Annotated in this window: 38 protein-coding genes (2 of these 38 running past the window's edge); 18 read left to right on the top strand and 20 right to left on the bottom strand. The window is 68.5% G+C overall.

All coding sequences use genetic code 11. The annotated features are described in order from the left end of the window. A protein-coding gene (locus ACPXCS_RS32185; protein WP_397621458.1) for a helix-turn-helix domain-containing protein crosses the window boundary here: on the top strand, positions 1–125 show its end. The gene continues 784 nt to the left of window position 1, outside the view; the window shows 125 of its 909 coding nt (coding positions 785–909); its start codon lies beyond the left edge, outside the window; it ends in the stop codon at positions 123–125. A gap of 16 nt (positions 126–141) precedes the next feature. On the opposite strand, the gene ACPXCS_RS32180 is transcribed toward ACPXCS_RS32185, so the two are convergent. From ACPXCS_RS32180 to ACPXCS_RS32165, 4 genes are all read right to left on the bottom strand, one after another. Further along, entirely contained in the window at positions 142–954 is an 813-nt protein-coding gene (locus ACPXCS_RS32180) for an SAM-dependent methyltransferase (RefSeq protein ID WP_425950863.1), read from the bottom strand. Between the two features lie 164 nt (positions 955–1118). Then, positions 1119–1550, bottom strand: coding sequence for a hypothetical protein (locus tag ACPXCS_RS32175; protein ID WP_425950864.1), 432 nt, complete (start codon positions 1548–1550; stop codon positions 1119–1121). A gap of 143 nt (positions 1551–1693) precedes the next feature. Then, positions 1694–2827 (bottom strand): helix-turn-helix domain-containing protein, encoded by a 1134-nt coding sequence (locus ACPXCS_RS32170; RefSeq protein WP_425950865.1) that lies wholly within the window; start codon positions 2825–2827, stop codon positions 1694–1696. A 157-nt stretch (positions 2828–2984) separates the two neighbouring features. Continuing rightward, positions 2985–3251, bottom strand: coding sequence for a hypothetical protein (locus ACPXCS_RS32165; protein WP_425950866.1), 267 nt, complete (start codon positions 3249–3251; stop codon positions 2985–2987). Positions 3252–4168: 917 nt separating this feature from the next. Here ACPXCS_RS32165 and ACPXCS_RS32160 point away from each other — a divergent pair. The 4 genes from ACPXCS_RS32160 (at position 4169) to ACPXCS_RS32145 (ending at position 13234) form a co-directional block, all read left to right on the top strand. Then, positions 4169–11179, top strand: coding sequence for an RHS repeat-associated core domain-containing protein (locus ACPXCS_RS32160; protein ID WP_425971081.1), 7011 nt, complete (start codon positions 4169–4171; stop codon positions 11177–11179). Continuing rightward, positions 11176–11574, top strand: coding sequence for a DUF6896 domain-containing protein (locus ACPXCS_RS32155; RefSeq protein WP_425950868.1), 399 nt, complete (start codon positions 11176–11178; stop codon positions 11572–11574). The genes ACPXCS_RS32160 and ACPXCS_RS32155 overlap by 4 nt, the downstream gene beginning before the upstream one ends. Then, a complete protein-coding gene (locus tag ACPXCS_RS32150) occupies positions 11501–12016 on the top strand; it encodes a DUF5958 family protein (protein ID WP_425971079.1) in 516 nt (171 codons plus the stop codon). Before ACPXCS_RS32155 ends, ACPXCS_RS32150 begins: the two co-directional genes overlap by 74 nt. 147 nt (positions 12017–12163) lie before the next feature. Continuing rightward, positions 12164–13234 (top strand): Dyp-type peroxidase, encoded by a 1071-nt coding sequence (locus ACPXCS_RS32145; protein WP_425950870.1) that lies wholly within the window; start codon positions 12164–12166, stop codon positions 13232–13234. A gap of 711 nt (positions 13235–13945) precedes the next feature. On the opposite strand, the gene ACPXCS_RS32140 is transcribed toward ACPXCS_RS32145, so the two are convergent. Further along, the gene (locus tag ACPXCS_RS32140) at positions 13946–16264 is read right to left on the bottom strand and encodes a Helicase associated domain protein (RefSeq protein ID WP_425950871.1); all 2319 of its coding nucleotides are present in this window, start codon (positions 16262–16264) and stop codon (positions 13946–13948) included. Positions 16265–16557: 293 nt separating this feature from the next. Here ACPXCS_RS32140 and ACPXCS_RS32135 point away from each other — a divergent pair, with 293 nt between their 5' ends. The 7 genes from ACPXCS_RS32135 (at position 16558) to ACPXCS_RS32105 (ending at position 26685) form a co-directional block, all read left to right on the top strand. Continuing rightward, entirely contained in the window at positions 16558–17502 is a 945-nt protein-coding gene (locus ACPXCS_RS32135) for a TniQ family protein (protein ID WP_425950872.1), read from the top strand. Between the two features lie 183 nt (positions 17503–17685). Further along, positions 17686–18399: a TnsA-like heteromeric transposase endonuclease subunit gene (locus tag ACPXCS_RS32130; protein WP_425950873.1), complete on the top strand. Its 714-nt coding sequence runs from the start codon at positions 17686–17688 to the stop codon at positions 18397–18399. Continuing rightward, a complete protein-coding gene (locus ACPXCS_RS32125) occupies positions 18396–20624 on the top strand; it encodes a transposase (protein ID WP_425950874.1) in 2229 nt (742 codons plus the stop codon). Before ACPXCS_RS32130 ends, ACPXCS_RS32125 begins: the two co-directional genes overlap by 4 nt. A 28-nt stretch (positions 20625–20652) precedes the next feature. Continuing rightward, entirely contained in the window at positions 20653–21795 is a 1143-nt protein-coding gene (locus ACPXCS_RS32120) for an ATP-binding protein (RefSeq protein ID WP_425950875.1), read from the top strand. A 111-nt stretch (positions 21796–21906) separates the two neighbouring features. Beyond that, the gene (locus ACPXCS_RS32115; protein ID WP_425950876.1) at positions 21907–22971 is read left to right on the top strand and encodes a hypothetical protein; all 1065 of its coding nucleotides are present in this window, start codon (positions 21907–21909) and stop codon (positions 22969–22971) included. A gap of 94 nt (positions 22972–23065) precedes the next feature. Then, positions 23066–24943, top strand: coding sequence for an ATP-dependent nuclease (locus ACPXCS_RS32110; RefSeq protein ID WP_425950877.1), 1878 nt, complete (start codon positions 23066–23068; stop codon positions 24941–24943). 20 nt (positions 24944–24963) lie between these two features. Further along, on the top strand, positions 24964–26685 hold the full coding sequence (locus ACPXCS_RS32105) for a UvrD-helicase domain-containing protein (RefSeq protein WP_425950878.1): 1722 nt from the start codon (positions 24964–24966) through the stop codon (positions 26683–26685). 375 nt (positions 26686–27060) lie between these two features. Here the strand turns inward: ACPXCS_RS32105 and ACPXCS_RS32100 are convergent, their stop codons facing one another. From ACPXCS_RS32100 to ACPXCS_RS32085, 4 genes are all read right to left on the bottom strand, one after another. After that, the gene (locus ACPXCS_RS32100) at positions 27061–28719 is read right to left on the bottom strand and encodes a helicase associated domain-containing protein (RefSeq protein ID WP_425950879.1); all 1659 of its coding nucleotides are present in this window, start codon (positions 28717–28719) and stop codon (positions 27061–27063) included. Positions 28720–29072: 353 nt separating this feature from the next. Then, positions 29073–33581: an AAA family ATPase gene (locus ACPXCS_RS32095; protein ID WP_425950880.1), complete on the bottom strand. Its 4509-nt coding sequence runs from the start codon at positions 33579–33581 to the stop codon at positions 29073–29075. After that, entirely contained in the window at positions 33578–34450 is an 873-nt protein-coding gene (locus ACPXCS_RS32090) for an endopeptidase (RefSeq protein WP_425950881.1), read from the bottom strand. The genes ACPXCS_RS32095 and ACPXCS_RS32090 overlap by 4 nt, the downstream gene beginning before the upstream one ends. A 165-nt stretch (positions 34451–34615) precedes the next feature. Then, positions 34616–35767 (bottom strand): hypothetical protein, encoded by a 1152-nt coding sequence (locus ACPXCS_RS32085; protein ID WP_425950882.1) that lies wholly within the window; start codon positions 35765–35767, stop codon positions 34616–34618. Positions 35768–36279: 512 nt separating this feature from the next. On the opposite strand from ACPXCS_RS32085, the gene ACPXCS_RS32080 reads away from it, so the two are divergent. Further along, positions 36280–36948, top strand: coding sequence for a pentapeptide repeat-containing protein (locus ACPXCS_RS32080; RefSeq protein WP_425950883.1), 669 nt, complete (start codon positions 36280–36282; stop codon positions 36946–36948). A 56-nt stretch (positions 36949–37004) separates the two neighbouring features. On the opposite strand, the gene ACPXCS_RS32075 is transcribed toward ACPXCS_RS32080, so the two are convergent. The 4 genes from ACPXCS_RS32075 to ACPXCS_RS32060 are packed head-to-tail and all read right to left on the bottom strand — an operon-like array spanning position 37005 to position 41563. After that, a complete protein-coding gene (locus ACPXCS_RS32075) occupies positions 37005–37769 on the bottom strand; it encodes a TatD family hydrolase (protein WP_425950884.1) in 765 nt (254 codons plus the stop codon). Then, complete coding sequence (locus ACPXCS_RS32070; RefSeq protein ID WP_425950885.1) at positions 37753–39024, bottom strand: hypothetical protein; 1272 nt, start codon at positions 39022–39024, stop codon at positions 37753–37755. The genes ACPXCS_RS32075 and ACPXCS_RS32070 overlap by 17 nt, the downstream gene beginning before the upstream one ends. Then, positions 39021–39869 (bottom strand): hypothetical protein, encoded by an 849-nt coding sequence (locus tag ACPXCS_RS32065; protein WP_425950886.1) that lies wholly within the window; start codon positions 39867–39869, stop codon positions 39021–39023. The genes ACPXCS_RS32070 and ACPXCS_RS32065 overlap by 4 nt, the downstream gene beginning before the upstream one ends. Further along, positions 39869–41563, bottom strand: a complete 1695-nt coding sequence (locus ACPXCS_RS32060; protein WP_425950887.1) for a KAP family P-loop NTPase fold protein — start codon at positions 41561–41563, stop codon at positions 39869–39871. The genes ACPXCS_RS32065 and ACPXCS_RS32060 overlap by 1 nt, the downstream gene beginning before the upstream one ends. A gap of 425 nt (positions 41564–41988) precedes the next feature. Between ACPXCS_RS32060 and ACPXCS_RS32055 the strand changes: the two genes are divergently transcribed. Genes ACPXCS_RS32055 through ACPXCS_RS32045 form a run of 3 tightly spaced genes read left to right on the top strand, consistent with a single transcriptional unit; the run spans position 41989 to position 47194 of the window. Next, positions 41989–42645: a hypothetical protein gene (locus ACPXCS_RS32055; protein ID WP_425971077.1), complete on the top strand. Its 657-nt coding sequence runs from the start codon at positions 41989–41991 to the stop codon at positions 42643–42645. Then, positions 42642–45338, top strand: coding sequence for an NACHT domain-containing protein (locus tag ACPXCS_RS32050; RefSeq protein WP_425950889.1), 2697 nt, complete (start codon positions 42642–42644; stop codon positions 45336–45338). The genes ACPXCS_RS32055 and ACPXCS_RS32050 overlap by 4 nt, the downstream gene beginning before the upstream one ends. After that, positions 45329–47194 (top strand): hypothetical protein, encoded by a 1866-nt coding sequence (locus ACPXCS_RS32045; protein WP_425950890.1) that lies wholly within the window; start codon positions 45329–45331, stop codon positions 47192–47194. The genes ACPXCS_RS32050 and ACPXCS_RS32045 overlap by 10 nt, the downstream gene beginning before the upstream one ends. A 184-nt stretch (positions 47195–47378) precedes the next feature. Here the strand turns inward: ACPXCS_RS32045 and ACPXCS_RS32040 are convergent, their stop codons facing one another. After that, a complete protein-coding gene (locus ACPXCS_RS32040) occupies positions 47379–48197 on the bottom strand; it encodes a hypothetical protein (protein ID WP_425950891.1) in 819 nt (272 codons plus the stop codon). Positions 48198–48896: 699 nt separating this feature from the next. Continuing rightward, positions 48897–49163: a hypothetical protein gene (locus ACPXCS_RS32035; RefSeq protein ID WP_425950892.1), complete on the bottom strand. Its 267-nt coding sequence runs from the start codon at positions 49161–49163 to the stop codon at positions 48897–48899. A gap of 112 nt (positions 49164–49275) precedes the next feature. Between ACPXCS_RS32035 and ACPXCS_RS32030 the strand changes: the two genes are divergently transcribed. Beyond that, positions 49276–50439, top strand: a complete 1164-nt coding sequence (locus tag ACPXCS_RS32030; RefSeq protein ID WP_425950893.1) for a hypothetical protein — start codon at positions 49276–49278, stop codon at positions 50437–50439. 45 nt (positions 50440–50484) lie between these two features. Here the strand turns inward: ACPXCS_RS32030 and ACPXCS_RS32025 are convergent, their stop codons facing one another. From ACPXCS_RS32025 to ACPXCS_RS32015, 3 genes are all read right to left on the bottom strand, one after another. Then, on the bottom strand, positions 50485–51228 hold the full coding sequence (locus ACPXCS_RS32025) for a TIGR02391 family protein (RefSeq protein ID WP_425950894.1): 744 nt from the start codon (positions 51226–51228) through the stop codon (positions 50485–50487). Positions 51229–51392: 164 nt separating this feature from the next. Continuing rightward, a complete protein-coding gene (locus ACPXCS_RS32020) occupies positions 51393–51671 on the bottom strand; it encodes a hypothetical protein (RefSeq protein ID WP_425950895.1) in 279 nt (92 codons plus the stop codon). Between the two features lie 118 nt (positions 51672–51789). Then, a complete protein-coding gene (locus ACPXCS_RS32015; protein WP_425950896.1) occupies positions 51790–53442 on the bottom strand; it encodes a hypothetical protein in 1653 nt (550 codons plus the stop codon). 131 nt (positions 53443–53573) lie between these two features. Between ACPXCS_RS32015 and ACPXCS_RS32010 the strand changes: the two genes are divergently transcribed. Continuing rightward, entirely contained in the window at positions 53574–53819 is a 246-nt protein-coding gene (locus ACPXCS_RS32010; RefSeq protein WP_425950897.1) for a hypothetical protein, read from the top strand. Positions 53820–54009: 190 nt separating this feature from the next. Here ACPXCS_RS32010 and ACPXCS_RS32005 read toward each other — a convergent pair whose 3' ends face one another. Further along, entirely contained in the window at positions 54010–56088 is a 2079-nt protein-coding gene (locus ACPXCS_RS32005; RefSeq protein WP_425950898.1) for a hypothetical protein, read from the bottom strand. A 37-nt stretch (positions 56089–56125) separates the two neighbouring features. Further along, a protein-coding gene (locus tag ACPXCS_RS32000) for a hypothetical protein (RefSeq protein WP_425950899.1) crosses the window boundary here: on the bottom strand, positions 56126–57671 show its 3' portion. It continues 437 nt past the right edge of the window; the window shows 1546 of its 1983 coding nt (coding positions 438–1983); the start codon falls outside the window, past its right edge — the gene reads right to left on this strand; the stop codon is at positions 56126–56128.

The following is a 57671-nucleotide window of genomic DNA, read 5'->3' as shown; positions in this document are numbered from 1 at the left end:
TCTACCTGGACAAAGCGGAGGAGACGGAGCAGTACCGGTCGATCCTCGACGGTCTGCTGAACGCGGCGGAGTGCCCGCAGGCCTCGTTGGAGCGGTTGCAGGACGCGGCGCGCCGCTACGGCTGAGCGAGGAGCCAACGGGTCATGGAACACAGCCGACTCCTCCGTATTCGATCCACTCCCGCGTGCGCGGCCGGGGGCCGAAGCGTGGATCGGCCCGCCATGCGGAGACGTCCACCAGACCGGGCTCGAGGAGGTCCAGGCCGGTGAAGAACCCGTCGACGTCCTCTGATCGGCGGACCGCTCCCCAGTTGCCGGCGGTGCTGTCCTGCATGAGGCCGGTGATGACGCGGCGGACCGTGGCGTCCTCGCTGACGGCTTGACTGGCCGCCAGGTAGCTACCGGAACACAAGCGGGATGTGATACGGCGAATCAGGTCGGCGGGAACGTCGTCGTCGGGGATGCAGTGCAGGACGGAAATGCACAGGGCCGCCACCGGTTCGTCCAGGTCGAACAGCTCAGCGAGCCGAGGGTTGTCCAGGATGGCGTCGGGCTGACGCAGGTCGGCCTGAATAACGGCCGTGTTGGCATTGTCTTCCAGCAGCGCCCGGCCGTAGGCCAGAACCATGGGGTCGTTGTCCACATAGATCACGCGGGCATCCGCATTGTAGCGCTTGGCCATTTCGTGGACATTGTCCCGAGTGGGCAGGCCTGCGCCGATGTCGAGGAATTGCCGCACCCCCTGTTCCAGCGCAAGGCAGTGGACGACGCGCTGGAGGAAGCGGCGGTTGTTGACGGCCAGAATCTGGGCGCTGGGAGCATACTCGAGCAGCCGCTCGCACGCTCGTCTGTCCGCGGGGTAGTTGTCTTTCCCGCCGAGGTAGTAGTTGTACATGCGGGCCACACTGGGCCGAGTGACGTCGATGATGTGAGAGAGCGGCGTGTGGCGATTCATCCGGCCCCTCACCGCCGCGTCAACGCGGCTCGCGGACAAGTGCAGAAGCCATCGTAGGGAAACGCCAGCGACCTGAGCCAGAACCCGGTGGAGGCGCCAGCCAGAGCAGTACAGTGGTAGGTCGTCCTGCCGTCTGCGGATGGTTGCGCACGGCGCCGGGCGGATCAGGCGTGCATGCGCAGAGCAGTCGGTTGTGAAGGCACTGTCCGCCTGGCCATAGTGCGGTGAGCCATCCGCAGCTGGCTGGCCACTACGGACTCCTCCACGCCTATCAGGTCGGCCGCTTGCCCGTCGCTGAGCGACAGGCGGTGGCGCAGAATAACGACGTCCGCCTGCAGGGGCGGCAGTAAACGGTAGACCGTGTTGCAGAGGGTCGCCGTTGCCTGACCGTGTAAGGCCTGCGCGATGAGGGAGCCGAGAATGTCCCACGCCTCTGCCGCGGGGCGGCGGCTGGCCAGCACGGTGGCCCAGTTGACGGCCACTCGGCCGAGCGCCGTCTCGACCAGTTCCCTGCTCAGGTCGGGATCGGCGACCCGGGCGCGGGTGTAGCGCAGGTAGTGGTCCTGGTACAGCAGGCAGAAGGCGATGTAGTCCATGGGCAGGCTGACGATCAGGCCCGATGTCCGGTCGGGTGGCTCCACGGCACACCGGCTCGGCCGGGGGCGGGAGGCAGTGGGCTTGCGTTGCGGGCCTGGCAGTTCGGCCATCGCAGTGCTCCTGATCGCTGAGCGGGACCGGTTCATGGGTGTCGTCTGTCCTGGTCCGGGTGAGTCTCGACGGTTTGGGCGGTGTTCTGATCCAACGCCGGGGGCATGGCGGCAGAGGCGTCTTCCTCGACCGGGTCGAGGAAGACGAGAAAGGCGTAGTGGACGGCCTCCCACAGCGGACGGACGTCTGCGGGGGTCCCGCCGACTGCGCGGACGAAGGCGACCGTGGTCCTCCAGTCAGGAACGACTCGCCCGGCGAGCATTTCCTTGACCATGGACTCGCTGAGTGCGCCGCCGCTGGTCTGGTGGACGCGCGCGGGCGAGGGTGAGGCTGCCGCCAGGTACAGGCCCCGCAGGGCTGCGTTCAGGCGGGCCACTGCGTCGGGCAGGGCCTGACGCGGTGGCGGGGTGAGGCCCTGGGCGTTTTCCCACAGCACAGCGAGGTCGTTCGCGTTCCCGCTGAAGAGGGTGGCGAGCGTCTCCACCACGGGCCAGGCCGGTACACGCTCCCCGGAGAGGATGCGTGAGATATAGGAGGCGGACAGCCCCGTCCTGTCGGCCACCTCCCGGATGGTCAGCTCGCTTCCGCGGTGCAGATGGGACAGTGCCGCCGCCAGTTTGCCGGAGGGGCGCTCGCCCGGCTGTCCGGGTTCCTGACCGTCCGGGCGGGGCTGAGCCGCATGCCCTGCGAGATCACGCTGGCGTGCCGTGGACCGCTCCGAAGCCCGGCGCTTCAGCCGGCGTCGCACGGTCTTTTCCGCCCACCGGGAGCGCGCCGTGGCGGGGCTGACTGCGGCGGCCTCGGCAACGGTGTCCCAACTGGCCCCCTTCAGGCGCGCGTCGTGCACCGCCGCGCACACGTAGTACTCCACTTCCCTGGTGAGCTCGGCTGCACGGCCCAGCAACACCGCCAGGTCCTGCTCGTCGTACTCGGCGGCCAGCAGCCCCTCCGCGAGCGCCTGCACCGACTCGGCGATGTTCCGGGCCAGCGGCAGTGGAGGGTCGGTGGTCTGCGCGGTGCTCACGGTGGTGCGACTGCGCTCGCGCTGGGCCCGCCGGCGGCAGGTGGCGGTGCAGTACTCCTGCTTTCGTCCCGGCTTGCCGGTCCGTTCAAAACGCTGCCTGCAGTGACGGCACTTGCCGTACAGGGGGCCGCTGCTCGGCATGGTTCCTCCCAGAACGCACGCGGGCGTTTCTCTCCGGTTCACCGCAGAACTTCAACGCCCCATGAAAGAGGAACAGGGGCGTCCGTACTGCGGCGTTCAGTGCGTCACGCCGTGCCCGCCGACGGCCCGGATGCTGCCGTCGGCGGGCACGCTCCTCTCAGCTGACGCGAATGCGCAGGTAGCGGAGGAAGGAGCGGCTGGCCGCGGCGCACGCCAGAGCCGTCGCCGCGGCGCCAGTGGGGGCCTGCCACGCCTCGGTCACAAGAATGATGGGCAGGATGACCAGTGCAATGAATGCGCTGAGCTGCAGCGTGCCAGCCCAGGCACTCACGATGCGGGTTTGGCCGCGCAGACTGCGCGGAATGTTAGCGTCGTAACCCGTTCCCAGCTGAAGCCAGTTGGAGGCGGGAAGTGGATCGTTCACGAAGGACCTCGCGTTTCTCGTGGTCGGTCAACACATATGAGGGACCCCGGAGTTGGTTGGTAGCCCGCCCGGGGTCTTCTCGTGTCAAAGGACGCTAGCGCCTCATCACGCCCTTCCGCCATCCGGTTGAGTTCATTAAGCAAAGCTTCGGCGCCCGGGAAGACGAATACGAAGTGGGTGCGGGCGCTCGCTAATCGAATGCAATTGCAGTGGACCCACCACCGGCATCCAAACGGTCACATCCGATCATGATGCGCCGGACAATCACCAACCAAGGGGCTGTTGCCCCACATCGTCGGCGAGTTCAAGACGCGGAGGCGTAATCGCATACGTTGCCAGGCCGGTTCTACCCCCCGGGCAACGCACGTCGATCCGCACTCTTTATGAGGTACACTCCCGCGCCCCTCTTTCACTCCGGCGCACTCATGGAGTGCCGTGCAGCTGCAAATGCACGCTGTTTCGGCGCGCAATAGTCCCGGGGGTTGCGTTGGCCCTGCCCTCGCAGGCACCAAGACAGGGACGTCGGGGCGATGAGCTCCTCGCGGGCCTCGAGCCCATGACGGTGGCCCCCCGTCGATGGCGTGCCAACCGCTGATCGGCGATTCGGCTCCGCCGTCACGGCGCGGCCACATGGTCGGCGCTCGCCGTGCCGGGGGTCCGGGAGTTGTAGCGTGCCCTCCCCGGGGTAGCAGCCTCATACTCAAGATCGCTGACGCCTGACCTCCAGTGGCACTAGCCACGGCTGGCATCGGGGCCGCCTACGGCCGCATGCCCGGGAGCCTGCCCAATCTCGGCCACATACAGATTCTTCTGTCACGTACACGACGCAATGTGGTTATGGTGTGACCGCTCGTGCGATGGATGTGGGTGGGGTTCACGGGGTCAAGGTGCCCTGTGCAGTGCTCTGGGGAGGGCGCATGCGGTCGCGGGTCGGGCTCTTCGGTGTGATCAGACGGGGTCGGCATCGGCTGGCGACGGTCGGTGTGCTCGTCCTGGCGCTGGCTGCGGGGACGGTGTCGGCTGAGGCCCTGCCGCCGGAGCCTCCGCCTGCCAAGATCACGCCGTCGGCGGACGCGACGTCTTCCCGGGACCAGGACCAGGCTCTGGCCGGGCCCGCAGCAGCGAAGCCGAAGGCAGCGGCAGCCGCCGAGCCCACGACGAACAACGCCGTCTACGCCTATGACGCGGCAGGACGATTAGTCGGTGTCACTGATCCGGGTGGTCAGACGGCGCGTTACCGCTACGACGAGGTCGGCAACCGGCTGGGCATCGACCGCTATGCCTCCAGCACGCTGTCGGTGCTGTCGGTCGTACCTGTCCGGGCAGCTCCCGGGGCGAAGGTCACGCTGTCTGGTACCGGCTTCTCCCCCACCGCTGCCGGCAACACCGTGACGATCGGTGGCAAGGCGGCGGCCGTCACCTCCGCCTCCGCCACCCGTCTCGTCGTCACGGTCCCGTCCGGGGCGGTCAATGGAAAGGTCACCGTGGCCGTGGGCGGTGCGTCCGCCGATGCGGCGGAGGCGTTCATCGTGGCGTCGTCCGGGCCGAGCGTTTCGAAGGTCGAGCCGGCCTCCGGCGCGCCCGGCAGCGAAGTCACCTTGTCCGGCGGCGGTTTCGCCTCGGCGGTCACCGACAACGTGGTGCGGTTCAACGGCCTGGTCGCCCAGGTGAAGAAGGCGTCCGGTTCCTCGTTGACCGTCGCGGTGCCGCCGCACGCCCGTACCGGGCGGGTGGAGGTGGACACTCCCACTGGTTCGGCAGCGGCACCGGGCGACTTCACCGTCACCGCCGATGGTGAGGGGGCCCTGTACGACACGACGATGCGGGCCTCGTTCACGGATGCGGACCCCTCGCAGGTGGCGGTGGTGACGGCCGAGCACAAGGCGCGGATCCTGTTCGACGCCGAGCGGGGAGATGCGGTCGGGTTCGGTCTGCAGGGAGCCTCGTTCACCTCCCAGAGCTCGATCAGTCTCGTCTCGCCCCAGGGCACGACGGTAGCCTCCAGCAGTTTCGGCGGTACGGCGGCCGACTGGGAGGTCACCGGTCTGCCGGAGTCGGGGACCTACCAGTTCGTCATCGACCCGCGCTCCACCGACACCGGCTCGGTGGCCGTGATGCTGTCCAAGCCTGCCAGCGCGGCCGCGTCTTTCGATGGGCCGACGGTGTCCACGGCGTTGTCCCGGATCGGGCAGGACGGCAACTGGACGTTCACCGCGGCCAAGGGCGAGTCGCTGAGCGTCGGCGTGGACGCCACGGCGATGGGCGGCTACCTGCGCTGCTACGTTCACCGTCCGGACGGCACGCAGGGAGAGTATCTGCCCGTCCCCAACGGTGACAGCCACTCCCTGGACGTCGACTCGCTGCCGCAGAGCGGCCAGTACACGCTGCGCTGCGACCCCGATGGCGGCGGCACAGGAACGGTCAAGGTCTCCGTCTCCCATTACGTCCAGGGTGGGGCGCTCAGCCCGACCGGAGCGTCCCCGACTTTGAATATTGCCCGTCCCGGGCAGGACGGCATAGCCACCTTCACCGCGCAGGCCGGGGAGCATTTCAGCCTCGCTGCGACAGCGGCGACGATGCCGTCGTACGCGACCATCACGATCACCGGGCCGGACGGTAACTACGTCTCCAGCTTCACTGCAGCGCCCGGCCGCAACGCCGACTGGGACAGCGGCGCGCTATCCGCCGGCACCTACACGGTGCGTGTGGCGGACCGCAGGCTGGGCACCGGCAAGGTGACGCTGACCCTGTCCAAGCCGGCCGACGCAGGCGTGCTGGCGCGCGGCGGCGCTGCGGTGAAGGCGACGGCGGCCCGGCCGGGGCAGAACATCCATGCCTCGTTCACCGCCAAGGCGGGTGATGACCTGTCCCTGGACGTGGCAGCGAACACCTTCACCAGCAGCCTGTGGGCGGACGTCCTGGCCCCGTCCGGCACCGCGGTGGTCAGCTCCCGTCTGATCTCCGCCGGCGCCTCCGGCTCGATCACCCTGACCGACCTCGCCGAAGCCGGCACCTACAAGGTGCGGCTCAACCCCAGCAATGTGGGCACCGGCTCGCTCAACCTGAGCCTCAAAGCGGCGGCCGCGACGGCCAAGCGAGAAGTGTTCACCAAGGACGTTCCGCGAGTGTCGGTCAAGAGCGCCTGCCGCGCCGACCGACTGGCCCGCACCTTCCGTGCTCCTATGCCGGACTGGCTCGAGGTGCGGTCGGACCAGTGTGACCGGCTCGAGCAGCAGGCGAAGGCCAAGGCGAAGCAGGCGAAGCAGGCTGCCGGCATGGTGCCGAAGGGGCGCGATGCCTGGCGTCCAGGTACGCACAATCTCAAGGGCCGTGACTGGATTACCGGTCGGGGCGCCGGGCCGAAGGCCCCGGCCGCGCTGCGTGCCCCGCCCGGCAGCACGGCGATGACCGGGCACGTGCTGAAACTGGACGGCAAGCCGCTGCCCAAGGTGACCGTCCGCATCGGTTCGAAGACGACGAAGACCGACGGCCGGGGACGCTTCCTGCTGTCCGGCATCAGCCCCGAGGCCACCACCCTGGTCGTGGATGGAGCGAACGCGAACTCCAGCAAGCGCACCTACGGACGCTACGACATCCGCATCCGGCCGGTGGCGAACCGCAGCACGGATTTGGGCTTCCCCGTCTGGATGACGCCGCTGGACACCAAGCACACCGTCGCCTTCGACACCCCCGCCAAGACGGACGTCACCCTGACCACCCCGCAGATCCCCGGGCTCGAGGTGCGCATCCCCAAGGGCTCGGTGGTGCGCGACGAACACGGCAAGCCGGTCACCGAGCTGGGCATCACCGCGATCCCCGTCGACCGGCCCCCGTTCCCGCTGCCCGAGAACAGTGCCGTGCCGGTGTACTTCACCGTCCAGCCGGGCGGCACGTACCTGTTCCCCAAGGGCGCGCAGATCATCTACCCGAACTACACGCACGAGGCTCCCGGCACCCGTGTCGACTTCCTCGCCTACGATCCCGAGCGCAAGGGGTGGCACACCTACGGGCACGGCACTGTCACCCGCGACGGCAAGCAGGTCGTTCCTGACGCCAAGACGCGCGTGTGGGCCTTCCACGGCGCCATGCTCAGCATCTCCGACGTCATCCCCTTCGACCTCTCCGCCGTGGCGGACATCTTCGACTGGCTCTCCGGCGACCCAGTCGACTTGCAGACCGGCCTGCTCACCGACTCGCGCACGGACCTGGGCGTGTCCGGTCCGCTGGGCTCGGCCGAGGTCACCCGCACCTACTGGCAGGGCGACACCCGCCCCCGCGCCTTCGGTATCGGCCGCGACCTGTCCTACAACCTGTATCTGCACTCCAAACGCCTCTATACCGAGGTGGACTTGTACCTGCCGGGCGGAGAGAAGGTCCACTTCGTCCGCACCTCACCGGGGACCAGCTACGGTGACGCGGTCTTCGAACCCGAAGGCACCCCCACCGCCCTGAACGGCGCCAAGATCAAGCAGGAGTCGGGAGGCTGGCACTTACGGCTACGGGATGGCACCGACTACGTCTTCCCCTGGTACGGCCCGCTGAGAGAGATCCGCGACCGCCACGGCAACGCGGTGCGCATCACCCGCTCCAACGGCTCCAAGGGCGACATCACGTCCGTCATCGCCCCCGGGGGACGCTGGATCTCCTTCAGCTACGACAGCGCCCATCGCATCACCAAGGCGCAGGACAACACCGGCCGCAGCGCCTCGTACACCTACGACGAGGCGGGCCGACTCAAGACGGTCACCGACCCGGCGGGCAAGGCGAGTTCCTTCACCTACGACGGCACCTCTAACCGGATTGCGACCGCCACGGATGCCCGCGGCATCGTCTACATGACGAACACCTTCTACGCCGACGGCCGGGTCAAGAAGCAGACGCTGACCGAGGGGCAGGAGTACTCCTTCGCCTATACCCAGACCGGCACCGGCCAGATCACGGCCACGGAGGTCACCCAACCGGGTGGCTCGGTACGCCGGGTGGAGTTCGACAACAGTGGCTTCGCCGTCAACGACACCCAGGCGTACGGCACCACGCTTGCCCGTAAGACAGTTTACGAGCGCGGTACCAAGCACCGCATCGCCGCCGTCGTGGATCCCTACAGCCGCCGCACCGAACTGTCCTATGACGCGAACGGGCACATCACCTCGGCGCTCGAGCTGGCCGGCACGGCCGATGCCCGCTCCACGGGCAAGACGACCTTCGACGGCCCCTACGACCAGCCGACCCAAGCCGCCGACCCGCTGAAGAACGCCACCGTCTTCGGCTACAACACCGCCGGCGATCTCGAGACGGTCACCGACCCCGAAGGCCGCAAAACAGGTTTCACCTTCACCAGTGACGGCCAGGTCAAGACGGTCACCGACAACGCGAACACGACCACCGAATACACCTACCAGCACGGTGACCTGACCCAGGTCAAGGACGCCGAGGGCCGCATCACCCGTCATTTCACCGACGCCGCCGGCCGCATCAGCGCCCTCACCGACGAGGCAGGCTCGCAGACCGCGGTCCTGTTCGACGAACTCAACCAGCCGAGAGAGATCACCGACCCGCTGGGGCACACTACCGTTCTCGGCTACGACGAGAACGGCAACCTCACCACCCTGACCGACGCACGCCTGAACACCACCAAGTGGGACTACGACAACGCCGACCGCCCCAAAACAGCGACCGACCCACTGGGCGCGCAGGCACTGCTGGAATACAACGCGGCCGGGTTCCTGAAGAAGGTCACCAGCAGATCCGGCAAAACCGCCGTCGCCGAGTACGACCTGCTCGGCCGACCCAAGAACACAAAGTACGGCGTCGACGCCGTCGGCCAGGCCGAATCCACCGTCACCTACGACTACGACACCCGTGACCTGCTCAAGCAGATCACCGACAGCAAAGCCGGCAACCAGGCCTTCACCTACGACGTCCACGACCGCCTGGCCACCACCACCGGCCCCACCGGCAAGGTCACTTACGACTACGACGACGCCGACCGTCGCACCCTGATGACCGCGGCCGGAACCAGCACCACCTACGGCTACGACAAGTCCAGCATCCTCAAGTCGGTCAAAACCGGCGCCCAGGAAGTCGTCTTCGGCCTGGACGCAGTAGGCCGGGAGAAGACCGCCTCCCTGCCCGGCGGCATCACCCGCACCACCGGCTACGACACCACCGGCGTCATCAAGTCCATCGCCTACGCACAAGGCACCAAGGCCGTCGGCGACTTGACGTACGCCAGGGACGTCCGTGCCCTGCAGACCGGCCTGACCGGCTCCCTGACGAAGGTGGCCCTACCCGCCGCGGAGAGCGGCACGCAGTTCGATAAGGACAACCGCATCACCACCTACAACGGGCGCACCTTCACCTACGACGATGTCGGCCAGCTCAAGAACGACGGCCTGCGCACCTACACCTGGAACGCCCGCGGACAACTGACCGGCCTGGCCAAGGCAGGCACCGCCTCATCGTTCGGCTACGACCCCCTCGGCGGCCGCATCTCCAAGACGACCGGCACCGCCACCAGCCGGTACCTGACCGACGGCACCAACCCCCTGGTCGAGCAGAACAGCTCCGGTGGGACGACGGCAACGGTGGCCACCTCAGGCCTGGATGAGTTCCTCACCCGCGCCGAAAGCGGCAAGACGCAGGTCTACTTGACTGACGCGCTCGGCACCGTTGTCGGCCTGGCCAACACCGACGGCACCATCGCCACCACCTACGCCTACGACCCGAACGGCACCCCTGCCGCCACCGGCGCCACCAGCTCCAACCCCTACACCTTCACCGGCCGTGAAGACGACGGCACCGGCCTGCTCTACTACCGCAACCGCTACTACGACCCCCAGACCGGCCGCTTCATCTCCCAAGACCCCATCGGCCACGCCGGCGGCACCAACCTCTACCAGTACGCCCTGTCCTCCCCCACCACCTACACCGACCCCTCCGGCAACAACCCCCTCATCGCCGGCTGCATCGTCGGCGGCGTCGTCGACGGCGGACTCGACTGGCTCACCCAGCGCCTGTCCGGCCGCAAAGTCAACTGGGGCCAAGTCGGCCAATCCGCCGCCCTCGGCTGCCTCGGCGGCATGCTCGGTGCAGGACTCGCCGCTAAAACAGGTGCTCGCGTCGGCTGCGCCATCCCCAACAGCTTTACCGGTGACACCCCTGTCCTTATGGCCGATGGCACCCGCAAGCCCATCAAGGAAGTGCACATCGGCGACACCGTCATCGCCACCGACCCCGAAACCGGAGAGAGCGGACCCCGCAAGGTGACCGCGCTCATCAACGGCGAAGGCGACAAGCGACTCGTCGACATCACCCTCGACACCGACGGACTCACCAGCAACGAGAGCAGCAGGATCACTGCAACTGACGGCCACCCCTTCTGGGCCCCCGACCTCCATCTGTGGATAAGCGCCAGCGACCTCAAACAGGGGCAATGGATCCAAACCAGCACCGGTACATGGGTTCAGATCGCTTCCATACGCCACCGCACGCAGTCTGTCTCGGTTTACAACCTCACCGTCGACGACCTCCACACCTACTATGTGCTCGCGGGGCCGACTCCGGTTCTCGTACACAACTCAAACCCCGCTTGCGGAACCGCCGACCCCTTCGCCTTCAGGCGAACCGAGGCGCTTTCCGGAAAAGGCTCCATAAGGAACGTCGATTCACTGACGGCTTCAATGCGGGAAAACGGTTGGCAGGGCGACCCGATTTTGGTCGCGAAGATCGACGACCATCTCTACATCCTCAACGGCCACCACCGGGTTGCCGCTGCAAAAAGGGCAGGAATCGAGGTTCCATATAAAATCCTCCCGGACACCGAGATCCGGGCCACATACCCTGGAGGAGCCGATGACATCGCTACAGCATGGGCCGAGGTCGGACCAGACCGCCTCGTGAACAAGTACAGGAGGCCTGGGTACCGATGACCAGCGAGCCTGTGAGCGAAATTGAGGCGTACCTGAAGGCTCTGTCCCGGGTGCGTGGCACTGTTGAGCGCCACCACCCGGAAGCCCAGGACCTGATTGGCCTATTTCGTCTGCATCGATCGCGAGCCGTGGAAGAATCCGGATCCATTTTTGACATTGAATACACTTTTCACGGCTCTGGGTGCCTTTTCATCGACGCCAACGATGCAGAGATTGACGTTGATTTCCAGAATGGGCGAGAGATTTTCGACGCCTGGCGGGTCAGGCGGTTTTCTGCGAGTACCGGAATTGGGCTGCCGGCTAGCCTGGAGGACATTCTCAATGCGTGTCGCTTCTTGGTCGCTCAGGGGCGACTGTCAGAGCCGCGCACGGGATGGTTTTCCGTGGTCCCATAGTTCTGCCAGCAGCAGATTATACGTTATTTCCCTCCCCCCGGATGGGATGAGCCAGGTGGGAACGTGTGAGCGGGTCATCAACGAGGCGGCCCAAGGGATTCTCGGCTACGACGAATCTGTGGACTGGTTCTCTTCACTGGAGCCGATGGAGCAGCGAGCGGTTCTCCAAGAGGTGGTTCGCTACTCAATGCAAGCCCACGCCACCGCAGAGGACGGACGCCAAGGAGTCACACGGTCAGGCGTCAAACCGACCATGGCTCCAGCAGTCCTCATTGTTCGAGGGCCGGCCCTCGAACAAATGGGTAAAATTCTCAACCTTCCTCCGCGCGAGTATGTGCACTCCTTCCGTGTCCTTCTGTCAACTTTCACTGTCGCGGACACACGACGAAGGGAGACAGAGTGCCGAGAGTCCTGCAGTCACGCGTGGCACAACCTGTCATGATCGTCGGTATCCGCGGCGCCGGTGTGGCTGGTGCGATTGAAGGGAAGGGCCTTCATCTGTCGCTGTCACCCAGTCTTGTTCGACGGGGACGAGGGGCAAGGAACGGCGATACCTGGGCTCCGCTAGACCAGAAGGTGCTCTCGGACGATGACCAGTAGACGCAGACTCCTAGCCGCCTCGGCGGCCATGGCCGCAGGAGCCGGAAGTCTCACCGCTGTTGGCGCCACGGCCCTGCGCAACGGCTCATCCGAACGGCAGGAGAACGAACCAGCCCACCTGCGCGGAGCGGCGCCGCTGCCGTATGCGCAGTGCATCTCATTCGACCTCATCTTGGGCAGCGGACGCGCCGACGCGCTGCGCACCGCGCATCGCGCCATCATGGCGATCGACGGCGGTAGCGTTGCCGCCTGGCTGGCGCTTGGCGAAGGCGCCTTTCCCTCACACACGGACAGACCGCGTCACTTGAAAGCGATGCCATCGTTTGCGGGTGATGTACTGGACCCTGCCCAGTCACATGGCGACCTCTTACTCCACATCACAGGGTCCTCGGCCCGTGTCGTACGACATGCCGCCGAGCGGGCACTGCGCGCACTGTCACAACAGCAGGTGCGCTGGCGCGCGGACGGCACCCGACCGGAGAACCGCACCGAGGACGGCCGAGGTCTGTCCCGGAACCCGTTCCACTTCACCGAAGGACATGGAAACCCTGCCACGGCGGCCGAGATCACCGAACGCGCAACCGTCAGGACCGGTCAAGGTGAGCCGTCCTGGGCCGTCGGCGGCAGCTACCAGGTGATCCGGATCATCCGGCTCGCCACCGACTTTTGGGACCGGGACACCGTCCAGGAGCAGGAGCGCATCATCGGCCGGCGCAGGGAGGGCCGATGGCTGGACGGCACACCCAGCACTGAACGGGCCGTCTTCGCCGCCGATCCTCAGGGCAAGACCACTCCACTCGACGCACACGTACGCAGTGCAGCACCAGACCGGCGCAATCCTCCCCCGATGGTCCGGCGCAGCTACAACTACCACCGTGGCCCCGACGATCGAGGGCTGATCTTTTCCTGCTTCCAAAGCGATTTGGAGAAGGGCTTCGAGGCGGTACAGCACAGGCTCCAAGGCGAGGCCATGGCCAAATACACCCTCACTACGGGAGGCGGTTACTTCTTCGTCCCGCCACCGGGCGAGGCGTGGCTCCAGCGATTGGCGGAGAACTGACGCCTGGTCACTAGCGGTCCTTGTCGAGCATGTTGCCGCCGAACCACCGCATCAGCCCCGTCAAGCTCGCCATGCCTACCAGGCCGCACTCCACCTCGCGGGCCTCCTCATCTGGACCCGGCGCTAGCCAAAGAGGAAAGGACCTAGTCAGTCTGGGCTCCCGGGGGGTCGGCAGTCGAGGACCCGCGCGCGGACTAGGACATCGTGCCGTGCGGCCAGTTCCCTCTGGTCGTGCTCGATTTGCTGGCGGGTGTGGCTGGGCCGGCGGAGCTGGGAGACACCGTGAGGGATGCTCGCGCGGCGGCTGGCCCAACTTTGGCAGCGGTCGGTTGGCTGGAGCACGCGGTCTCCTTTCCCGAGTGAACGGCAGCGGTCGTTCACACATCAGCCAGCTGGGCTGCAGCGGCATCGTGCAGCGGCGGCCCCAGTGGTCTTTCGCACGGGAGGTCCGCCTCGTTGTCAGCGCCCCGCCCCGGCGGGACTTTCTGGTCCAGCTCGCCGCCATCTTGCAATGCACATCCCACAGGATGCAGATCAGCGCTCTGACACGGCCTTTCGTCCTGGGTGTTCTGCCGCTTGACGCGGGCGCCGGTGGCGGTCCAGGTCCGGGCACCGGCCAGGTGCTGTGCGGAATCAGCCGAGCGGGGGCCGGTGCCTGCCCCGTTCTCCCGTCGTTCCGCGGCGGCTTTCTGTCGCCAACCGCATGGCTGGTCATGTCGGTTGGCGTTTCCAGCGCATGTCGAGTGCTTCGAGTGCGTCGAGCTGTTCGCGGGTCAGGCGGAAGGGCCGCAACCTTTTGTCGGAGAGCCACTCCCCCAGGCGGAAGGCCCTGCCATGGTCCCAGACGACTTCGTCATAGGGGACGTTGAGGTGCTGGTGGGTGCGCCAGTAGGTGTGTGCGTAGCGCAGGCCGTGGGCGAAGGCGCGTTCGCTCTGGCTGCGTGGCGGGCGCAGGAGCAGGGCGAGTGGGTGGTGGAGCGGCAGGGCTCCGAGGAGGTTGTGCTGGGCGGAGCTGAGGCTGGGCAGGATTTGGAGTTGCTGGTCGAGCCATTGCTCCAGTGGTGGGTCGTCGCTGTCGGGTGCGAGGTCGGGGAATGTCAGTTCGCCGCGGCGGGCGGCGGCGAGAGCGCGTGCATAGATGCGCCGCCAGTAGCCGGTCTTGTCCCAGCCGGCGTTCCACCAGGGGTTGATCTCGGTGAGGGCCCGTTGGTAGACGTGGGGCAGCTGGCCTCGGCGGGCCTTGTTGCGGCAGGTGTTGACCCAGCGGCCGAAGTCCATACCCCTGAAGCGTTCCCCGGGTACGGGTGCGAGGTGGCCGTGCTGGGCGTGGTAGGCGCGGGCGATTTCCAGTCGGTGCTCGATGCTGGTGCGGGGGTGTTCCCAGATCATGCCCAGGGCATCGAGGGCTTCGATGCGTTCGGGTTTGAGGCTGTGGTTCATGCGCAGGGAGCGTTGGTTGCCCAGCCACCATCCGAGGTAGAAGCGGTCAGGGCCGCAGTAGCTGCTGGGGACCTTCAGATGTCCGTGCTTTTGTCGGTAGCGGCGGGCGCTTTCCAGGCCGAGTTCCCAGATGCTGTTGTGGGGGTCTTCGGCGTACAGGCTGAGCAGGGGGATGAGTTCGTCGGCGCGTTCGGGGTGCGCGACGGGGTGCTGGAGCTGGGCTGGGGTCGTGTGGCGGAGGTAGCGGACGCGGTGGAAGACGTGTTCGTCGTAGAGCTTGAGGGCGGACAGGACTTGTTGCAGCACGTAGAAGCGGGTGCCTTTGGCGGCGTCGGCGAGTTCTTGGCCAGGGGCCTTGTAGACGGGGATGATGATGTGGGCGATCTTCCCGGTGCCGGGCAGGGGACGCAGGGCCCGGCCCACCGCCTGGACGATCTGGTAGGTGCTGGTCTTGGGGCTGGTGAACAGGACGGAGTCGATTGCGGGTACGTCGACTCCCTCGGCGAAGATCATGCAGTTGGTCAGGACGGCTCGCAGCGGCTTCTTGTCGCTTGAGGTGAGTGGGGCCTGTTTGAAGGCGCTGACTTCGGCGAGCCGCTCGAAGCGGCTTTGGGCGGAGTTCACGGTGCCGATCTGGAGAGGGCCCTGCATCCGCTTGGGCATCAGGGCGGCCGTGTCGTGGAGGGTTTCGGCGAAGACGTCGGCGACTTTGATGCGGGGGCAGAAGACCAGTACGCGTCGCAGGTCGTAGTCGTGCAGGGCGCGTAGCAGGGCGACCTGAGCGGCGGCCATGCGCAGCCCTTCGGAGTCGTAGGCGAACAGCGGGTTCTGGTTGAGGATGGTGCGTACTTCGTCGTGTTCCACCTCGATGGCGACGATGCGGTAGTCGGCGAGCAGGCCTTGCTCGATGGCGTCGGCCATGGAGAGGCGGAAGAGGACCGGCCCGTACAGGCTCAGGTCGTCCATCGAGGCGACTTCGACTTCGATGGGAAGGTCGCCGCCGTTTGTGGGTTTGAAGCTGCGGGGGGTGGCGGTGACGTAGAGCCGGTGGTGGGCGAAGATCTGGTGGCTGTCCAGAAGCCGCGCCCAGGGCTTGTGGAGGTTGCCGGCGGTGCGGTGGGCCTCGTCGCAGATAAGGACGTCCCAGGGCGGCATGTGGAACAGCCGGTGGGCGTCGGCGATCTTTCCCAGTGAGTGATAGGTGGCGAAGACGCTGACGGGGCCGTCGGCCTGGGAGACTTCCGCGGCGAGGGTGGCGGCGTCGGTGACGGGGGTGAGGATGCCGCGCAGGCCGGGGTCCCTAGGCAGTTTCGGGTCGCCGCTGAGCGCCAGGTAGCGGCCGGGGCGGCCTTCTTGGTGCCAGATTCGCGCGGTCTGCTCGAGCAGTTCCAGGGTCGGCACGATGACCACGGACACGCCGGCGGGGGCCATGTGGTTCACGATGTGCAGGGCGATGAAGGTCTTGCCGCTGCCGCAGGGCGCGTCGATGCGGCCGCGGGGCGCACCGAGGACGAACTCGGTGACGCAGTTGTCAACTGCCTGGCGCTGGAACGGGCGCAGCGGTGTGCGCAGTCGGGGTAACTGGGGCATGGACGTGCTCCTTTCGTCCTGAGGCAGCCAGGGCTCACGTCGAGCGTGGAAAGCGGCTCTGACTCCCGGGGCACGCGGACGCCTGGGATTCACCTGAACGGATGACATGCGCTTGCGCTCAGGTGCTGTCTGGGCTGGGATGCGGAGGCTTCACCGCGCGCGTTGACTGGCCGGGGTCAGGGTGTGGTCGGCCTGCGGTGCGTGGCGGTGCCCGTCGGGTGAGTGGGGGCGTGGTGGCAGACAGCGCAGGCGTGTGGGGGCCACGCCGCGGGCTCAAGGTCCCCTGGCGGCACTTGGCCGGCGAGTCGGTGGGTTCCTTCGTCAATCGCCTGGCCCATGCGAACGGCCTGGAGCTCGGGGATTTGCTGAGCCGTGTGGGCGATGGCCCTCAGCCGGTCAATCCTCGTCTGCCGGCGCTGGCGGAGTTGCAGGTCAACCGGGCGGCTCTGGATCATCTGGCGGTGCTGTCCGGTCGGACGCCGGGCCAGCTGCAGCTGGCCCTGTCCCACCTTGGAGACCGGTTCCTGTTGCCGGGGGACGGTCCGGCGTGCTGGAAGTGGCCGTTCAGGGTGCAGGATGGGCACTTGGTGCGGTGCTGTGATCTGTGCGCTCGTGCGCGGGGCGTGGATGAGGCGGCGTGGCTGGTGTGGCCGGATCGGTGGCGGGTTTGCCTGCGTCATCGGCGGTTCACGGACGCCGACCGAGGCCGGGGCCCTGCTTCGGTGCAGCTGGAGACGCTTCCCGAGGTGATGCGTGCACACGCCGAACGACTGCGGCTGGAGAGCCGCTTCGGTGCGGCCGGGGCCGAGCTGTTCGCCGACGCCTTCCAGCTCGTCAAAGGCTGGTGGGAGCGCACGCCGGATGTGTGGAGCTGGACGCAGCGGGCCTGGGGGGTGGGCCTGGAGGCGCGGGAGCTGCGCACCGCGCCGCTGGTGATCTATCCGGAGGCCGTTCAGCTGGCGCGGGAGATGCTGCGTTATGAGCAGCAGGCTGAGCGCACACAAAGTGCGCGGGTGAGCTGGCTGGAGGAGGTGCAGCAGTTGGTGGATGGCTGGGGGCTGGAGGGGCTGGAGGGCTGGGGTGAGTTGGTGCGGTGGTTGGACCACCACAGTCGGCCCGCTCCGGCCGCAGCGGGCCGCGGCTGGCGGCGTGGGCGGCGTGGGCGGGTGCTCGCCGTGGGCCACAGCCGGCTCGCCGAGCCGTCCGGTTCGCTGAGCGATCGTTCCTGCATGGGGTGACAACTGTCCTTTGTGCGAAGCGGGTTGTTGCCGATGTGTGGACAGCAGGCCCACATCTCTCGTCAAGGGGGTGCCACCCGTTCGAGTGACACCCCCTTTGGTGGTCTGACGGCTGCGGCTTCCGGGCGGTCAAGCTGACCTCACGGCCCGCTGCCGACGAAGACGTGGAGGGGGCAAGTGGCGGTGCGTGATGTAAGGGCGTGGCATCTCGACGGCAACGGGAAATTGGTGTGCGTCAGTCCCGAGGCACTGTGGGGGGTGGCGCTCGAGGAGCGTCAGCCGCCCACCGATCCGGTCGCCTACCACGGCCGGCAGGGCAAGCTCACCGACTGGTGGTCTGCGACCACGGGCACGCTGGTGGTGTGCGGGTCCAAGCGCCGCACGTATGTGGCCACCGAGCTGGACTTCGACCCTGCCGTCAGCCGGTTCGCCGGGGAGCCGGTCGAGCTGCACTGGGAGCAGGGCCGCATCCGGCACCGGTGGCGGCCGGACTTCATCACCCTGAGCCGTGACCGGACGCGGCAGGCCGTGATCCTCGCCCCCAACAAACTGGGCCCGCAGTGGCACGAACGTCTGGCCGCCCTGCGCGAGGTCGCCGGGCAGGCCGGCTGGCGGGTACAGATGCGGGCGGTGCCACACGGGATACGGCGGGACAACCTGCTGCTGGTGGCGGACTACCGGCAGCTGGCTGTCTGCGACGACGGGCACGAACGGGCCCTGCTGGCTGCGTTTCGTCGGCCGCGCCCGCTCCATGAGGGCATCGCCGCCAGCGGCGTTCCCGACCTGCTGGGCTTCGACCACGTCTACCGGCTGATCTGGCGCCGGCGCCTGCACATCGACTGGGACCGGCCACTGCTGCCCACCTCCGCGGCCTGGACCGCGAAGGGGCGGCGATGACGGACACGGTTCCGGGCTGGTTCGAGACCGACCGCGTCTGCCTCGGGGCCCGAGTCCGCTGGCACGGCACGATATTTGAGGTCAGCGCGTTCAAGGGCCGGCAGATCACGCTGCGGCCGCTGTCCGGTGGCGACGCTCCGGTGGACACCCTGTGGCGGGAAGTGGAAAGCGCCCCGGACTTCGCCGTCCTCGACGACACCGAACACGACGTCGCCCGCACCCAGTTGCCGCCGCTGGGCGAACTTCTGGAGGGTGTCACCCCAGCCGAGCGTGAGAAGGCCCGATGGTGGCACGAGCATATGAAGGAGCTGCAGACCGGGCTGCTCCCCGGGCGCAGCGTGCCCCGTCCCGGCTACGCCCCGGACACCACCACCTTCGAGCAGCGGTGCCGGACCAAGTCGGCCGAACTGGCCGCCGCCGGGCTCACGTTCAGCCCACGGGCACTGGACGATCGGCGCCGCAAGTGGAAGGCCGCCGACGAGAATCCGCTGGTGTTGCTGCATGACGGCCGCAGGACGCGCACGCCGGACCCGGGCGGGCGCACCGACAAGCGGGTCATTGCCGCGATGCACGAGGTCACCGCCCGCCACGCACGCGAGTCCGGCGGGCGCGTGAATCGCGTGTACGAGGACGTCGAAACCCTCGTCCGCCAGCGTTACCGCCGCGAACTGGAAGATCCCAAGGAGGCGGAGCGGCTGCTGCTGCCCCGCTCGACCTTCTATACCCGGATGAAGGAGCTCGGCCTGACCGAGCGGTTGAAGCAGACCACCCGCCGGCGCTCCCGCGAGGCCAGCAAGCCGCTGCCCCCGTACACGCCGACGGTGGCGCTGCGGCCGGGGCAGCTGGTTCAGATCGACACGTCTCCGCTGAAGATCAAGGTGATCGGGGACGACGGCCGCGCCGTCTCTGCCGAACTGACCGCCGCGATCGATGTCGCCACCCGCTCTTGCATGGCCCTCATGATCGTTCCGGTCGTGACCGGGGACGGTCCGCCCGGCAAGCGCATCGGCGGCCGTGCGACCAAGGCCTTTGACCTGGTGCTGCTGCTGGCGCAGTGCTTCGCCCCGCTGTCCATGCGGCCCGGCTGGGACCCGCTCACCGCGGCCCGCGAGTCGGCCCTGCCCTACGACCGGCTCTGCGCGGCCGACGCCCGCTTCGCCGAGGCCGTCGCGGCGCGCCCGGTGATCCACCCGCGGACCATCGTCATCGACCAGGGCAGCCCTTATGTGAGCGACCACTTCAAGATGGTGTGCAGCTTCATGGGCATCAGCCTTGAATACGCCCGCAAGGACACGCCCACCGACAAACCGCTGGCCGAGGCCTTCTTCCACAGCATCGGCGACACGTTCAGCCAGTTCGTCAAGGGCTGGACGGGCCGCAGCTTCGACCAACGCGGCTATGGCATCGAACGCCAGCGCCTGTTCAGCATCAATCAGATGCAGGCCGCGGCCGAGGAATGGGTGGCACTGGACTACCAGCAGCAGCCGCACGAGGGGCTGCGCAGCCCGCTGTATCCGGGGATGGTGCTGTCCCCGAACCAGATGTACGACCATCTGGTGGCCGGCTACGGCTACCGGCCGCGGCAGCTGACGGCCGAGGACAACCGGAAGCTGCTGGTGCCGGCCTGGGTGAAGGTCACCGACAAGGGCGTCCAGATCGAGAACCGCACCTACCGGTCCCGGGACCCGCGGCTGCGGGAACTGAAGGGCCTCGACTCCGGGATCACGCGGAAGAACGGTCGGTGGGAGGCCCGATATGACCCTTACCATCCCGACGTCGCCTGGCTGTACGACCACCGTCTGGCCGGTCAGTGGATCCCGGTGGAGTTCATCTACCGACACCTGCTGGCCGAGCATCTGTGGACGCACTACCACTGGCAGGACGCCGCCGAGGAACTCGCACTGGGCGGCGGCAGCCGCGAAGACGAGGTCGCCATCGCCCTGGCCGTGAAGAGGCGCCGCCGACGCACGCGCAGCGGGCCGACCGTCCGGCAGACGGCCGAACCTCGCCTGCCGTTCCGCGGGTTGATCCGCCTGGACACCGGCGACGTTGAAACCGGCAATGGCGCACCGGTCACGCCACTGGACCCCGACACCGTTCCCGCAGCCCCGTCACTGCCCATGCCAGGCCGGGACATCGACGACGGCCGGTACACCCTGCCCCGGCTGGCCCCGCCCGACCTGGAGCCCGACACGCCGCCGGCGGATGCCCCTCCGCCCGCATGAAGCTGCGTTCCCTACCGAGGAGAGCCGTATGAAAACGACCGTGTCAGCTCCCGCCGTCGCCAGGGCCGAGGTGGCGCGCATGGTGCGAACGACACCGGTGCTGCCCGCCTGGATCTTCACCTCTGAGGGATGGAACCGGTATGTGCGCACCGAGTTCAAGCCTCCCAGCCTTGAGGACTGCGCGCCGGCGGGGACGGAGCTGACCGATCTGGACGACGATCCGCGGCTGGCCTATCACCGCCATCTACTGATGGTCAGCACCCCGTTCGTGGAGGACTGTCTGCTGCAGGCCCGCCGTACCTTCGGCATCAACGGCAACCGGTACGAAGGCCTGCTGGACATGGTGATCGACGGCCCGGCCGGCACCGGCAAGACTTTCCTGCTGCGGGCCATCGGCCGGGACTTTCAACAGCGGATCGAAAAACACTTCACCGACCGGATCCCGGTCGTACACATCACCGCGCCCCACGAACCGGAGAACAAGCTCAACTGGGTATGGGATATCGCCTCTTTCCTGGCCCTGACCCCCGAGCCCAAGAACGAGGCAGATGCCCGGCAGCCACGCCGCCCCGACCTGACCCTGGCCGCGCACACTCTCATGGAGCGGTTGCAGACCCGCATGCTGCTGGTCGACGACATCCAGCGGGTCTCCCCCGAACAGCTCGGCCCGCTCCTGCACTACTTCGACTACCTGCGCACCCGGCTGGGCATCGCCACCATTTTCTGCGGCACCGGCGCAGCCGACATCGTCCACGCCGCACGCACCACCATCGACCGCCGCAACGAGGCCCTGTGGAGCGCCCACCAGCGGTTACGCCCCGATGCCTCCAGCGCGCAGCTGAGGGAGGCGGTGGCCAGAGAGCACCAGGTCCGCAGCCTGCTGCCGGTCACGTGGGTGGACCCCCTGCCCTACAGCGACGACAACCAGGAAGCCCTTCTGACCGTTCTCAAGGGCTACGAAAAGAACCTGCGCATGCGCAAGCTGAGCGAGAACGTTCTCACCCGACACGCCGATTACCTGCATCAGCGGACCGGCGGCTACCTCCTCCACCTCTCGCAGCTCATCTGCCGGGCCGCCACCGACGCCATCCTCGACGGCACCGAGGACATCACCCGCGACCACCTGAGCGCCGTCCGGATCGGCCGGGAAGAGATCATGCCCTCGTACTGACCGCGGCCGCGAGCACCGAACGGGCGCCGCTACGCCCATCGAGACCTCCCGCACCAATTTCACCGCACGAAGAGCCCCCGCTGCGAACCCCACCACCCCCAGGACACTCGTATGAGCGCGGATCAGACCAGCATCCAGGACGTACACGTTCTGTGGCTGCAGACGCTGGACTTTCTCCACTACAACGCGCCCCAGGCATGGGCGGACATGCTGCAGAAGGAGGGCGTGAAATTCCTGATGCCGCCCGCCGTGGCGGCGCTGGAGCGGGCGCACGATCAGGCCACCGCCCTGGCCAACGCGGAAAGACGCCGGCTACGCAAGGCGGACTTGTTCTACATCACCCGGGAAGCCGCCGAGAGCGTCGCAGGGCTCAGGGGCGTCCCGTGCATCGCCGAGATCGCCAGCATCCTGCCCTCACCGTCCGGCCTGCTGGTGTGGGAGGAGCCTCCGGTATACATAGAGAAGGGTGTTGTGCTGCGGGCCGTCTCCTGGGGCCCCGCCCATGACGGCGGCACCTGGTGGTCGTGGTGGACGGACACAGCGGCCTGTGTCCGCGCAGGCCACGGCGGACCGACCATGCTCGCCGTCAACGGAGGGCTGACCTTTCACGAGGAGGTCCATACTGAGCCCGGCCATTGGCCTGTGCAGGCCGATGACCCTGCCCTGCCCGAGCACGCACATTTTCGTGCTCTGCTCTATGCGTGGATGGCGATCTCCTGCGGACTGCTGGTGTACCCCGAGTCCGAGGCCCCCAGCCAGGCCGTCTGTCGGCATTTGCGCTGCATGGGCCTGGAGTCCCGGCCTGTGCACCGTGTGATCCCTGCCAGCGGCGACCGGCCCGGTCTGGCGCAGATCCTGCGCCGCCAGCTCCAGCTGGACGGAATCGGGGCCGAGGGGCGGCCCTACCCGCGGCCTCTGCAGGAGGAGTTGGTGCCGTGGCACGTCTACCTGGCCGATCGCGGGCACTGCCTGATGGTGCAAATCCCTTCCCTGGAGGTGGGACAGACTGCAGTGCCGACCCTCGGCGCGGGAAGGAACGTCAGCAATCTCGTGTTCGCGCCGGTCAAGTCGGTGCTGCGCGAGAGCTGGCAGTTCAGCAACGGCTATCTGCAGTCTCCCCTGCGTTACGAGCCGGAATTCGGGCTCCTCACCGGCCCTGACGACGAGGAGTTCTGAATTCGGCACCCGGGCCGGTGCAGGCAAGCCCTACCATCACTTGTTGATCACCGCTGGGCAGGGTGGTGCCGGGGATGGGGGGCGAGCTGTGCATGTGTCCGAAGTGCTGGTGGAGCGGTTCCGGTCGTGCGAGCGGGTACAGCTCCCGCTTCGGCCGGAAGTGACGGTCCTCGTCGGGGAGAACAACGCGGGCAAGTCCAGCGTGATCGATGCGATACGCCTGCTCACGGACCCCCTGGACGGGCGACGCGTGCGATATTTCGAGGAAGCCGACGTCCTCAAGCCCTCCGCCACGCTGGGCGGCCCCAGCCTCCAGCTGGACGTAGCCGGTATCGGACCGGAGCAGAGCGGCGCGTATCTTGAGGCGCTGCTGCCCGAGGGGCCGCCCGAGTGCCGTACCGCGCGGTGGCAGGTGTCCTGGACACCACCGCAGACGGGCGGGCGACGCGGCAGCACCGTCTGGGCGCAGGGCGCGGGCCTTCCGGTCACGGGCGAACCGCCCGCTCGGGGTGGAGTGCGACATGTCTACCTGCCAGCGCTGCGTGATGCCGAGCGGGAGCTGGCCTCGGCCGGCGGTGACCGGGTGCGGATGATCCTTCGCGGGCTGCTGGGGGACGACGAGCAGGTCGATGCCTTCGTGGAACGGATCGGGACGGAGCTGAAGAAGGTGGCTTCGGACCCGGACGTGGTCAGGGTCAGCGAGAAGATCAACGAGCCTCTGCGGGACCTGACGGTCGGCGCGCATCCCCAGATGAGTGAACTGGCCCTGGCCGAGCCAACGTTCGCGTCGATCGCTCGGTCGCTGCGGGTGCTGTTGGGTGATGTCTCCGCGCAACCGTTTCCGTTGTCGGCGTCAGGGCTGGGCTACGCCAACACCCTGTTCATCGCCACGGTGATGGCGGAGTTGGACGCGGCGGCCGAGGCCGACCTGACCGTGCTGTTGGTCGAGGAGCCCGAGGCGCACCTGCATCCGCAGCTACAGACCTTGCTGCTGCGTTATCTGCAGCAGCGGGCGCGGGCCTCGCGGCGCAGGCCTGCCGGTGATCCGGCAGAGCCGGCCGGGCATCTGCAGGTGGTGGTGACCACTCACTCCCCCATCCTGTCGGCCGCAGCCAGCGTGGAGGACCTGGTGGTCATGGCGCGCTGCCCGGGCGAGCTGTCGGACGGCTGGCAGGCGCGGCCTTTGCCCATTCCCCGGCTGCAGTTGAGCCCGGACCGAGTGCGGCATCTGGACCGCTATCTGGACGCCACGAAGAGTGCCCTGCTGTTCGCCTCGCGGGCCATCCTGGTGGAGGGTATTTCCGAGCTTCTGCTGCTGCCGACGCTGGCCGAACGAGTCCTTGCCGCAGGCCCGGCAGCTGACACACCGGCGGCGCGGGAGGCGTTCGAGGCGGTGGAACGGTTCTTCGGCACTACCCGGGTGATCGTGGACGGTGTCGGGTTCGAGGTCTATCTGCGGGTGCTGCTGGCGCCCGTAGACGGCATCTGCCTGGGACGGCGGGTGGCGCTGATCACCGACACGGACGTGGCACCCGGGGAGCCGGAACCGGACCGTCTTCAGAAACTGCGGGAACTGCCCCGCCGCTGGGGTTCTCCCGGCGCGCTGCACCTGGCCGCGGCGCCTCGGACGCTGGAGCCGGCCCTGTGGTCGGAGAACAACATCAGCGCCCTGCGGGCGGCGTTCCTGCGCTGCGCGCCGCGCTCGAAGAAGCGCTGGGAGCAGGTCGCCCAAGCGGACGATCCCGCTCGGGCATTCGGGGAGCTGTTCGTCCCGAAGGCCAGCCGGAGCGTTACCGGAGCGGACGGAGAGCTCGCGGCGGGGACCCCCATCTCCAAGGGGGAGTTCGCACAGGAACTCGCCGACGTGCTGGACGACCGGGAGGTGGCGTTCACCGTGCCCACCTACCTCGCAGACGCCATCCGCTTCATCACCGCTTCTGACGCCAGCACCCCTGCGGTGAGCGCGCCATGACAACCCCGAAGCCAGCCTCGGTGCGGGCCGCCGCCGAGGCGCAGCAGCAAGCCGCCATTGCCGTGACCGCGCCTGCTTACGTGCCTGCCTGCCCGGGCGCGGGCAAGACGCATGTGATCACCAGCCGGCATCTGCAGTCGCCCCGGCGGCCGCTGCGGCAGGGCCGGGCGCTGATTTCGTTCACGCGGGTGGCGCGGGATCAGATGACCCGCCGCTGCCGCCAGGCGGGCCGCGCTGACCTGGTCCAGGCACCGCACTTCATCGGCACGCTCGACTCGTTCTTGTGGGAGTTCCTGGTCAAGCCGCGGCGAGCAGCCAATCCGGTGCCCCGCCTGCTGGAGTCGTGGGCGAGCGTCAAGGCCCTGGTTGACGGCATGGACCGGGAGATCTCCCTGCACCGCTTCCCCATGACCCTGGACCCCACGCAGAACCCGGCACGCGAGTCGGTTGCCTGGGACAAGCTCGACTACGACACCCGGCAGCTCTTCGAGGCCAGCTCCTACAGCCGTCAGGCGTGGGAGGAGAAGATCTTCGAAACCCGCAAGTCGTGGTGCGATCAGGGGTACTTCACCGGGCACGAGGCGCGGGTACTGGCCCTGTGGAACCTGCGCAACGCGGAGGCCGCCGCTGGGCTGGTGCCCCCGCTGCGCTCCCGGTTCGCGGAGGTCATTGTCGATGAGGCACAGGACTGCTCCGCCGCCGACCTGGCGATCCTGCAACTGCTGCACGACGCCGGCCTGCCCCTGATCCTCGTCGGCGACCCGGACCAGGCCATCTACGCCTGGCGCGGCGCCGAACCCCAGGCTCTCAGGTCCTTCTCCGCGCAGCTGTCTCCCGCCCCGCACCAGCTGACCGGTAACTGGCGCAGCTCCCCCGTCATCTGCCGGCTCGCTGCCACTCTGCGCGCGGGGCAACGCCCGCCGGACAGCTCCGTCGTGCGCGACGACGACGTTCCCGTCCTGCTGCTGCCCACTCAATTCGCCGCCTCCGGCAGCCGTCATCTGCACGCCCCGACCAGTGTCGGCATCGTCGACGCCTTCCGCACGCTCTCCGGGGAGTACGCCGTCCCGGCCAAGGACTGCCTGGTAACCGCCTACAAGTACGCCACCTTGCCGGGCATCACCCGGGAGAAGCCCAACAGCAACGCCATCACCAGCTTGGCCTGGGCCCGCACTGTCACCCACACCCCGGGTGCCTCCGGCGATGACCTCACCCGGGCCTGCGCGATCGCCGTGCGTGTCCTGTTCGGCTACTGGTATCCGGGCCAATCCGGCGGCCCCGACCGCATCATGGCCGCCCACCGTCTCTCGGCTGGCCAGGTCAACCGCACGGCCTTCGCGTTCCTGCACAGCCTGCCCGCGCCCCACAAGGAATGGGGTCCGCAGGTATGGCAGGCCATGAAAGCCTGGCCCGCTCTGCCCGGGTCTGCTCCGCAAGGCGGAAAGGGCCGCCCCGCCGGAAAACCCATCCTGCCCCGACCTCAGCCGGCTACCGGCATACGTACCAACATCGTCCACCAGCTCAAGGGCGATGAAGCAGACGGCGTCCTGCTGTTGCTGCCCGATGCCGGAAGCGTCCAGCGCTGGGCCACCGCAGACCCGGCCACCGACGAGGTGCTGCGCGTCTGGTACGTCGCCATCACCCGAGCGCGCCGCTTAGCCGCCATCGCCCTGCCCGAGGAGGAGACCGACGCGCTGGCCCGACTGCTGACCGGTCACCAAGTGCCGGTCCGCGTCGCATGAGCCCTGGTGCTGTCGATCCCAGCATGCGGCGGAGACCATTGGCGGCCTAGGCTTTGCGGGGACTGGGTCGTCTCTCCTTCACAACTCAAGTCGTGCTCGCACAGCGAAGATCTCTTGCGCCTACACGGGGCGGATGAGCGAATTGAAGCCTTCGATACACAGGCCCAACACCACGAGTGGGCCCGCACGTTGAGCCGCGTCAAGGCACTCGCGGGTCCGCCTCGGCAAGAGGCGTCAGACAGCCTCCACGGCCGGGCCGTTCGGGCACGCGGCCACTGTCCGGCTGTCCTGTGGGTGCTGCGTCAGTGGAAGAGTGCTCGTGCCAGGACGGCATGGAGTTTTCCAACCGCTTCCTGCTCGCGTAGTCGACTGCTGTCAGGGCATGTGCTCGCCGAACTCGGCCAGCAGAGCCCGTAGCCGGACAGCCTGGCCGTCGTCGGTGCGACCTTGGCGCTTGCTCTTGTTGTTCCGCTTCCACACCCCAAGCCGTCGTTCGATGGCGTCGGAAGCGTGCGCTCGTGGCATCCGGCCGTGTTTGGCCGCCCAGACGCGCAATTCGGCAAACGTAGCGTTCCAAACGTCTTCCTGTGGCGTCCATGCCCAGCCCGGCAACTCCTCCAGAACGGCTCTGCGTTCCGCGTCATAGGTGGCCCGCCGGTTCCGGAAGGAGTTGATCCAGACTCCTATCCTGTGGCCACTCCACTCTTCTCTCTGCTTGATGCTGCCCACACTGCGCTGAGTCTCGGCGGTGAAGTTCTGAAGGATCATGACCTTGGCCAGGAACCCCTCCTCGAAGGGGTCCCAGCTCCAGCCAGGTATCGATGCCAGGGCTTCGAGCTTCCATGCGGGCAGGTCCTCGCCCTGGTCAGTCAGCCGCTTGCGGGTCATACGAATGTTGTTCGCCCACACGGTCGCCTCGCGCGCTTCCATCGCGCCGTGCTCGTTCAGGACGGCGGCTCGGTAACGGTCGCGCTGTCGGCGGAATGACGCGTCATGGGCATTCTGGGTAGACCACGAGTCGATGGTGGACAGACGTCGGGCGCGCTTGTCGTCCAGACCGCCACTGGCCGCCAAGGCGCGCTGTTTGCGGACCCAACGGGCCAGATCGACGCCGTCGACCGTGACTTCCTGATCGCTCGGGTGGCAATGTCCCTCGATAGCTTCGAAGTTGACGAGTGCGGCGTGCATCCGCGCCCACCGTTCCTTGTGCAGGTTCCGCTCGACGCGAAGCGCGGCTTCCCCGAGGCGGTCGCGGATCCACTGCGCGGCAAGAGGCCTGTTCTGTGGGCCGCCGAAGGAATCCTCGCGATAGCGGTAGGCCTCGGCCTGTCCTACCAACCCCAGCCCGGCCAAGTGGTCCAGTACGTCGGCGGCGGCGTCTTCGGCAGCAGCCAGGAACCCGATGACCACATCGAACGTCGAATCCAGTGGTGCCAGGGGCGCCTCGCGGATCCGCACCACAGTCAGCCCCGCTGCGCGCAGCCGTGCAGCCTTGGCGGCGTCTTTTTCCTCCTTGCCCTCATGCCACCAGACTCCGTCGAACTCCAGCACAAGAGACGGGTTGCCGTGCTCATCGACGGCAACAATGTCCACGGCCGCGCTGCACCCGTCGACGTCCGGCACCTGTTTGCGGCCCTGATCGATGCGCAGCACGGTGGCGAGCTCAGCCTTCAGCTGAAGCTCCTGTACCGAGGTCCCCACCAGGCGGCACTCGCGGCACGTCTTGATGCCGCCACCTTTCCTGCCCCCGGTGAAGGCGTTCACGCTCCGCGGGAACGACGGGTGCGCGGGGTTGATGTCGCACGTCCACCACACCACTTGACCGCTGCCGACGCGCAGTTGGTCTGCGGTGAGGCCCGAGCGATCGGTGTCCAACCTCGAGACGTCGTCCGGATAGAGGTCTGAAAAACGGTTGGTGGAAGAGATACGGTGGCCGGCGCAGAACGGACAGCCCCGGCCACGGCCGTCGTCCGGCCAGCGGTGGTCTTCGGCCTTCGAGCAGACCCGGACACCGTCAGCATCCGTCGTGATCAAGTAATCCCCCACAATGCCGCTTTATCCTGCACAAGCCCTAATCAGGGCACTGCTATGGCGTAGCACACGCCACTGACACTCCTATAGAGAACCCAGCTCACCTTTGCCGATGTGGGTCTGTTCATGGGCCAGCCCCGGCTTGGGTCGATGTGCTCGACCAATACCGCGACAGGGGTCAAGGGGGCTGATTCTGCACCGTTCGCTGCGGGCAGCGGCGATCGTGTAGGGGGTGCTGTTACGCCCCTGCGATGCGGACGCTGCGGTGGGCTGCCAGGGGCGAGGCTTTGTGCCAGCACTGGATGAGCCGTCGCGCCTTACGGCCCTCCTTGCCGGCACCACGGGGTTGGGACGGTTCAGGCGTCCTCAAGCGTGGTCCCGCCGCTTGGGGATTGGAGGTGCACGGTGACAGCGGCCGTTCCCGTGGGACTGCCGACGATGACGGCAGGGGCGGTGCTGCGGTTGGCGGAGCCGGTGGGGAGCACGGCGAGCGAGGTGATCGGTGCGCCGGTGACCAGGCGGAGAACCTCCTGGCCCGTCTGGTAGTCCCATACACGGATGCTGGTGTCGTCCGAGCAGGCGCTGACGAGCAGGTCACGGTCGGCGTCCGGATGAGGCAGGGCAGCAAGGGCGGTGACGGGGCCTTGGTGCCCGGTCAGCGGCACATGGGTTTCTGAGCGCGGGGCGAACGGGTCCCACAGCCTGATCACACCGTCCGATCCACCGGTGGCCAGGAGGCGGCCATCGGCGACGGTCAGGCTGCGCACGGCACCGATGCGCTGGGGCAGACCCATGTGCGGAGCGTGGCCGGGGTGCAGTAGGCGCACGGCACGGGTGGTAGCGATGGCCAGCATCGGTGGTCCGGTGTCGGGCAGGACGGCGAGCGCCCGCACGGTCGCCTCGGCATGGAGTGTCGGCAGGTGGGGGGTGTCGTCGTCAACTCGCAGGTATTCGACGCGGGAGTCGCTGATGGCGGCAGCGAGGAGGGGCTGCCCGGTTTCCGGGTGGGGGAAGCGGGCCAGCGCCCGGACCCTGCTGCTGGAGTAGTACGAGGAAAGCAGGACGCGCCGTGAGCCTGCTTCCGTGGTGAGTTCGACGCTTCCATCCGCGTACCCGATGGCGATGCGTGCGGTGGTGTCACGCGTGGGTTCGAGAACGGTCAGTGCGGTGACGTCTTTGTAGGGGCGGTCGTCCGGCGTGGTCAGCACGTGGGTTGCCCGGCCGGTCTGTACGCAGCGCACGGTGATCTCGCCGGCACGGCCACCGCTGATGAGGCTGGGTGGCCCGGATGAGTGCGGCAGAAGGGCGACCTGGTCTGCCGAGGGATGATCGGTATCGTCGTCGGCGGCCCGCGCATGGAGGTCCCACAGGCGGATGGTGCGGTCGAACGATGCGGAGGCCAGGAGGGGCTGGCCTTGCGGGCCGGTGAAGACCGTGAGGCCGCGGACCATCTTGGTGTGTTCGGTGGGGAGTTGGCGAACGAGTGCACCCCCGGTATCGAAGACATGCAGAGCGCCGTCGACGCTGCTGCCGGTGACCAGCAGGGGGTCCCCGTAGGGGCCGGGGTGCAGGGCCAGGGACGCCACGGGCTGCCGGATCGGCTGGTGTGGGTGCTGGGCCCGGGTCAGCGGGTTCCAGATGCGCACGGACTTCGTGGAGCGGGACGCAACGATCAGCCGTGGTTCGCCTTCACGTGTGGCAAAGCCGACGACGGCGGAGGCGCCCCTGCCCGCGCACGGCAGTTCGCCGATGTCGTCGAACGTCAGGGCATCCACGACGGGGACGTAACTGCCATCCTGGGCAATGGCGAGCAGTGGGCCGACACCTGGTACGGGGATGACGGCGAGTGCGTGGACGAGGGGCCCGCGGCGGTACCTCCTGCCATCCTGCTCCCTCTGGAGGCGGCCGATGCTGTTCAGGGGCCGTCGTGTCTGGATGCGGCCGGTGAGGGAGTCCACCAGGAGCAGGTCCTCGGTGGTGGCGACGGCGAGGAGCGGCCATCCGTATGCTCCGCGGCGGTCCCGTCGGCGTGCATCGTCGCTGAAGGTGGCGACGGCGCGGATGCGCCCTTCGAGCAGGGGGGCGGCCTCGCCGGTCTGGGGGTCGCACTGCCACAGCCCGTGGTCGGTTCCGACGATGAGGGTGGGTTCCCCAGGGCGGCGGCCGTCCTCCAGGACGGTCAGGGCGCGGGCGTGGGGTCCTAGACCTTCCAGGGCGGTGCCGAAAGGGCTGCCGGAGAGGGGGTCCCACAGGGTGAGGTTTCCCCTCTCGTCCGCTGCTGCCAGCACCGCGGAGGCGTCGGTGGTGCGGAAGGCGGCCAGTGCGTAGGGGTTGCCGGGGGTGCCCGCAAGGATGTTGGTGGGCAGATGAAGGTGGTTGAAGCGCGGGCGCAGTTGTGGGTGCCTGATCGGGGTGTGGGCCCGTGTACTGCCGGTGTGCTGGGCAAGGGCCAGGCTGTCGGCTCGGGAGGCGGGGGGTGCGTCGCCGACAAAGGGTTCGATGCGGGCCCACGCGGCCAGGTGCCGGATGCGATCGGTGGCAGTGATGGGCAGGCCAAGGGAACCGCGCACGTTGTCACGGGTCGCCCAGGGCAGAAAGTGGGCCGGGATGTGGGCGTCGTCGACTGCGTTTCCCAGCGCGGCGTGGGTGATCAGGTGCCGTCGCAGGTAGGGATGCGGAGGTTGCTCGGGTGCCCTTTCCAGCAGCCGGGCGAAGGCCTGGGTGAGCTGCCGGTGAGTGGGGGTGGTGTCGGCTGTACCGGTACTGCCCTCGGTGGGTGTGTCAGTGGGGTCCAGGAGTGTGTGGGGTGCGGTGCGCAGTGTCTCGCTGACGCGTTCGTGGATGGGGCGGTAGACGGTTCTGCCGTCTTCCTGGGCGGTTGTCAGATATCCGGTCAGCCGGCTGTCACGCACCACTTGGCGGATAGCGGCTGCCGCATCGTCGCAGGTGGGATGCAGGGCGTTCACCGCGGCCGGCCAGATGTCGGCCCACGGCAGGCCCGCCCCCTGGGCGAAGGCGGTGGCGCGCAGGACGGCCAGGAGTTCTTCGGGGGGTGCGTCGCCGTGCAGGGCCACGTCGGCGAGGTCTTGGCGGAGCAGTTCGTGCGTTCCCTGTCTCAGCTGGCGGCGCCAGGCCAGGTCGGTGGGCTGAGGCAGGAGGGTGCGGGCGTGCAGTTGCTGGGCGGCGAGCCGGGCATCTAGGAAGGACGGGGCCACCTCTTCGGCCACCGCTGTGGCGATACGGCTGATGCGGTCGTCGTCGCGGTCTAGCAGGCGCGAGCCTGCCTGAGGGGCGGCGTGCAGCAGGGATGCGGTGTAGGCGGCGATGTCGTCCTGTGCAGTGAGGGCGTCGGTACGCAATGCCGGGCCAGCGTCGGCTGCCCGCTGCAGCAGAGCCAGGAGATCGCCGCCGGTCGGGCTGGCGGGGTCAGCGCTGGAGTGACCGGCGGTGGCGGAGCTGCGGATGCCGAGGAGGAGTCGGATGAGGGGCCGGCCGTCGGCGCGCAGGGTAGCCAGCGGGCGCAGGACATCGGTGATGATGCGGCGCGGGTTGCGGGCTTCGTCGATACCGTCGATCACTACGGTGAGAGGTCTGTCGTTCAGCCGCATGAAAACACGGACATAAAGGCGCAGTTCCTCAATCGGATCATGCCCGGCCGGTGTCGGGCGGCCGGTGAGGGCCTCGTAGAGCGCGGCGGACAGTTCGTGCGGGTCGGTGTTGCGGGCCAGTACTGCCGCGTCGACGGCTCCTTCAGGAACTTGAAGGTGTTCGGGGATGGCGTCGAGGACGGGCCGGTAAGCGTGGTCGGCCCGGAATCGCGGGTCGCTGAGTGTGACAAGGCGGGCCAGGAGGGCGCTCTTCCCGGAGCCGGCGGGCCCGGTCACGATGAGGACGCTGTCGTCACCGTCCAGGAACTCGATCATGCGGGTGACCAGGGCGGCGCGTCCGGTGAAGTACCAGCCTGGGCTGCTGCCGGACATCTGGCCGGTGGCCCGGGAGATCCAGTACTCGTCCAGGTCGGCGCGGTTCCAGCCGACCTGGCTGCGGGCGTCCTCGAGGAGGGTGGTGTCGGTGTAGCCGGGGTTGGGCAGGCAGGGGCTCAGCGCGCGGGCGGCGAGTTGGAGGCTGACGCTGTCGCCCGGGGGCCAGATGCGGTGGATGTCCGCCATGGTGGTGCGGTCCCATACGGCGGCGCGGATTGCATGGAAGTCTTCCCAGCTCAGATGGGAGCGCGCGTACCCGTTGGTCTGGTCTTCGCAGTGCGCGCGGATCGCGGCCAGCAGTGAGGTGAAGGCCTGAAGTCGGGGTCTGGAGTCTTCGTTGCCGGCGGTCAGCACGACCAGGGATCCCAAAGCTCGGCGGTCCTCGTCCAATGCTTTGAGAGTGTCTTGGAGTTCGTCCGTCAGGCGTCCGGAGAAGCAGGAGTCGACCATCACGAGGACGTGCCCGGCGCGGGAGTCGAGGGCGGTGGCGATGAGTTCGGCCGTGGGGAACGCAGTGCCCAGGGGGCGGTTCTTATCCGTGTCGGGCAGCTGCAGAAAATGCTGCCGTCCGCGGGGGGCGAGACCGTGGCCGGTGATGTAGATGACCAGCGCTTCGTCGTCGTCGGCGTCGGCCAGGTCCTGGTCGATCAGGAAGCACCGCAGATCGTGCACGCTGAGCAGCGGCTTAGGCGGAGCTGCAGGAGTGAAGCGCCGTTCGGCTTCCAGGCGTTCGCCAGCCCACCAGTCTTCTACGACCGATACCTGGGCGCTGATGCCGGCGCGAAAGGCTTCCCGGTCGGCCGGGGTGCCCTCGTCGTAGTCGCTGACGGCAATGACGACCAGGCGCCGGTGGAACGTGGACGGAACGTGTTCTTCGTTCATGACCAGCTGCGGGTGGCCGCCCGCGCGACCGGGAGGGTGCGCAGGTACGCCTGGGCGGCGTGGGGATCGATGTTACCGTTGTCGACCTCGACGTCGGTGACGTTGCGGGCGCCCAGGGCCAGACCGGCTGCGCCGGTGACGACATCGTCCGGGTCGTAGACGTTGAGCCATGTGATGTGCGCGGGCATGGCCAGCAGCTTCGGCTCCGGGATGTTCATGGCGCGCCGCACGGCGGGGATGCCCAGGGGCGAGCCGCAGGTAACGAACGTGTGCACAGCGGTTCCGGCGGTGCCGGGAGCGGCGATCTTCTCCTGCCTGATGAGGTCGTAGGCGATCACGCTGCCCAGGGAGTGACCGATGACGACGGTGGCGGTGTCGTCACTGAAAGCTTTGAGGACGTGTTCCTGCACCTTGGAGGCGAGGTTGGGGTGCTTGAGATAGAAGCGGACCTCGCGCAGACGGGTGATGAGCTTGCCGACGACGCTGTCAGGGGTGCGCCGGTCGTAGACCATGGCGCGGCGGGTGACGCTGGGCGGCAGCTTCGGCAGCCCGAGCGTCGTCGGGTCCAGCTCCTGGGCCAGCGCCTGCTCCTGCGGCGTGAGCAGATCGTCCAGCGCCTCGACGATGAAGGCTTCCTCGTCGGCGGTCAGGGCAGTGGAGTCGTCCGGGAAGAAGTCCGACGGGCCCAGCCTGTCCGCTCCCCGCGCCAGGAGCGAGGACCAGTGCGGAATCTCCAAGGTGGGCGTCAGGCGGGGGTTGGTGCTCACGGCGTCCTGCCCGTGCAGGGCGGTGATACCGCGGTTCAGTGCCTTGGTCCAGTCTTTGATCAGCTCACGCCGCGACGTACGGCCCTGCTTGATCCCATGCACTCCGACAATGTGTTGCTGCACCCGTTCCCCCGCCAACTTGCGCCTACGTCCCTGCCCAACCGCCCGTTTCACCGGCATGGTTGAGGAGCCAACTCTACGGCGGCCGTCGCATGGCCACTGCCTCCTCGCCCCAGCCTCGTTATGGACCAGTGGTATCCCGGTGTGTCACGCCGGGCTCAACAGCACCTGTTCCAAGTCCTGCCAGGCTGGTGGCGGTTGGGCTGCTGAGCGCACGACGGTGAGCAGGCGCCCGTCGAGGCAGGCGTCGAAGCGGCCTTCGGCCCGTGCGAGTCGCTCTCGGACACCGGCTTGAGGTGGGGGCTGTTCGGCCAGGACGGCCAGCAGCACCTCGTACTGGGCAGGCCCCAGCGCGTCGGCGGGCACCCAGGTGCCGCGGACGGGAATGTCTGCGAGTTCCGCGTCGAGTGCGGGGGCGGTGTCGTACAGCCGCTGTACCAAGCGGCCGGTCAGTGAGACCGGGTCGGCCCTGGGTGGTGTGGGGGCAGCAGCGTGCACCGACATCACTGGCTGCAGCGCGTCCGTGGTGGATGGCGTGGCGGGCGGCGGTTCGGGATCGCCGTCCGGCATCTGCCCCAAGGGGTCCTCCACCGGAAAGCGCCACTGGTCGCCTGCGCTCTGCCGCTTCCAGCGGGCGTCCAGTGCACCGTCCCAGCGTTGGTCCTGAGGAAGGAAGATGTCCACGGCGACGCCGGAGCGACCGATCCAGACCCAGCTCATGAAGTAGGCGTGGTCGCGGTGGGACGCCGACCAGAGAGCGAGTTCCTGCAGTCGCCTCTTCTGCTCGGCGAGCGGCCGCGTCGGCAGGAGCGTCTTGGCGCGGCGATGCCGACCCCGGGCCTCTCCCGCGACGCGGCCGCCAGGCAGATGGAACAGCAAGTCCGGTCTGACACCGCCGTTTTGATAGCCCGACAGGATGCCGCCGGGCAGTGCGTCGAAACTGTGCAGGGCGTGCGCCGCGTTGTCCCAGGCGAAGAGGGCTTCGCTGGCCGCCGTCAGCATGCCCAGCCCTGAGCTTTCGGTGACGAAGCCGCGGATGTGCCGCGAGCTCGCCACAAATGCCCGGTGATCGACCTGGAGCGGGGCACCGGCGCTGGGGGCATCGAGATAGCTGGCCAGAAGGCGGACCTCGAGCTGCTTGGTCCGGTAGTCGACGACCCGGTTGAGGTCGCAGGCGAGCGCGTTGATGTGGATGAGCCGGGCCAGCCCCACCCCCAGGTCACCCTGTCCGACCTGTGTGGCGGTCACCATCGCCCCTTGCACCCGGAACTGCCACACCCGGGCCCGTACGGTGTTCAACGTCGTGTTCCTCCCCGATGCGGTGCACCCGCGTTATGGCGTCTCGCAAGCCGTCACGTCCGATTCTCCCCGCCCTGCAGCCACCCAGGTGTCACGAGGGAGGAGCAGTCACGTGTAGGGCGCGGCGCTCACTGCGTGCCGCGCTGGAATACTCGCCCGGGGCAGACGGCGTTGTTCGGTGTGTGAGGAGTCGGGCAGGACCGTGCACCCAGTTGCCCACACTGACGGCCAGGACTCGCCCTTGTCGGGCGGATTGACGTGTCGGGGCCTGCAGGCCGAAGCCGTCATGGTGCACACGGCCCCGAGCGCGCGGTGTGCACCATGACGGCCGGGCACGGTAGAAAGATCGCATGTGGTGGAGGAGGACACGGTGGATCGCTCTGTCAGTCATGGGTGCGGCCTTGCTTGCCGGCGTATTGGCTCTCGTCTTCACTCCTCTCACTCGGCGTCTGACGCGCTGGGTGACGAGCAGCGATTGGTCTTCTCTGGATGCCCCTGGTCGTGCAGCGGCCGTGGGCCAGTTCCGTCTGGCGGTGGTACAGGTGGTCGCCGCTGTCGGGGCCGGCATCGCCCTGACCTATACGGCGCGTACCTTTCGGCTCAGTCGCCGGGGTCAGGTCACTGATCGCTTCACCAAGGCGTTGGAGCGGCTGAGCTCGGACGAGGAGTATGTGCGTATCGGGGGTGTCTTGGCGATGGAGCAGATCGTCCAGGACGCACCGGACCAGGGCGAGCATGCGGCGCGGGTACTCAATGCCTTCGTGCGCCGTCATACACCGGACGCTGCGACAACGGCGCTGGATGCAGCGCAGCTGCCGAAGAAGCCGAAGGAGCAGGTCCTGGAGGCGCTGCGTGCGCTGACGGTGAAGCGTTCTCGGTGGGGCGGCCGTCGTAGGCCGGTAGACCTGGCTGGCCTCCATCTGAAAGGTGCAGAGCTCCGAGACGCCTCTTTGCAGGGGGCCCTGCTGAAAGGAGCCACTTTCACCGAGGCGGATCTGCGCGGTGCGAACCTCAAGGGCGCCGATCTGGCGGACACCGATCTCACCCGCGCCAACCTGTCTACCGCGCGGGGGCTGAAGGAGGCGCAGCTCCTCCGGGCGGGGAGTCTGCGCGGATGTCGTCTACCAGGTTCGCTGGCCGGCCGCCCGGAGATCGTCGATCGCGTCGGCGTGAGTGAGTGAACCCCGTGGCGGGCGTATTCTGCCGTCTCTCGTGGCGTATGCCGGACCGTTTGGGGTCAGGCTTCCAGGGCCCAGTCCGCGATGGGCTCCGGCAGGCGGTCCAGTACCTGCGTTCGGGTGGTCAGTTCACGCAGGTTCTGCCAGAAGCGGCGTCTGATCAGCTGTGGTGTCGTGGCGTGTAGTTGGGCTAGCCGCTGTTCGATCGGCTCGACGACTCCGGGGCGGGTCGCTCGGGTGGTCCGTCTGCTGGCGGGAAAGTCGGTCTCGGGAAGCAGGCGGTGCAAGGGAAGCGCGGTAAGGGCACCGTCTGGCATGGCGGCGTTCACCGAGAAGTAGGCGCCCAGGTCAAGGGCCTGTTTCTGCTCGGCGGGGCTGCCCAGGAACCAGTGCAGGATGATGCCCGGATGCGGGTGGCTGGTGAGCAGGTCCATCAGGGGTCCGGTGCGCCCGCTGCTGTGCAGGGAGAGGATGACCGGCTCGTCGCGGGCGGCGTCGAGGATCTGGGTGAGCACGGAGCGCTGCGTGTCGAGGCTGCCGCGGCGGTCGAGTCCGATTTCGCCGATGAGGCAGGTCTGCTTCAGGGTGGTGCGGAACTGCCGTGGGCTGAAGGCCTTGAGCGCGGCCGGTACCGCGGGGTGCGCGCCGGTGCCCCAGACCAGCGTGGTGTCCCTCCGGCGCAGGGCGTGGGTGGTCTCTGCCGGCGTGCGGGTCATGGCGAGCACGACCGCTCCGTGGAGTGCGTCGATCTGGGAGTTGGTGACGTCGGGGGCGATGTGGGCGTGGCAGTCCAGCGCAGGTAGTTCGTCAGGGAAGTGGGACACGGCTCAGTTCCTGGAGGCCTCGCTGGCACAGGTCCACGACGGCGTCGAAGTCGGTCTCGGGGGGCAGATCGCCGACGGCAAGGATATCGGTGTCGTCGATGCCGTTGAGGATGGCCTGCTGGACGTCGTGGACGTCTTTGCGACGGTTGGTGAGCAGCCGCTGGTGCGAGGTGCCCTCTAGGCGGTCAACGAGGTAGACGGTGGGGTCGCGGTAGGGGCCGGCGGTGAAGGACCCGCGGCGTACCAGGCAGGCCACGCACAGGCCGCAGTTGAGGTTCGCGTTGCCGCCCGGATAGCGGGCCCCGTCGAGTTTGCCGCAGGAGAGGGTCTCGGCGGCCGCGGCGAGCAGCGTGGCTCCGGCGCGGTCGTGGGCGCGTGCGAGGAGCTCGCCTTTGGTGCGGTGGAGGTAGGGGTTGGCGATCTGGACGGAGATGTCTGCGCTGGCCAGAAGGGTGTTGAGGCGGCTGAAGGTTCCGGGATGAGTGGACCGGGTGGACAGGGCGCCGCCGCGTGCTGGGGTGAGTGGTGGGTTGATGCTGGTGAATCCGTTCTCGGGCACCGTGGTCTGCGGGCTGGCGGCGCTGGCTGCGGTCGCGGCAGCCAGGGCGGCGAACAGCAGGCTCCGGCTGCGTGAGGAGGGCTCCGGGGAGGGGCCGGTCTGGCAGATCTTGGCGCTGAGATGCCGCAGGGGCTGGGGGGCGCGGCTTTGCAGGTAGGAGCGGGCTTTGGTCTGTGCGCTGCGTACTGCGGTGCTGCCGTCGTAGTGGCTCAGATGGATCCGTTGGGTGCCGTCCGTCAGGTGGTCGACGGCGCCGCACAGGGAGTCGAGGCCGCCGCTGAGGAGCATGACGTCGTCGGCCGGTTCCAGGGGAGTCAGGGTGCGGTCGGTGGGCGGGGCGGGTACGGCGTGCAGGTGCCACACATCACCGGTGAGCCAGTGCAGCAGCTCTTCGGTGAGCTGGCCGCACGTACCGTTCCAGGGTTCGGGGTTCACCGTGTGGGCGGTGAGCTCGATCGTCCTGACGAACGTGAGGGGACGGCGGGCCGTGCGATCGGCGAGATAGGCCGATGCCGCGATACGGGCCAGATCTGCCGCGGCCACAGGGGCCCGCCCGATCAGGTCCAGATCCCACCCGAGGGTGCCGGTGACTTCGGCGGTCGGGCCGTCGCCGCGCGTACGGGCCCAGCGCAGGGGTCTGGCAGAGGGTTCGTGCTGATCGGCGTCGTGCGGGAGCACTTCGATGGCAGTGGTCATGAGCGTCGTGCGCGCAGCATGCGCAGTGCCTCCCCGGTCACCTTGGCTGCTGTAGCGGTGAATTCCTGTACGGTCATGCGTCGTGTATCGGGGACGATGAGGCCTTTGAGGCGGCGCTCCAGCCAGGAGCGCAGCCATCGTTGTTTACGGATCGCCTCCTGCGCGGTCAGGTTCCCCTGGGCCTTCTGGGAGCCGAGTTCGACCAGGGAGAGCTCGTAAATCCACTCGGTGACGAGTCCTCGCATGCCCTCCTGAGGTGCGGGCGGCTGGGGATCGAGGAGCACGGCCTTGACCCATCTGGTGGCGGCTTTTCTCAGGGCGGCTTCGTCGGGGTGGCCTGCGTCGCCGAGCACCGCCTGCAGGATGCGGGAGATCTGTGCCCGTGGGCCCATGCTGCGCAGTTCGGCGAGATCGAGGCCGAGTTCCTGAAGTCGGGCTGCGTCGCCGCTGCGCAGCGCGTAGGCGCCGGCAAGGGCAGCGGCCCCACGGGCGGAGCCTTTGACGACCTGCCGTCGTGAACCTGCGCCTGCTCTGCCCGTGGGTGTTTGGGTTCCTGCTCCGGCGCCCCCTCCCCCGCCGCCGCCGCTGCCTCGGGGAGAGGCGAGCAGGGCGGAGAGCGGGTACCCGGCGGCCGATGGCCTTCCGCGGTCCGCGTCGTCCTTCTGCAGGGCCGCGCCGAGAGCGTCGAGGAGATTGTCGAGCGGCTGCTGCTGGTCCTGCGCGGGATCGGAAGGATCCCCGGGGCCGGTGCCGGCAGGAGCAGAACCGGGCAGGGCGTCGAAGGCGTCGTGGGCTTCCTGCCAGTCGGACGTGCCGCTGCCGCCGTAGGAGCCGGAGGTGCCCATCAGCGCCCGAGTGCCATCTGTGCTGCTTGCTGCACCGAAGGCTCGATGTCGGTGGCCTCAGCCAGCCGGGGAAGCAGCGCCCGCAGCTCGTCGACGTCGCTGCTGTCGATGTCGACGACGGCCCCGGGCAGGAGGTACTTGCGTACCTCCCACAGACCCTGCGCGATCAGTTGACGCAGCTCGGCTGTATGGATGGCTATGTGGACGAGGGACTGAACCAGGTGATCGGTTTCCGACTCTCGGCGTGCCCGCTGAATCAGTGCCTGGACGACGGCCTGCTGGTCGGCGACGGGGGCAGCCACGATCTGTGTCTGGGCGTCATTGCGGTGCGGGTCCGAAGCGCTGGCCAGGTCGCTCACCCAGGAGAGCTGCTGCTGTGTCAGGGAGGCCGCGGCGGTAAGACTCACGAGTGACGCCGCCAGGCTCAGATACGGGCCGATCGGGGCGTTGATGAGGTCGGGGTCGGACGCGGCCCACTCCTTGCTCGCTTCGCTGACCTCGTCGGGTTTGTCACGCTGCTCGCCGCGCCCCCAGGCCTGCCAGCGCTGCAGCAGTTCGCTGCGCTGGGCGTCCTGGAGTCCGACGAGCGTCTCGAAGTCCTTGCTGTGGCTGTCTTCCAGCAGCATGAGCTTGGCGATCACCGAGGCCTCGATGGCGATGCCGTGCCGCTCGGCGATCCTGGTGCGCAGCGCCCATGCGTTGAGGAACCGCTTGATGCTGCGGGGGCTTCCCGAGCGGTGGGCTGACAGGCCGGTGGCGAGACGGCTGGCCAGCCCCACGGTGTCGGCGTCGGGTTCCCACGGCAGGCTCTGCATGTCGGCCAGGACGGGTGACAGGCCCTGAGCACGTCGCTGTTGCGCGTGTCCGATCAGCTGTGTGTACTGCTCTTCCTGCGGACAGCGCTGTTCGGACAGCAGGAGAGTGATGAACGCGGCCGCCTCGTCCGCACTGATGCGCGGGAGCGACAGGGGCAGTTGGACGATTTTTTCCAGGTAGCGCTGCGCAAACTGTTCACCGCGGCCTGTGGCATCGAGGCTGACGGCGATGGACTCCCGCACCATCTCCTGATCAGCCGCCAGCACGAAGGCCACCTTCTCAACCGACAGGAACAGCTTGATGGCCTCCAACGTGGCCATCACTGCGTCCGGTAGACACCGGTCGAGGTCGTCCACCAGTACGACCAGCCGCTGCAGCGGAGCCAAGTCCTGGAGCAGCTTGGCGAACTCACTGCGAAAGCCCGCCAGGCTCCTGGCGTTCTCCTTCGATCGGGGCGTGAGTGCTTGGACGAGCTCTTCGGTCTGTGCTACCAGCCTGCCACGGGCCATGCTGGAGGCGACACGTGACCAACTGATGCGCTCCAACAGGTCTTTGACCCGGTCATCGAGTCCTTCATCCGGATAGGTCGTGAGGAGGTCCTGTAGGACTTCACCGATGACGGCGCCGCGCACATCGAACTGGTCGTCAAACTCCCACGGATCGAGGCGAATGACTCGGTAGCCGCTCTGACGGCCAAGCTCGTCCTGCAGCAGGCCCAGAACGGTGGACTTTCCTCCGCCCCAGGGAGCGTTGATCCCGATGGTGACGGGGTCCAGGGAGCGGGACTGCAGGGCAGCCGCGACGGTGTCGACGATTGAGGTGAACCCCAGAAGGTCGACCGTTGTCGGGTTGTCGTCCCACAGTTGCAGCTCACTCATCGTGTCCCCCCGGCAAGCTCGTCCTCTTTCACCGCCCTGCCCTCGTCCGGCCCGGCCAGTCGGGGAAGCGTCACCGCGGGAGCGGCCTCGGGTGATCGAGCACAAGAGCTCAGTGCCCGACTACTGCACCGTTCTCGTCGCTGGCATCATGCTTAGCACAGCGCTGATGCGGTCTCAGGGAGCGACACACCGACCAGGCCTCGCGGCCGACGCTCGCATCCTGTCGCCGTCGACGGAGATGCGGCCTGCTGGCCGCCGTGAATCGGGCGGGCGGTAGGAGCTGTGGACACGGTGCTGGGTGGGGCCGGCTAGCGCCGACTGCCGCCAGGCTGGTGGCGCCGTGGCCGATGATGGTGTGTATGCGGCATGCCTCACCGACGAGTCCATCTCAGTACGCCAAAGCGCCGGCCAGGCTGCACACGCTGGTGTCGCCGCAGACGGTTCCGCTGCCCGTCCATACGAGCGAGCAGCTCCTGCCGCTGGAGCATCTGGCCTGGGAGAACTTCGAGCGGCTGTGCCTGAAGCGGGCGGTGGAGCGCGGGACGGTCGAGGATTCCGCCGATCATGCCGGTGGCGACAGCGCCACCGGGCGCATGAGCGCCTACGACGCCCGGGCGCAGGGAAGCCTGTACGGCACTCAGGGCCAGGATCAGCAGGGCATCGATCTGTATGTCCGTTTGCCGGACGGCTCAGCCGAAAGCGACTCTGCTCCCGAGCGCGTCTACCTGAGTCTGCAGTCACGGCGGGTGAAGTCGCTGACCGCCAGCCAGCTCAAGGAGGCCGTCACTGACTTCCTGGACGGCACGTGGGCTGGGGTCAGCCGGGTCTTCGTTTACGCCACCAGTCTGTCGGCCGTCCCTCAAAAAACCGCCGACGAGGTGGTGAAGCAACGTGAGCGGCTGGCGGAGGAGGGCATCTCCTTCGAGGTGTGGGATGCGGAGTATCTGTCGGACTGGCTGAAGCAACGCCCGCACGTCGTCCATGACTTCTTCGGCCGCGCGTGGGTGGAGGAGCTGTTCGGGCCCGAGCAGGTGGCCTCGTTGAGAAGCTGTTCGGGCCCGAGCAGGTGGCCTCGTTGGTGACCCGGCTCGATGCCGTGCAGGTTGCCGCTCTCCGTGAACAGCTGGGTTCTTTCTACGCCACTTTCTTCGCCCACACCGACTCCGGTACGATCGCCCTGCAGCACGCACAGGCTCAGCCGGACCTGCAGCAGCGGTTCGTTCTTCCCGACGTGTTCCCGGTCCGCCGGCTGGGCCGCTGGCCGGCCCAGCCGGCGACCCCCGAGGGGGTCTCCTCCGGGGTGTCTCCCACGGCCTGGTATCGCAGGGCGCAGGCGTCCGCCTTCGGCCACCGCCCGGGGGAAACGGAGATGGCGCTCACGGCGCCTGGTGCCTACGACGGGGAGCAGTCGGTGGCCGTCAGCGCCGCCTCCCCGGCGGTGACCGGTGAGGCAACCGGGATCCGCACCAGCGCAGATGTCTGGCTGGCCGGAGCACGACGCCATGTCCTGGTCGGGGAACCTGGCTCGGGCAAGAGCAGTCTGCTGCGTTTTGCCCTGCTGGATCTGTTCGCCGATTCTCCCGCTCTGCCGCGCTGGACCGAGCAGTTCGGTGACCGTCTTCCCTTGTGGGTTCCCTTCCATTTCTTCACCCGCCGGCTGGCGCACTACGACGGTGCCGAGGCATCGCTGGCAGCGACATTGCGGGCCTGGCTGGAGCAGTACGACGTCGGACATCTGTGGCCGCTGGTGGAAAGGGCGCTGGCCGATGAGCGGCTGCTGCTGGTCATCGACGGCCTGGATGAGTGGGTGAGCGAGAGCGCGGCGCGCAAAGCTCTCACCGCGCTGGAGACCTTTCTGGACCAGCGCCAGCTGCCCGCGGTGACCGCCACCCGCCCCTACGGCTTGTCGCGGCTCCAGCCGACGGGGGTGTGGCAGTACGCCTCGCTGGCCCCACTCTCGCTGCGCCAGCAGCGAGAGGTGGCTGGTCATTGGCTGGGTTCTGCCGCGAACGGCAGCACGGAGGCCGAGGCGTTCGTCAAGGAGCTGTCCGGCGTGCGTGATCTTCGCCATCTCGCCTGGATTCCGCTGTTCCTGATCCTGCTGACCGGCATGAGGCTGGCGGGAGCTCCGCTGCCGACCAGGCGGTTCGAGGTATACGGGAGCGCCATTGACCATTTGCTGAGTGAGCATCCCGCGCGGCGCGGCACAGCGGCGGGCATCACGGCGGAGCCCCACACACTGCACCCGAACGACATTCGTCAGGTCCTGGCTCACGTGGCGCTGGCCCACCAACGGCGCGGTGACGTCCAGGCGGTGTCCGAGCACAGTGTCCGCTCGGACATCATCAGCGCCTTGCGCGACCCGGGTCATCTCGCCCTGGATACGGCCGCTGCCGCCGCACAGGCAAGGGGGTTCGTCGACATCGCCGAGGGACAGCTCGGTGTCCTGGTCCGGCACGGCCCGCGCGAGATCGGCTTCCTGCACCGGGTCCTGCTGGAGCAGCTGGCCGCCGAACAGGCCGCCCAGCAGTGGTCCTTTGCAGACCTGCGCGCCCTGTTCGAGGAGCGCGCTCAGGATCCACGCTGGCACGAGGTGCTGCTGGCCGTCCTGTGGCAGCTGAAGCGCACCGAGGAGATCAGCCAGTTGGTCCAGGACCTCGCTGACCAGGCGGCCGGACCGGAACCGGCCGCGCTGGCCGTGCGGGAACTGTGGGCGCAGGCCGTCTTCGGCGGGAACCGCCTGCCTGTCCCCCAGGCCCGTCGTCACGCAGCCACGATCATGGAAGTGATCGACAACCACCCCCTCGTCGGACATCAGCAGCGGCTGCTGTCCGCGTGTGTGGCCGGGCTGGACGATCCAGCAGTGGGCGGTGATCTAGTGCCGCGGCTGTCCCGTTGGGTGCTGGCCGTCCAGCCGTTGCCGCCTCAGGTGTTCCACCGGCTGGGGCAGGTGATCGGCGACCAGGAGCTGACCGAGCCGGTCTGGCCGCTGCTGGTGGCGGCACTGAGGTCGCAGGACGTGCACAGCGCGCGGGCGGCCGCCCGCGCGCTCGCCGCCCGATATGGTGCCCGGGCAGGCCAGGAGCAGGTGGTGCAGGCGATGCTGGCGGCGATGCGCCGTGCTGTCACCGCCGATCATGCAGCGGTGATCCTGCACGGGCTGCTGCTGGGCTGGCCCCACGACGACCGCGTCACAGCTGATGCGGCAGCAGCCCGGCAGCAGCCCGTGCAGGGGCTGCGGCTGACTGCCCTGGCTGCCGTCCTGGGCGTCCTGCCCGGACAGGACGCAACCCGCCGCGGGGCGGACGGGCCGCGGCCGCCCGCCCTGACGGCCGACGAACGCGCCTGGCTGCTCAGCCGGCTGGCCATCGAGGACATCACCGGTGACATGTGGACGTCCTTGCTCGCCTCCGTCATCGCGGCCTGCCTGGGTGAGGCTCCTGAGGAGGCCGAGCAGGTACGTGACACCTGCCTGTCGATCGTGTCCGGTCGACACCCCGGCTCAGGCGCCCGGAGCGTGGCGTGGGGCGTGCTGCTGCTGGCCTGCGCCCAGGAAGCGGCCGTCATCGACTACATCACCAGCACGTTGGTGAATGATCCGCACCAAATCCGGTTCCTGGGCATTGGAGCGCTCGCTCATACCTACCCCGATGAGCCCGCCGTGGCCACCGCGGTCGAGGAACTCCTGCGACACGATCCGAAAGCCTTCCTGGACTTCGAGCTCCCCTTCCTGACCACCCTGGACCGGGGCCGGTGCTGCGCTCCGTGCTGCTGAAGGAGCTGCAGCACAGCAGTGTCCCGCACTGGGCGGCCGATGCGCTGGCCGAACACTGGGATCACGACGCCGAGGCGCAGCAGGCCCGGCGCACCGTGCTGAACGGGGAGGCAGGCCGGGCTTCGCTGGTGGCCAATGCGGCGGTTCGTGTCCTGGGTGCCCAGCCGGCGCAGGAGCGGCTCCTTGCCCTTCTCAGCACACCGCCACCGGCAGACACCCGCTTCCGCAAGGAGATCGTCGTCCAGGCGCTGCTGGAAAGCTGCCAGCAGCAGTCACTCACCTCGGGGCCGGTAGCCGAGCAGATCGCCCAGACGTGCCTGGACGCACTGCACACACCCGCAAACGAGTACGAGCTCGCCGCCGAAGCCTCAGTCGTTGCTGCTCTACCGGCAACGACCGCTGCCCGCACCCGCGCCCGCGCCCGCAGCATGCTGCAAAGGCCGCAGAGTCCCCTGGCCGCGCTCCTGGCCGGCTACGGCAACGACCCTGACGCTCTCCAGCAGGTCCTGGGCCGCCTGTACGCCGCCCACCCGCCCCTGCCCACCGCCGCCCGCCTGCACCTGTGCACCCTGCTGCGGGACCACCCCGGCGACAGCGCCCTCATCCGCCGGCTGACCGCCCTTTGGCCGGACGAGCCGAACGACCTGGTCCGCTCCGCCGCCTCCGCAGCCTTCCACACTCATCTGCTGCGTGACCGCGACCGCGGTGCCCTTCCCGATTCTGATTGGCAGCAAGCACGCGGCGTGATCCGCGGGGCGGCCGCAGGCCTCGGCCACGACAACTGGGCACGGCGGCGTGCCGCATGGCTCGGCGCCCTGCTGACTGACCAGCTCAGCCTGCTGGACGACCTCGCCGATCATGACGGGCGCCCCGCCCGGCTGCCCCTGGGTGAGGTCCTCGCCATCGACCTCGACCTGCTCGTGCTCGGTGAGATCGCCGACCACTGGCCCGCCCTGCGCACCCACTTCGGCGACGCCCTCCTCAAGCGCCTCAGCGGCAGCATGCTCTCCAACGAATCGGACACGGCCTGGGAGTACCTCGCGCTGGTCGCCGACCGCCACCCACAGCTCGCGCAGGACCTGGCCGCAGCCGTCGCCGGACACCCCAGCCTCCTCACCCACGACTCCGTGCTGGCCTGGTACTCCCACGTCCACCGCGGGGAGCCGCAACTGCTGGACGTTCTGATCGCCAATCTCCATGAGGGCGGCCATCGACGACGGGCTGTCGCCCCCATGCTCCTGGCCGACCCCCTCGGCCTCGGCCTCGACGCCGCGACGGTGCGCCGCGCGCTGCACAGCGAACTGGACAGCCGCCTCAGCAGCTACTACCCACCGCCGTCGTCCGGCGCGTTCCTCGCCCTGATCGCCGGGTTTCCCGACGATGCAGCCGTCACCGGCACCTGGGAGGCACTCCAGCGTAAGCGTGCCCTGCACGGGCAGATCGAGGTGGATGTGTCGGTCTACTACCCGCTGGCATGCGCGGCCATCGAGGCCACCGGCTTCGTAGACCAGGTGGCCCACGACAGCGCATGGATCTCCAGCCACTTCACCAAATCCGTCGACCCGCCGTTCGCCCAAGCGGTCATCCGCCGCTTGGAGCGTGACCCCGAAGCGCGCGTTCGGGTCGAAGCAGCCATCACCAGCACGGACACCTCAGACGCCTGGGCCGCCCAACTCTCCTCCCTATACAGCGCGGCCACGGCCCTGACCCCAGACATCGCGGACGACCTGCACACGCGGCTGCACCGACAGCAAGACCTTCCTCTGCCCGACGCCGTGCACGACTTCGTCACCGCCACGGATGTCTCGGTCCCCGCTCTCCTGCTGCGCATCCTGCAGTCAGGAACAGGGCGATGACACGCCATCCGCCCATCCGGCGCCGCCCAGACGACCGCCGATGCGGACATGAATGCGGCGGCTGACGCCCCTCGGGCCGGGACCGCGGTTGCGAGCGTGCCGCCGCCCGTCGCGCCAGCCGGAGAGGTGACGTGCCGGCATCACGACAACGGGCTCTGCCAAGGGGGATGATGACGCCTTCACATCACGCAGCGGTGCGTACGTTCCGCAGCAGTGCGGCAGTCATCGCCAGGAGCGTCTCGGCCTCGGCCCGGTTGTATGCGAAGTCCCTGGTGACCGCGTCATTGTGCAGAGCGCCGCACGTCTGGCTGTACAGAGCGTCCTGGATCCGCCACCACCGCTCGGTCTGGCTGCACTGGCTGGGAACCTTCCTGCCGGGGTTGTCCCAGCCCGCGTTCTCCCGGACCCACTCCAGTGCCCGCCTGATCTGCAGGATGGCCGCCGGGATCTCGCCCATGGTCAGCAGACGCTGCGCCTCTCGCAGGGTCCGGCCGACCTCGTCCCTCTCCGGGTCGCCGAGCGGATACGGTACGGCCATCTCGAACGCCGCGGACGGCCCCAGCTGCGCGAGCTGCTGTTCCCACCGGCTCTTGGCGATGGTGATGTGCGCCGTGTCCTGGGCGCTCCCCGGGTAGCCGGGCGCCTGCGGCAGCGTCGCGTTGAGGTCGACCTCGAACCGTACGTCGCCGGTGCGGCCTTCCTCGATCGCATGGACCTGCAGCGACGTCAGCGGGAAGGACAGGTTCACGCGGTGGACGGTGATCTTCGGGGTGTACGCCAGGTTCGCCGTCGTCCGGGCGAGCCGCTGGCGCTGCCCTGTCGTGTCGAAGCCGAACAGGTCCGTCTCCAGGGCGAGGATCTTCCCGGCCTCAATGAAGGGCGACACTCCGACGGCTAGTTGGACGCTCAGCTCGTGGGCTCCCAGCGCGCGCTTCAGCCACGTCTGATCGCTGCTGACCGTTGCGGTGAACCGGATGTCGTCGTCGAAGCGAAGTTCCTGCATAACTCCCCCAGAGGGACGTGTCGATCACCCGATTCTGCCGGGCGGGACGCCCCTCCACCGCCGCTTTTCCAACCGGCCGTAAGTTGCGGCCACGGGCGAAGGGCCCATCCGCGATTCACGGACGGGCCGGTTGGTCCTGAGGGGTCCACAGAATCGTGCGGCGCACGAGGATGAGCTCACCCGCCACGACCGGGTCCGTGCTCAGCGCTCTTCAGGTACTGCACCGCTGACCGGGATGGGGCCTCACGGCCCCGGTCGGCGAGCCATGATCGCAAACGCCCCGGCAGTGCGATCCGCTGCCGCCTCTCAGGACGGTCGCCCACGAAGCAGCAAACCGCCCCTGCACTCCATCAGCTCCCTGACCTGCGCTAACGCCGCCAAATCCATAAGGGTTCCCGAGGTATCCGCGATATTCCAGCTCGACCACGTATCAGCAGCTCACAGACTCATATACCTCTGACCAGAGGTTGACTATTCGCAGTTCAAGCTGGTCAGATCCGCGTGCCAACTCCTCATGAAAATCCAGATCTGTACCGACTTCTCAGCTCAACTCGCTTTGATGCGCCGCACAGAGCCGAGAACTCACAGTGCCCCTGGCGGGTGGCCCCGGCGTTGCACTACGGGCTGCCCGGCAGGTGTGGTGACGTCAGTTCCGCTTCGCTGCACAGACATCCAGGTTGTTGACTGCCGCTCGTGTCGTCAGCTTCGGGGTGTGTACCAGGGTACGAGGCGCAGCAGGAGGTCGAGGGTGTGGCGGGCGGCTGTGCGGGTGGCGGTGGTGGGGGCGAAGGCTGCGGCGAGGGCGAGGGTGGCGGTGGTCGCGCCGAGTGCGGCCGTGAGGATGAGCAGGATGCTCATCAGGTGGCCGGGGTGGCGGAGAGCGCCGGCGATGAGGAGGGCGAGGAACGCGGTGGCGAGGCCGGCGGCGGTCCTGGTTCGGATGCGGTTTCGGTGTTCTGGGGTCATGGTCGGGCCTTCTGCCTTCTGGAGTTGGCGGATGTCTGGGTGGTGCCGAGTCCAGTGAGCCAGAGCGGCGGGTCCGCAGAAAATTGCACCTCTCGGGGTTGTAATGGGGGGCATGGCACGAGGGGCGCCGGGTCCGGCTGATCTGCAGGTGGTCCGTGAACTGGCTGCGCGTGGAGTGGTGGTGACGGTCAGCCAGTTGGAGAGCTGGCGGCGGGCGGGGCTGCTGCCGCGGCATCGGCGGCGAGGGCTCGGGCGGGGCCGGGGGTCGGTGGTGGACGCGGTCGATCCGGTGGTGGTGGAGAACGCGGCGGTACTGGCGCGGCATCTTCGCCAGGGGCGGGATCGTCGGCTGGCGGTGCTGGAGTGGTTTGCCGAGGCCGGCGAGGCTGCGCAGCCGGGAGCGGTGCGGGTGCCGGAGCCGCCGCTGGCGGCGGTGCGGGAGGCTGTGGTCTGGGTGCTGCGGGGCACGGTGTCTCATCGGCTGCTGGAGCTCGCCCGTGGTGCGGCGGGAGCGGGTGAAGAGGCCGCCGATGCGCTGTATGAGGTCGCCGGCCGGCTGCTGGCGACACGGCCGTACCGCGGGTCTGCGGACCCCGCCCTGGTGCGCGCGGCCCTTGAGGCCGATGAAGACGTGGATGTGCCGGATGGGCCGGACTTCGCGGAGGTGGTGCACCTGGTGGCGGCGATCGGTCTGGGGGCGCAGGAGGTGGGCGGGGATGCGCTGGCCGAGGCGTTCGGCGCCTTCGCCCTGTTCGGGCTGACGGCCGAGGACTGGGCACAGATGCTGGGCGCGGCTGAGCGCGGGGAGAGTCCGCCGGTGGACTGGGGGCTGCTCCAGCAGCGCGCGGACGTGCTGGGGCCGGTTCAGCGCGCCAGCGATGAGCAGTTACTGCGGGCCCGGACGGTGCTGCTCGGGCTGCGGATGTTCTACGGGCTGTACGCGATGCACGCCCTGTTCATGCCGGACACTCCGGCACTGGCCGCGCTGCGGGCGAAGATCGACGAGTGGGGCATGTTCCCCATCCTGGACCACGTCATCGCCCTGAGCCCCTCCCCCAGGCACTTCGCCCAGGGCCTGGCCATCGGCCTCGATCCGCTCTTCGACGCGCTGTACGAGACGCTCATGGAACAGCTCACGGCCGACCCGGCCCTCTTCCAGATCCCCGGCGACGAGACCGGCGCGGCCGGCTTCATGGAAACGTGGACCCGCACTCTGCGCGAACAGACGGCAAAGGCCCGGAAGCGTGCGGATGCGAGCTGTGAGGAGCCCTTGTAGGGCTGGCCGGGGTGGTGTCCAGTCCGGCCCGGCATCGGTGCGGGTCTACGTCATTGACACGGTCTGGCGGCGCTTGGCCCGTTCGACCTGGCGCAGCAGCAGGTCGGCGAACTGGATGATCTCTGCTGCCTCGATCGGATCGTCGAAGTCGACGGTGCGGTGGCTGGCGGGATTCTTGTAGGCGCCCATGGCGCCGGCGAACAGGTTGGCGGTGGCCGCCTGTTCGCCGCCCTCAGCCTCCGCATCGGCGAGCGCGCCGCCGGCCTTGCCGTTCTCGTGCGGCCAGAACGCTTCCCGCATCAGCTTCACTCCGACCAGAGAGTTGTCGAGTCCAGCGGCGTCGCGGACGGCGACCTCGACCGCCTTCATCGCGGCGAAGCACGCCGTCTCGTAGTCACCTAGGTCGAAGTTGGTGCGCACCGTGCCCTCCAGGTCCGGGTGGAGTGGGCCGGACAGCCGTTCGCGGGCCTCGAACCGCGTGATGCCCTGCGGGTCCTTGGCCAGGTCCCTGCCGTCGCGGGAGATCCGGCGGAAGGTCTCGGACTGGCTGGGCTCGCGGGCCAGGAGCGCCTGAGCTTCCAGCCAGCACCAGGCGTCGGACAGCCGGTTCACGAGCGCGGCCGCATCCGGCTCTTCCTGAAATGCCTGCCGCACCGAGTTCATGGTGCTCGCGTACTGCAGATATCCGGTGCCGGTGGCGAGGTGCTGCAGGAGAAGGAGCGCGACATCTCGCGTGGGCAGCTGCCGGATCTGTTCTGCCGGAACCGGCGGTATGTACTGGAAGTTCATGGGCCATAACGCTACGGCGCTGCACTGACACTCTGCGGCCGTGCAGGCAGAGCAGGGGCGGGCAGCTTGTCCAGCCGCACGGCTTCGCCGGGAGCGGCAGCGCCAGCTTCTGCGTGGCATAGGCTCACGGCCGCCTCGGCCGGGCCGTGTTTCGCACGTGCCAGTCACTCGTCGTGGCCCTGCCCCTCGGTACGTCCGTTCATACGCTCCGGCCGGATACGCGTCTGACGGCGCAGCTGCTGGTGGCGGCGGCGGTCACGCCACCAGGCCAGCCGGTGCGCGGACTCCTGCGGCAGGAGCGCCTGCAGGACGGCGACGGTGATCAGGCCGAGGGCGAGACAGCCAAAAAGGCCTGCGGTCAGCCACCACGGTGCGCCGACCATCGCCGACGTGACGCCGCCCAGGCCGGCCGCGATCGACGAGACCAGCGGTGCGGTATTCATGCGGAGTTCCCCCTCCGACGGGCGCACTGTGCGGTGCGCGGGCTTTCGCCGGGCGTCTTTTCGGCCGGGCACGTACCTAGTTGAGCGGAGGGAGAGGAGGTCGGGGTATCGGTGGGTGTCACATACGGCGGCCGTACCGGTCGAACGCCTGCTCCCAGGCCTCCCGCATCGACCCCTCGAGCGCCAGAGAACGGCTGCGATAGGCCTGGACGGCCAGGGCCTCAAGGAGGTCCGTGCGCGAGCTGGTGATCAGTTCCTCGGCCACCGACGGTCCGGGCCACCGCCATGACGCCCGGCGCACGCGGAACTTCGAGGCGATGTACCTGCTGTGGCGGGCGGCCATGCGCCGGAACACCTGGACGTTGCCGCGTACCTCCCGCAGCTGCCGGAGATCGAGTTCATCGAGGCCGTCGTCGCGGAGCTCTTCGATGATCTCGTCCATGCACCGGAGGGTGTCGGCGCGGGCCTCGGCCATGACCGCGTGCTGCTGCTCGGAGGTCAGAAAGCCGAAGCGGTACGCCAGATCGGCGGGCAGGTCTAAGGCGATGCGGATCGAGGAGTCCGCCTCGTATGCGTGGCGCCAGTCGATGAGTACGGCCTCGATGAACCCGGAGATCTCCTCGGGGCGCAGCTTCTCGGCCCGTCCCGCGGCCGCCAGCGGCTCGATGCCGGGCACCGGCGTGCAGCCGGGCCCGGCGGAGGTCATCGGCCACAGGGCCTGACGGTTCTTGTAGGGGAAGGCCAGGACCCGGCCGTCGGCCACCCACTGCGCGTACGGCTCCGCCAGGCGCCCCGCCCCTGCGGGGACGTGAGCATGCCAGCCGGCCGGAGCGTGCACCAGCCAGCCCGGCGGGCTCACCACGTGCGTCGCGGAGTCGCCGTGGACCGGTGAGGTCAGCCAGTCCTCGAAGTCCTGCACACCGACCCTACGGTAGGCGCGCCATACGGCCGTGCCTCCGCGTCCCGTCCAATCGTAGGCAAAGCCGTGCAGCAGCATCGGAGGCCGCGCAGCGGCCTGGAGAGCGTCCTGGTACCGCTCCTCCCAGGCCGCGCCCTGCTCGTACAGCATCTGCTCGCCCGCCTTGGGATCCGGGCCGGCAAGCAGTCGGCGGGCCAGGACGGCGGCTGTCTCGAAACGGGCCGGTGAGTGCCAGCCCACCTCCTCTTCCAGGGCCTCGGCCGCCAGGAGCAGCTGACGCGCCTCCGCATCCGTCCCACCGTCCCGGTCTGCCGGGGTCTGCCAGGCCAGGCCCGAGCGGATGTCCTCGGCAGCGATCAGCAGCTCGCGCTCGGGGCCGGTGCTGGTCTGGGCGGTGGTCAGCCGCCACAGTCCCTTCGCGGCCCGGTGCCGCAGCAGAGGCAGCAGCCCGTCCAGGGCATCGTCGGTGAACCGCTCGACGACGGCGATGGCGGTCATCACCGCGTCCGTGAGAGCCCGGGCCTGATAGTCGCGGTGGCTGCGCCGGTACTGGCCGGGCAGGCTCAGGGAGACGGCACGGGCCCGCTCCAGCAGGTCCCGCTCCGCGCGCAGCCGGACCGGTCGGCCGGGATGCGGCGCGCGCCGGTGCAAGGGCGGCGGGGGATGGCGCAGCACCGTGGCGATATGCGTCAGCCTGTCGTCGGGGTCCCGGCCTTCCTGGAACTCCACATGCTCGGCGAGCAGTTGGCGCAGCGTCTCGTCCCGCGACGTCCCTCTCCGGGCTCCGATCGCGGCCAGAGCCTCCAGTGCACACCACGGCAGACGGACGTTGGTCTCCGTACGGTCAGACACCAGGCCAGCATCGGTCATTCCTCACTCACCCGTTGTGTGAACAGGACATCCCCGCCTCCAGCTGGGCCCCTCTTGGTGAGGCGGCATTCGCGCACAGGGCCGACAAGCTCTCGTGCCCCTTGGTCCGGCCGTTGCTGTCCGAACGGCCGGGTCTGCTCGGCTACATCAAGGGGCTGCGGTTCATCCGGATCGAGGCGTTCGACACCGCCGCTGCGGTCACCTCCACCGGGCTGCTGCGCTTGGGACACTCCTGGGCTGCCGTCCACCCCATCCACGCCGCCCGCCCTTCGGCCGTCCACCCCAGCGGGCGCTGCCTGCTCACCCCCACACCCACGGCATCCGGCACCGGCGTCCAAGCCGTCCACTCCGACCAGTAGCCGCCAGCCACCCCGCCAGCAGACCGGCACGATCCTCGCGTCGGCCCGTGCTTGGTGGGCCGCGGCCTGACAGCCGCGAAGGCATGGTGCTGCTCTCGCCGGGAGCAGCACTGCTCACGCAGGGCGACCGCGTCGTCCGGACGGCCGTCCTGGTCGAGGTACGTGGCCACAAGCTCGTGGATGCATCGGCTTACTTGCGTGAGTAGGCAGAGGGGGTGGTGCGGTTGCCGGCGACGATGCCGACGACGACCGCACGGTCTGTTGTGGCCCCGCGGGGCCGGTGGGTGGTGGTCCAGGCGACCTCATCGACGCGCAGGTTGCCTTGCGTGTCGTCTTTCGGGGTGAGGTCCAGGACGAGGAGTTGTCCGAACGGGGCGCTGGTGTTGCTGTATTCGGCGGCTTGGGTGAGGTAGCGGCCCTCGAGGTACTGAGGATCGTTGTCGGTGGCGTCCTGTTTGATCTCGGTGAGGTAGCGCAGGGAGCCGAAGTGCGCCATGACGTCGGCCCGGCCCATGCCCACGTCGACGGGTTCAACGAGGACGACGTTGTGCAGGGGTCCTTTCTGGAGCCACTGCTGGAAGTCGCGTTGCAGGTCGGCTTCGACGGGTTTGCGGTCTCCCTCGGGTTTGCGCCGGTAGTCGAAGGGGGCCGGCTCGCCCTTCTTGGCGGAGCCGACCAGGTTGGTGCGGGTCAGGTCCGAGCGGCTCTTGAGGAAGAGGAGAGTCTGCTCGACCAGCACGGAGAAGGTCTGACGGACTTCCCCGGTGAACAAGGGGTGGGCGGACAGCTCGGTCACGAGCCGGTCGAGTGTGGGCACGATGAGCGGGTCGGTGGCTTTGAGCCGGGCGACGTCACTGTCGTGGGCGAGGCCCTCCAGTACCAGGAGCTGCTGGTCATCGACTGCGTCGGCGATGCTCAGGGCTTGGTCCTGAAGCTGGAGGAGCAGGGTGGGGGCGAGGCGTTGCAGGCGGCCAAGGGCTGCTCCGCCGGGGTCGTCGTCATCGCTGCCGTCGTCGGTGGCGTTGGAGGAGGCGGCAGGGCTCGTCTCGCGCTGGGCTGCGGTTTCGATCGCGGTGAGCAGGGCGCTGGCGGTGGCGGTATCGAAGCCGCGGGCGGCGTGCTGGTCTGTTTCCTGGGCGGCGCGGCGTAGTTGTGCCAGGAAGGCCTGCTGGCGCAGGAAGCTATCTTCGATTGCGGGCTGGACCAGCAGGGCCAGGCCCTGGCCGGTGTCGTCTCCTAGGGGGCAGACGGTGCGGGCGGCGCTGTAGGCGGCGAGGACGGTGTTCAGGGCTTGCCAGGCGTCCATCCAGGCGTCGTCTTGGAGGGCGGTGGCGGCGGCGCGTAGCTGGAGGACGAGGTGGTGCCAGGCGATTTCTGCTGAGCGCCGCGGCTGGAGCCATTCGGGCTGGTGGGCGCGGTGGAGCCAGGCCTGGCGCTGGGTCAGGGTGTCGGTGATCTGGTCGGCGGCACGGTTGATGGCTGCGGCGTCTGCCCGGCCGAAGGCGAGGATGGCGTCGCAGACTGCTGCGTAGGTGAGGGCGTCGTGGCGGGCCTCCTCTGCCTGGGCGGCGGTCTCGAACTGCCGGCGGGCCTGGACGAGGTGGGTGGTGACGGTGCCGATGTCCGGGGAGGACAGGGCGCGGCGCAGCAGGTCACAGCCGAGTTCGAACATCGCGTCCACGTCGGTGGCTTCGTCGTGGGTGAGCTGCTGCAGCAGGGTGCGTACCGTGTCGGCGATGGTGTCTTCGTCGGCCCAGCGGTCGAGGGTGAGGCCGAGGAGGCGGGGCAGGCGTTCGAGGAAGTCTTCGGGGCCGTCGGTCGGCACGTCCTCGAGCGTCTGCCACAGCTTGAAGGGGGTGACCGCTTCGGCGACGGCGAGGCGTACGGCGCCTTCGAGGCGCGCGGCGGCCAGGAGCGGTGCGGCCTCGATGCGGTCGGGCAGTCCGTCCAGCAGGGCTGTGGTCAGGGGCTTGCCCAGTGCCTTGGCGGCCGCGGGGCTGTGGAGCAGGGCGTCCATGGATGCGGTGAGGTGCAGGACGCTGTGCTGTGCGGCGAGTCCGGTGGGGAAGGCGGTGGCTGCGGGCTGCCATTGAGTGTCGCTGCGGTTGTATGCGTCGGCGACGGCTTCGGCGAGGTAGGGGGCGAAGGGGCCTGCGGCCACGTCGCCGGCCTGGCTGGCGACGGCGTCGGGGTCAAGGCCGAGGGCAGGGAAGGTGATGGGCTGGCCGTCTGCGGCCAGTTCGGTCAGCCGGTCGGCGAGTTGCGGCACGGCTGCCGTCCTTTCCTGCGTGCTCTCAGGTGCGGTATCACCATAGGGAAGCGCCGGGCTCGGCCTGCCGGATGCTGTCGGCGGGCAGGGCTGCGCGGGCCAGGTCGAAGTCCGCGGTGGTGATGACTACCTGCAGGTCGCTCTCGGCAGCGACGGTGGCCAGTTCCTTGAAGAGCTTATGGGCGTCGGCGGACTGCATCTCCTCGGACTTGGGGCTGTCGATCAGCAGCAGGCCGGGGTGGGTGGATACGCCGTTTGCCCGACCGACCCGGAGCAGGGCGATGGCCACGGCGATGCGCAGCCGCAGGCGTGCGCCGGCGGTCTGGTCGCTGAACCATTCCTGCTTGCTGCCGAGGGGGAAGATCTTCAGGCGGGCACCGCGGTCGATCGACACCGACTTCAGGGAGGGAACACCGAACAGGGTCGCCAGCTCGGCGGTCTCTTCGTTGACCTTTTTGAACAGCGCCTCGGCGGCCGTCTTGCTGTCCCTTTCCAGCAGAGCAGCGGCAGCTCCCAGGACCTTGATGGCCTTGGCCTCGGTTTCGTCCAGGGCCGGCTCCTCGGGCTCGCGGAAGACGCTGAGCGCGCCTTCCAGCCGCAGCACGTTCTCCTGGGCTGCGAGGCGGGCGGGCAGGTCGGCGGCGGACTGGGCGCGCCGCAGCTGCTCCTGCGCGCCTTCCAGCCGGCGTGTCAGGCCGTCGACGGTGGTCTCGGCCTGCTCCAGGGCCTGCTTGGCTGCCGCTTCGGCGGCTGTGCTCGTTTCCAGCCGCTGCTGTGCCTCGGCGGCGATTTCCTGGGGGTCTTCGTCGTCTCCGGTCACCTCGCGCGCGCACACCGCGCAGGTGTGGGCGTGCCGCTCCTGCTGGCGGCGCGCGTCGTCGATCTGCTGGTCGCAGCGGGGGCAGCTGGTCGGGTTCAGGCCGTGGAAGAGCAGGCGGGCGGTGGCGCTTTCGGTGACGTCGTTGAGGAGCTTGGCGGCCTGCTGGCGTTCGGTGCGCGCCTGGCGGAAGACGCGCACGGCCTCGTCCCAGGCGTCTTGCGCGTCGGCGAGTGCCCGGGCCGTCTGGACCGCGTCGTGGGCGAGGTCGGTCAGGGAGGCGTCCTCGCCGTCCCCGGGCAGCAGGCGTGCAAGCGCTTCGCTGGCCTGGGCGAGCTCGGTTTCCAGGCGTTCGCGTTCGGATGCGCGTTCCGCTGCCTCGGCGGCTGCCACCGCGCGGCGTGCCTTGTCCTCGGCGAGGCGCACGTCGTGCACGGTCTTGACGCGGGTGAGGGCGGCGGCCGCGGGCAGGTCCAGGAAGACCTGCAGCAGACGGCCGGGCAGTCCGTTGGAGGTGACCTCGCCCAGCAGTGCCTTGTCGCCGCCGGCCGGGAGGTAGACCGCACCGAAGTAGGCGGGCCACCCGTGGGTCTGGGTGCTGGTCTCCTTGAAGGAGTTGACCAGGGGCTGCAGATCCATCCGCCCCAGCATCAGGCCGGCGATCTGCTCCGCGTAGCTGTCAGTGCTCGAGGCTCGCAGCAGGACGGTGATGCCCCGGTCCGGGGCGGGGCCGCGTACGCCGGCCAGTGCGGCCGGGTCGGGGCCG

The organism is Streptomyces sp. DT190, assembly GCF_049846985.1.
Classification (GTDB): domain Bacteria; phylum Actinomycetota; class Actinomycetes; order Streptomycetales; family Streptomycetaceae; genus Streptomyces.
Note: the sequence above shows the minus strand (reverse complement) of the source record. Positions and strands in the feature narration are given on the sequence as shown.

What these genes read in the sequence shown, in the direction of transcription:
- ACPXCS_RS32180 (WP_425950863.1), bottom strand. Translation starts at nt 954, where the DNA reads ATGAATCGCCACACGCCGCTCTCTCACATCATCGACGTCACTCGGCCC.
- ACPXCS_RS32175 (WP_425950864.1), bottom strand. Translation starts at nt 1,550, where the DNA reads ATGGACTACATCGCCTTCTGCCTGCTGTACCAGGACCACTACCTGCGC.
- ACPXCS_RS32170 (WP_425950865.1), bottom strand. Translation starts at nt 2,827, where the DNA reads ATGCCGAGCAGCGGCCCCCTGTACGGCAAGTGCCGTCACTGCAGGCAG.
- ACPXCS_RS32160 (WP_425971081.1), top strand. Translation starts at nt 4,169, where the DNA reads ATGCGGTCGCGGGTCGGGCTCTTCGGTGTGATCAGACGGGGTCGGCAT.
- ACPXCS_RS32155 (WP_425950868.1), top strand. Translation starts at nt 11,176, where the DNA reads ATGACCAGCGAGCCTGTGAGCGAAATTGAGGCGTACCTGAAGGCTCTG.
- ACPXCS_RS32150 (WP_425971079.1), top strand. Translation starts at nt 11,501, where the DNA reads ATGCGTGTCGCTTCTTGGTCGCTCAGGGGCGACTGTCAGAGCCGCGCA.
- ACPXCS_RS32145 (WP_425950870.1), top strand. Translation starts at nt 12,164, where the DNA reads ATGACCAGTAGACGCAGACTCCTAGCCGCCTCGGCGGCCATGGCCGCA.
- ACPXCS_RS32140 (WP_425950871.1), bottom strand. Translation starts at nt 16,264, where the DNA reads ATGCCCCAGTTACCCCGACTGCGCACACCGCTGCGCCCGTTCCAGCGC.
- ACPXCS_RS32125 (WP_425950874.1), top strand. Translation starts at nt 18,396, where the DNA reads ATGACGGACACGGTTCCGGGCTGGTTCGAGACCGACCGCGTCTGCCTC.
- ACPXCS_RS32120 (WP_425950875.1), top strand. Translation starts at nt 20,653, where the DNA reads ATGAAAACGACCGTGTCAGCTCCCGCCGTCGCCAGGGCCGAGGTGGCG.
- ACPXCS_RS32115 (WP_425950876.1), top strand. Translation starts at nt 21,907, where the DNA reads ATGAGCGCGGATCAGACCAGCATCCAGGACGTACACGTTCTGTGGCTG.
- ACPXCS_RS32095 (WP_425950880.1), bottom strand. Translation starts at nt 33,581, where the DNA reads ATGAACGAAGAACACGTTCCGTCCACGTTCCACCGGCGCCTGGTCGTC.
- ACPXCS_RS32070 (WP_425950885.1), bottom strand. Translation starts at nt 39,024, where the DNA reads ATGACCACTGCCATCGAAGTGCTCCCGCACGACGCCGATCAGCACGAA.
- ACPXCS_RS32065 (WP_425950886.1), bottom strand. Translation starts at nt 39,869, where the DNA reads ATGGGCACCTCCGGCTCCTACGGCGGCAGCGGCACGTCCGACTGGCAG.
- ACPXCS_RS32060 (WP_425950887.1), bottom strand. Translation starts at nt 41,563, where the DNA reads ATGAGTGAGCTGCAACTGTGGGACGACAACCCGACAACGGTCGACCTT.
- ACPXCS_RS32040 (WP_425950891.1), bottom strand. Translation starts at nt 48,197, where the DNA reads ATGCAGGAACTTCGCTTCGACGACGACATCCGGTTCACCGCAACGGTC.
- ACPXCS_RS32035 (WP_425950892.1), bottom strand. Translation starts at nt 49,163, where the DNA reads ATGACCCCAGAACACCGAAACCGCATCCGAACCAGGACCGCCGCCGGC.
- ACPXCS_RS32030 (WP_425950893.1), top strand. Translation starts at nt 49,276, where the DNA reads ATGGCACGAGGGGCGCCGGGTCCGGCTGATCTGCAGGTGGTCCGTGAA.
- ACPXCS_RS32025 (WP_425950894.1), bottom strand. Translation starts at nt 51,228, where the DNA reads ATGAACTTCCAGTACATACCGCCGGTTCCGGCAGAACAGATCCGGCAG.
- ACPXCS_RS32020 (WP_425950895.1), bottom strand. Translation starts at nt 51,671, where the DNA reads ATGAATACCGCACCGCTGGTCTCGTCGATCGCGGCCGGCCTGGGCGGC.